This is a genomic window from Streptomyces sp. NPDC051320 (assembly GCF_040682175.1).
In the GTDB taxonomy this organism is placed as follows: Bacteria; Actinomycetota; Actinomycetes; order Streptomycetales; family Streptomycetaceae; genus Streptomyces.
Window position 1 is genome coordinate 286,745 of sequence record NZ_JBFBAL010000009.1, and the last position, 56,570, is coordinate 343,314.

A 56,570-nucleotide genomic window follows, 5' to 3' on the forward strand; every position below is an offset into this window, starting at 1 on the left:
GCCTCCGCCACCACCCGCGTGCTCGGCGAGGCCCCTGCCCGGGACACCGCCGTGATCGCGTCCGGCTTCTGCGCAGGTCTGCTGTCCGGGATGCACCCGGGAGACCTGATTGTCGCCGAGGAGACCAGGGGCGGCGGTGGCACCACCGCCTGCGTGGGGATCGAGGTGCTTGCCAAGGCCCTCGCTGCCGCCCTGCCCGGACGCACCGTGCACACCGGTCCACTGACCGGTTCGGACCATGTGGTACGCGGTCATGAGCAGGCCGAACTGCGTGACACAGGGGCGATCGCCGTGGACATGGAATCCGCGGCGACGCTCTGGAGCGCCGTACGGACCGGGTCCCGCCCGGTTGCGGCCGTACGAGTGGTCGTGGACGCTCCAGAACATGAACTCGTTTCCATCGGGACGGTTCGCGGAGGAATATCGGCCTTCCGTGTTCTTCGTGCCGTCCTTCCAGCTTTCTATGAATGGCACCGTTCTTTGCTGCTCCCCAGGAGGTGAGCTAGATGGCCATGCCGCTTCGCCAGACCATCAGGGTCGGGACGTATCTCTTCGAACAGAAGCTCCGCAGGCGTGAGAAATTCCCGCTGATCGTCGAACTGGAACCGCTCTACGCGTGCAACCTCGCCTGTGAGGGCTGTGGGAAGATCCAGCACCCGGCGGGCGTCCTCAAGCAGCGTATGCCGGTGGCACAGGCTGTCGGGGCGGTCCTCGAGTCCGGCGCCCCGATGGTCTCCATCGCGGGTGGCGAACCGCTGATGCACCCGCAGATCGACGAGATCGTCCGGCAGCTGGTGGCGAAGAAGAAGTACGTCTTCCTCTGCACCAACGCGATGCTGCTGCGCAAGAAGATCGAGAAGTTCACGCCCTCCCCTTATTTCGCGTTCACCGTGCACATCGACGGACTGCGCGAGCGGCACGACGAATCAGTAGCGAAAGAGGGGGTGTTCGACGAGGCCGTTGAGGCCATCAAGGAGGCGAAGAGGCGCGGCTTCCGGGTCACGACCAACTCCACGTTCTTCAACACCGACACCCCGCAGAACATCATCGAGGTGCTCAACTTCCTCAACGACGACCTCGATGTGGACGAGATGATGCTCTCGCCCGCCTACGCCTACGAGAAGGCGCCCGACCAGGAGCACTTCCTGGGTGTCGAGCAGACCAGGGAGCTGTTCAAGAAGTCGTTCGCGGGCGGTAACAGGCGCCGTTGGCGTCTCAACCACTCCCCGCTCTTCCTGGACTTCCTCGAAGGCAAGGTGGACTTCCCGTGCACCGCATGGGCGATTCCCAACTACTCGCTCTTCGGCTGGCAGCGCCCCTGCTACCTGATGAGCGACGGGTACGTGACCACCTACAAGAAGCTCGTCGAGGAAACCGACTGGGACAAGTACGGCCGCGGCAAGGACGACCGCTGCGCCAACTGCATGGCGCACTGCGGTTACGAACCGACCGCCGTACTCGCCACCATGGGCTCGCTCAAGGAAACCATCAGGGCTGCCCGCGAGACCGTCTCGGGAAACCGCGGGTGACGTGATGACCACCGCTGGAGAGCCTGTGACACCGGGGCTCCCCGAACCGCCGGCCCGACCCTCGCGCGACGCCGCCCCTCGCGGCGCAGCCGGGTCGGGCCGGCGGTGGCGACGTCAGGGTGAGCTGAAAAGAATCCGAGAGGGGGCCCGAGCGTGTCGATCTTGGAGCATATCCGGGGGCCGCGTGACCTGAAGGCGCTGCCGGCAGCCGAGCTGGGTCGACTGGCCGAGGAGATCAGGGAGTTCCTGGTTCAGGCGGTAGCCAGGACAGGCGGTCATCTGGGACCGAACCTGGGGGTGGTCGAACTCGCTATCGCGCTGCACCGGGTCTTCGACTCACCCGCCGACCGCATCCTGTGGGACACCGGCCACCAGAGCTACGTACACAAACTGCTCACCGGTCGGCAGGACTTCTCGAAACTCCGCTGCAAGGGCGGACTCTCCGGCTACCCCTCGCGTGAGGAGTCCGAGCACGACGTCATCGAGAACTCGCACGCCTCCACCGTCCTGGGCTGGGCCGACGGACTCGCCAAGGCCAACGAGGTGCTCGGCAGGACCGACCATGTCGTCGCCGTGATCGGCGACGGGGCGCTCACCGGCGGGATGGCCTGGGAGGCGCTCAACAACATCGCGGCCGCCGACGACCGACCCCTGATCATCGTCGTCAACGACAACGGGCGTTCCTACGGCCCGACGATCGGCGGATTGGCCAACCACTTCGCCACGCTCCGCACCACCGACGGCTACGAACGCTTCCTGGGCTGGGGGAAGGACGTGCTTCAGAGCACCCCCGTCGTGGGGCGGCCGCTGTACGAATCGCTGCACGGCGCGAAGAAGGGCTTCAAGGACGCCTTCGCACCGCAGGGCATGTTCGAGGATCTGGGGCTGAAATACCTCGGTCCGGTCGACGGGCACGACATCGAAGCCGTCCAGTCGGCGCTGGCCCGCGCGAAACGCTTCCACGGGCCGGTGCTCGTGCACTGCCTGACCGAGAAGGGCCGTGGCTATCCGCCGGCCCTGGAGGACGACGCGGACCACTTCCACACCGTGGGCGTCATGGATCCGCTGACCTGTGAGCCGCTCGCCCCGCCCAAGGGGCCTTCCTGGACCTCGGTGTTCGGGGACGAGATCGCCGCGATCGGGGCGGAACGCCCGGATGTGGTGGCCATCACCGCGGCCATGCTCCAGCCCGTCGGGCTGGCGAAGTTCGCCGAGCGCTTTCCCGGCCGGGTCTGGGACGTGGGCATCGCGGAACAGCATGCGACGGTCTCCGCCGCCGGACTGGCCACCGGTGGCCTGCATCCGGTGGTCGCGGTGTACGCGACGTTCCTGAACCGGGCCTTCGACCAGCTGCTGATGGACGTCGCCCTGCACCGATGCGGGGTGACGTTCGTACTCGACCGGGCCGGCGTGACCGGTGTCGACGGGCCCTCGCACAACGGCATGTGGGACATGTCCTTCCTGCAGGTCGTGCCCGGGCTGCGGATCGCCGCCCCGCGTGACGCGGACCAGCTCCGGGCGCAGCTCCGGGAAGCCGTCGACGTGCACGACGCGCCCACGGTGCTCCGCTTCCCCAAGGAGTCGGTGGGAGAGCCCGTTCCCGCCGTCGACCGGGTGGGCGGAATCGATGTGCTGCACCGCGCCGAGCGCCCCGATGTGCTGCTGGTCGCCGTGGGCGTGCTCGCGCCGGTCTGCCTGCAGGCCGCCGAGCTCCTGGCGGGCCGGGGCATCGGCTGCACGGTCGTCGACCCCCGCTGGGTCAAGCCGGTGGACGAGCAGCTCCCGCCGCTGGCCGCCGGACACCGTATGGTCGCTGTCGTCGAGGACAACAGCCGCAGCGGCGGCGTGGGTTCGGCGGTCGGGCAGGCGCTGCGCGACGGCGGCGTCGACGTGCCGCTGCGCACGTTCGGCATCCCGGAACAGTTCCTCGCACACGCCAAGCGCGCCGAGGTACTGGCCGACATCGGGCTCACGCCCGTCGAGATCGCGGGACGGATCAGCGCCGCCCTGACAGCCAAGGAGACGACGGAATGACGGATGGCGCGCCCAAGGGCTTCGACCTGGCCACCCTGCTGGCCGAGCGGGGCGCCGAGCGCTACGAACTGCACACCAGGTATCTGAACCACCAGCTCCCGCGCATGCTGCACACCATCGGCTTCGACAACGTCTACGAGCGGGCCGAGGGAGCGTACTTCTGGGACGCCGAGGGCAACGACTACCTCGACATGCTCGCGGGCTTCGGCGTGATGGGGCTCGGCCGGCATCACCCGGTGGTCCGCAAGGCGCTGCATGACGTCCTGGATGCCTCGCTCGCGGATCTCACCCGGTTCGACTGTCAGCCGCTGCCCGGGCTGCTGGCCGAGAAGCTGCTGGCGCACTCACCGCACCTGGACCGGGTGTTCTTCGGCAACAGCGGTACCGAGGCGGTGGAGACCGCGCTCAAGTTCGCCCGGTACGCGACCGGCAGGCCCAGGATCCTGTACTGCTCGCATGCCTTCCACGGTCTCACCACCGGCTCGCTCTCGGTGAACGGGGAGACGGGATTCCGGGACGGCTTCGCACCGCTGCTGCCGGACACCGCCATCGAGATGGGTGATCTGGACGCACTGGAGCGGGAGCTGCGGCGCGGCGACGTGGCCGGCTTCGTCATCGAGCCGATCCAGGGCAAGGGGGTACTGGCCTCGCCGCCCGGGTTCCTGCGGGCGGCCCAGGAACTGCTGCACCGGTACAAGGCGCTGCTGATCGCCGACGAGGTGCAGACCGGCCTCGGCAGGACCGGGGATTTCTACGCCTACCAGCACGAGGCGGGCGTCGAGCCGGATCTGGTCTGCGTGGCCAAGGCGCTCTCCGGCGGTTACGTACCGGTCGGCGCGACCCTCGGCAAGGACTGGATCTTCAAGAAGGTCTACTCGTCGATGGACCGGGTGCTGGTGCACTCGGCCAGCTTCGGCTCCAACGCCCAGGCGATGGCCGCCGGGCTCGCGGTGCTCTCGGTGATGGAGGACGAGGAAGTCGTCGCCAACGCGCGGACCACCGGCGCACTGCTGAAGAGCCGGCTGGCCGCACTCGTTCCGAAGTACGAACTGCTGCACGACGTGCGCGGGCGCGGGCTGATGATCGGCATCGAGTTCGGCCGTCCCGCGTCACTGAAGCTCCGCAGCCGGTGGACCATGCTCCAGGCCGCCCGCAAGGGTCTCTTCGCACAGATGGTCGTGGTACCCCTGCTGCAGCGGCACCGCATCCTCACTCAGGTCTCCGGTGACCACCTGGAAGTGATCAAGCTGATTCCGCCGCTGACCATCGGCGAACAGGAAGTGGACCGCTTCGTGGAGGCGTTCACGGCCGTCATGGACGATGCGCACGGGGGCGGCGGCCTCATGTGGGACTTCGGCAAAACGCTGGTGAAGCAGGCCGTCGCCAACCGGTGAGGCTGCCGTCGCCGGCGGCGGTTCCGGCGACGCCCGGCAGAATTTGCCTCAGAGGCAAAAAAATTGCCTCTGAGGCATTTTGCTGTCCCAATGGGGTGCATGAGCAAGCCCGAGAGCTCTCCTGCCGATCAGCTCCCCGATGTCGCACCGCGGCTGCGTGAACTGCGCCGCCGCGCGCGGCTCACCCTGGAGGCCGCCGCCCGTCGGGCCGGTCTCTCCCCGGCGCATCTGTCCCGACTGGAAACGGCGGCCCGGCAGCCTTCGCTGCCGATGCTGCTCTCCCTCGCCCGGATCTACGGTACGACGGTCTCCGAACTGCTCGGTGAGACACCGCCCGAGCGGGACCCGATCATCCGTGGCGGTTTCCGCGAGGCGGTGGAGGCGGACGGCTGGGCGTACCACACCGCGGGCGGCTCGGGACGTGCGATGCAGGCCCTGCGGATTCGGGTGCCGTACGGGGCGCAGCGCGACCTGGTGCGGGTCCATCCCGGCGAGGAGTGGCTCCACGTGCTGGCCGGGACGCTGCGGCTGACCCTCGGGGAGGCCGTCCACGAGCTCGCGCCCGGGGACAGCGCGCACTTCGACTCACTGACCCCGCACCGCATCGCCGCAGCCACCCGCGAGGGAACCGAGCTGCTCTTTGTGCACACGCTGCTGCAGAGCCCGGATCTGCACTACTGAACGAGGGAGACCTGTCATGTCCGTCAAGCACGAGGAGAAGAAGTTCCCCAGGGGCCTCGTCATCCGGCTTTTCGCCTACCTGGTGGCGGGGCACCTGTTCGCCGGATTCCTCTATCTGCTGTTCACGGTGGGTGGTCAGCAGTAGACGCGGGCAGCAGGGGAAGCCGTCAGCAGCGCAGCGGTCAGGACGGGTCGTCCAGCAGCCTGACGCGCAGCTTCTCCCGCGTCTCGGGGGTGACCCCCAGCCCCTCGGCAAGGTAGCGGTCGGTGGTGCCCCAGACCTCTTCCACGGTGGCGAAAGCCGCCGCCAGATACTCCCCGCGGGCCTCGAAGAGCGGGCTGAGCAGCTCCATGACCTCCGGTGACTTCGCGGCTGACGACGCGTCGCCGCGCTTCACCCGGTAACGCCGGTGCAGGTCGTTCGACTTCAGGTAGTCGGCCTCGATGGCGTCGCGTTCGACACCCACGGCCAGTAGCGAGATCGCTATCGAGACGCCTGCCCGGTCCTTGCCCGCCGCGCAGTGCATCAACGCCGGGACACTGTCCTCGGCGAGAGCGTGCAGCACCCGGCTGTGCTCGCCGGTGCGGGTCGTGATGATCGACCGGTAGGAGGCGGTCATCCGGTCCGCCGCCCTGCCGTTCCCGAGCACCTTGCGCAGGTCGTCGAGATGGCCGTCACGAACCATCTTCCAGAACTCCGAGCCGTCGGCCGGGTCGGTCAGCGGAATGTTCACATTGCGCACGCCGGGCAGCTCCACGTCCGGTCCGTCCAGGGCCTGATCGGCGGCATTGCGGAAGTCGAAGACCGTATGCAGTCCCAGGGTGGAGAGAAACGCGGCGTCGGCGGCGGTCGCGTGCGCGAGGTGACCGCTGCGGAACAGCCGGCCCTGCCGCACCCGCCGGCCGTCCACGGTCGGCAGGCCACCCACGTCGCGGAAATTGCGCACCCCGGTGAGCTCGGGCTCTGTCGACGGGACCTGCGGCAGTTGCTGCGTCACGGGAAGCTCCTCCGGGCGGATGCGATCGGGCCTGCGGCTTTGACGATACGACATCGCTTCCTGCCGGGGTCCGTGTGGTTCTCGCCGTGACCGCGGAGCCCCGGCTTCGCTTATTCCGGCAGTACGCAAACGGGCCGGGTGGCCTTTCTCACGGCCCGTCACCCCACCAATTCGGTCGCGCAGGTCATGTCGGGAGGTGCAGGATGAGCCTTTGTGGCAGACGATTCGGCAATCAAAAACAGGGACGTCATCGGGTCGTACGCGGCGATCGGCGACAGCTTCACCGAGGGAGTCGGTGACCCGGGACCCAACGGGACCTTCGTCGGCTGGGCCGACCGGCTCGCGGTACTTCTCGACGACCGCGTCCCCGAGCACACCTTCCGTTACGCGAACCTCGCCGTCCGCGGGCGCCTGCTGGACCAGATAGTCGACGAGCAGGTGCCGCGGGCCAAGGAACTGGCACCGGATCTGGTGAGTTTCTCCGCAGGCGGCAACGACATCATCCGGCCGGGCTCGGACCCGGACGACGCGGCGGAGCGATTCGAGCGTGCGCTGGCCGACCTGAGCGGCTCGGTCGGCACCGTGATGGTGACCACCGGCTTCGACACCCGCGGGGTCCCGGTCCTGCGCCATCTGCGCGGCAAGATCGCCACGTACAACGAACATGTCCGGGTGATCGCCGCCCGCCACGGCTGCCCGGTACTCGACCTCTGGTCGCTCAAGACCATCCAGGACAGGCGCGCCTGGGACGCCGACCGGCTGCACCTCTCGCCGGAAGGGCATACCAGGGTCGCGCTGCGCGCCGCCCAGGTGCTCGGTCTCGACGTGCCCGCGGACCCGGACCAGCCCTGGCCGCCGGAGCGGCCGCGCGGCTCGGCCGAGGTACGCCGCGACAACATCCACTGGGCCCGTGACCACCTGGTGCCGTGGATCGGGCGACGGCTGCGCGGCGAGTCGTCCGGCGATCATGTCGCGGCGAAACGTCCGGATCTGCTGCCGCTCTGAAGTCCCGGGACGAGCACCGTTCACTGCGCATTCGCCCCTCTGTCGTACCGGCCGCACATAATGGAGCGACAACGAACATCTGGAGGTCCCCGTGCCCGACTCCCGTTCTCTGCGTGCCCGGCTCCGCGCGATGCGGCCGGAAGGCTTCGGTGCGGACCCGGCCGGGGAGCGGATGGAGCGCATCCGACGCTCGCCGAACTTCGCCGACGGGACATTCCAGAATCCGGAGGGCAGCAGAACCGGCCAGTCCGGATCGATGCTGGAGTTCGCGAAGGTCTATTTCCGCAAGGACGAGCGGGTCCTGAGGGCCCCTGAGGGAAACGTTCCCGTCCATGCGACCACCATCGCCGATCTGGCCCAACCACCGGCCTCAGGTCTGCGGCTCACCTGGATGGGCCATTCCAGCGTCCTCGCGGAGATCGACGGGCGCCGGGTGCTGTTCGACCCGGTATGGGGTGAACGCTGCTCACCGTTCTCCTTCGCGGGGCCCAAGCGACTGCACCCCGTTCCGGTGCCGCTCGCCTCGCTCGGTGCCGTCGACGTCGTGGTGATCTCGCACGATCACTACGACCACCTCGACCTCCCCACCATCCGGGCGCTTGCGGGCACGGACACGGTCTTCGCTGTGCCGCTCGGAGTCGGCGCCCATCTGGAGCGCTGGGGGGTGGCGCCGGACCGGCTGCGCGAGCTGGACTGGAACGAGACCACCCAGGTGGCCGGGATCGCCCTCACCGCCACCCCGGCCCGGCACTTCTGTGGTCGCGGACTGCGCAACCAGCAGCACACGCTCTGGGCGTCCTGGGCTGTCCGAGGCCCCGAGCACCGGATCTACCACAGCGGTGACACCGGCTATTTCCCCGGTTTCAAGGACATCGGCGCTGTGCACGGACCCTTCGATGCCACCATGATCCAGATCGGTGCGTACAGCGAGTACCGGCCCAACAACGACCCGGACTCCCCGCCGCACCCCGGACCCTGGCCCGACATTCACATGACCCCCGATGAGGGGGTCACGGCCCAGCTCGACCTGCAACAGGGCCGGCCGTACGGCGTGCTGCTGCCGATCCACTGGGGGACGTTCAACCTGGCGCTCCACCCGTGGGCCGAGCCGGCCGAACGCACGCTGCACGCCGCACACAGGGTCGGCCAGGCCGTAGCGACTCCGGTCCCCGGCGAGCCGTTCGAGCCGGCCGCACTGCCACCGGCAACCCCCTGGTGGCGGGATGTCGCCGTTGCCGCGGCGGTGGGCTGGGCTCCTTGGCCGGCGATCGCCGAGGCGACGGTCAAAGACTCGGACCTGGTGGGCGAGGCATGAGCGGCGGGCGCAGGGGCATCCGGATTAAGGGCTACTAGGCCTCTTTTAAGCCTATGCTTGCCGCATGGCAGGCACCGAAGCACCAGCGCAGCGGCTCACCGCGAAGGGACTCGCCACCCGGGAGCGCATCGTTGAGGCGGCAGCGACGCTCATTTACCAGCACGGTGTGCAGAACACCAACAACGAAGCCATTCGCCGGGCCACCGGGGTGAGCGGGTCGCAGCTGAGCCGCCACTTCCCCACCAAGGAGAGCCTGGTCCGCGCGGTGATCGCCTGGCGGGCCGACTCGGTGATTCGCGCGCACCGGATCGCGCTCGGCAACCTCGACAGCTTCGCCGCGCTGCGGCTGTGGGCCGACTCCTGCATCGAGCGGGAGGACCTGTGTCGCGGCGGGTGTTCGTTCGGTTCACTCGCCAGTGAGGTGCTCAAGACAGGGCCGGAGGTCCGGGACGACCTCGCGGACGGCTTCGACCGCTGGGAGGACCTGTTCCGCGCCGGGCTGCGGGCGATGCGGGACGGCGGTGAGCTCAGTGCGGCGGCGGATCCCGAACAGCTCACGCATGTGCTGATGGCCGCGTTCCAGGGCGGAATGCTCCTCGGTCAGGCGGCAGCGAGCGTGGAGCCGCTGCGGGCGGCGTTGAACGGCGCGATCGCGTACATCGAAACGTTCGCAACCGGCCGGCCGGGCCTCACATTCCGAGTCTCCGGAGCGTCTTCTTCATGACAGCTGCTCCATGACGACGCAGGATTCCGCGGGGATCCACCGCACCGGGAGGACCGGGACGTGTACACGCGCCATGCGATCCGCGCTCGGCGAAGCGACCCTGGTCGCTTCGGACGGTGCCCTCACCGGTCTGTATTTTCCGCACCACTGGTACATGCCGTCCGAAGCGCAAGCGCATGCTCCTCGAACTGGAGGAGCCGGCGGCGGAGAAGTCGGCCAGGCTCTTCCGAGTGAGGGAAAATGAAGCAGCCCTTTGAACGGGTGGTCACCGAACACGCCGACACGGTGCTACGGGTGTGCCGGGCGGTCGCCGGCGTGCAGGACGCCGACGACGCCTGGTCGGAGACCTTTCTGGCCGCGATGCGCGCCTATCCGGACCTTCCGAACGACGCCCATGTCGAGGCGTGGCTGGTCACCATCGCTCATCGCAAGGCCGTCGACATCACCCGCAGCCGCCGACGGCAGGCCACTCCGGTGGGAGATCCGCCGGAACGGCCTTCGGCGACCGGTCTGCCGGACGCCGTCGACCCGGACCTCTGGAACGCCGTCGGGGCACTTCCCGAGAAGCAGCGCCAATGCGTCGCCTATCACCACTTCGCCGGTCTGCCGTACCGGGATGTCGCGGAGATCGTCGGCGGCACCGCGGACGCGGCGCGCAGAGCGGCTTCCGACGGCGTCAAGGCGCTGCGGACCGCCCTCGCGGGCACACACACGACCGCCCGGTCGGACCCGGCGTATGCGAAAGGGGTTTCCGCATGAAGGACAGCACCGATGAGACCGCCGCGGCCCTCGCGGCCCGGGCGTCGGCCGGTCCCGAGACGCTCGCCCGGCTGCACCATCGGCTGGAGGCGGCGGCCCGGCACGAGGGGCTCCTGGACGTGGCCTACACCACCATCGACACCCCGGTCGGCCCCCTGCTGCTCGCCTCCACCGCCAAGGGCCTGGTCCGTGTCGCCTACGCCGGCGAGGATCACGAGAAGGTGCTGGACGCCCTGGCGGACCGGCTGAGCCCCCGGGTGCTGCGGGCTCCGGGGCGACTGGACGACGCGGCGCGCGAGATCGACCAGTACTTCGCCGGGGAGCGCAAAACCTTCGAACTGGCCCTGGACCTGACCCTCTCGAGCGGATTCCGCCGACTGGTGCAGAGCCACCTGCCGGAGATCGCTTACGGACACACGCTGAGCTACGCGCAGGTCGCCCAACTCGTCGGCAGTCCCAAGGCGGTGCGCGCGGTCGGTACGGCCTGCGCGACCAATCCGCTTCCCGTCGTGCTGCCCTGCCACCGCGTGGTGCGCAGCGACGGTACGCAGGGAGGCTACGTGGGAGGCCCGGCCGCCAAGACCACGCTGCTGAACCTGGAGACCTGATATTATGGGCTGTCAAGCCCATTTTGGCTGAAATCTCGTGCTCGGAGGCTGGAGACATCATGACGACCACATCGACCGAGCGTGCGGTTCTCGCCGGTGGCTGCTTCTGGGGTATGCAGGACCTGATCCGCCGCTATCCGGGCGTGATCTCCACCCGCGTCGGCTACACGGGCGGTGACGTTCCCCATGCCACGTACCGCCACCACGGTACCCACGCCGAGGCGATCGAGATCCTCTTCGATCCACAGCGGACGACCTTCCGTACGCTGCTCGAGTTCTTCTTCCAGGTCCACGATCCGACCACACTGAACCGGCAGGGCGGGGACGTCGGCGCCAGCTACCGGTCGGCCATCTTCTGGACGAACGACGAGCAGAAGCGCGTGGCCCACGACACCATCGCCGATGTCGAGGCATCGGGGCTGTGGCCCGGCCGCGTGGTGACCGAAGTGGCGCCCGCCGGACCCTTCTGGGAAGCGGAACCCGAGCACCAGGACTACCTGGAGCGCTACCCGCAGGGGTACACCTGCCATTTCGTGCGCCCCGACTGGAAGCTTCCCCGCCGGGACGACGCCGCCGCGCAGTGAGGTCGGCGGCGGCGCGCTCCGCAGCGCAAACCGCGACATGACAGCAGCATAATTTTCGGGCGTGCGTGCGAACCCTCATACCAGAGCGGGACGCTGGGCGCGCAAGTTCGGCAACTGCACATCGAGCGTGACGGCGTGGCGACTACTGTGAGTGGCTGCTGATCAACAGGAAGACGCAACGCACGAGTTGGGTCCCTGTCGGTGAGCCCTGGTATCCCACGTACCGAGGACGCTGATGTCTCATCTTCGCGCACCCGCTGCGCGGACGGACCGCCCAGAAGGCGGACGGCACGGACGGACGGGCAACCGTTCCGTTCCGCCGGGCCCCCGCCCGGTCCCGTCCGCTCCCCGCCGACCCCGTTCCGTACCGCCGCCGCCCGAGGCACGTATACGGCCTCAGTTGCTGCGTGCCGCCGTGCTGCCGACCGTCGTCGCCGCGCTCAGCGGGACCGCCGCCGTCGTCTTCACCATCCACTCGGCCGGAGTCCACCCCTCGCCCGCCCTGCGCGGCGTCCTCGCCGCCTGCGCGGCGCTCGCGGCGGCCGCGATGGCCGCAGCCGCGCTCGGCGCCGACCGGGTGGCCCGCACGGTGCTCGACCGCTGCAACGCGCTGCGCCGCTCCATCGCGCTCGGCCAGGTGGACCTGCGGTCGGTGGTCGACCGGCTCAGGCGCGGAGAGGGGCCGCCCGCCGGACGTACGTCGCCGGTCGCCCCGGCGGGTGATGCCTTCGATCTGCTCGCCCGGGAAGTCGTCCGGGCCCAGGAGATCGCGGTGGCCTCCGTGGTACAGGCCTCCCAACTCTCCAGCAGCGCGGGCGACGAACAGAAGGTCGAGGTCTTCGTCAACCTCGCACGCCGGCTGCAGTCCCTGGTGCACCGGGAGATCCAGCTGCTCGACGAGTTGGAGAACCAGGTCGAGGACCCGGAGCTGCTCAAGGGTCTCTTCCACGTCGACCATCTCGCCACCCGGATCCGCCGGCATGCGGAGAATCTCGCCGTCCTCGGAGGTGCGATCTCCCGGCGCCAGTGGTCCAACCCGGTCACACTGACCGAGGTGCTGCGCTCCGCCATCGCCGAGGTCGAGCAGTACCCGCGGGTCAAACTCGTGCCGCCGATCGACGGCACGCTGCGCGGCCATGCCGTCGCCGATGTGATTCACCTGCTGGCCGAACTCGTCGAGAACGCCACGGTGTTCTCGGCCCCGCAGAGCCAGGTGCTGCTGCGCGCGCAGTACGTCACATCCGGGCTCGCCGTCGAGGTCGAGGACCGCGGTCTGGGCATGTCGGTCACCGAGGCGGGCAAGATGAACGCCCTGCTCGCCGACCCCGACCAGGTCAACGTCGGACGCCTCCTCCAGGACGGGCGGATCGGCCTCTACGTGGTCTCGGCCCTGGCTCGCCGGCACGGGATCTCGGTCAGACTGCAGACCAACATCTACGGCGGTGTGCAGGCCGTGCTCGTACTGCCCGCCGGACTGCTCGGCACCGACCAGAACGGGCTCCAGCCGGCAGCCGTCGGCACTCCGCAGCCGGCCGCCCAGTCGGAGACTCAGCCGTATCCACCGCAGCAGACCGTGCCGCAGCCGCGGCCCCCCGAGCCGTTGGACGAGCTGTCCGCGCCGCTCGCGGCTCCCCCTGCGCCCCTGCCGGTACGGGAGGCCCAGGGCGAGCGGCCCAATCCGGCCGCCGCCCTCCCGGGCGCCCAGTACGGCCCCCCGCAGGACACCGAGCCACCCTCTCCGGCGACGCGCTCCCTGCCACTCCGTCCCGAGCTGCCCAGACGTCACAGCCAGCAGCACCTGGTTCCCCAGCTGCGGGACGCGCCCGCCGCGCGCTCCGCGGACGAGCACCCCGCCGTCCACGACCCCGGGCTGGTGGCTGCGTTCCAGCGCGGCATCAGCCTCGCCGAGGCGCAGCCGGAGCGGGAGCCCGACGACGGGCGGATCGACGGCCCGCAGCCTGACGACGACACCTTCAAGGAGTAGATGCCCCATGGTGAGCGATGTGCCGACCGGACATGCGTCCGACCTCGACTGGCTGCTGAGCGGGCTGGTCCAGCGTGTCCCCTTCACCCGCAACGCCGTCCTGCTCTCCGCCGACGGGCTGGTGAAATCCGTGCACGGGCTCGATGCCGACAGCGCCGACCACATGGCGGCGCTCGCCTCCGGCCTGTACTCCCTCGGCCGCAGTGCGGGCGCACGGTTCGGCGACAACGGCGAGGTCCGCCAAGTGGTGGTCGAACTCGACTCGACCCTGCTGTTCGTCTCGACCGCGGGCTCGGGTACCTGCCTCGCCGTGCTGGCCGGCCGTGAGACGGACGCGGCGGTACTCGGCTACGAAATGGCGATGCTGGTCAAGAGCGTCCGGCCGTACCTGGTGACGCCGGCCCGCCTGCGGGCCGGCGCATCGAGTGCCACGGGGCGCTGAGCGTGCCATTTCCGCAGGACAGCCCCTGGCTGGACGAGGCGGCCGGCCGGCTGATCCGCCCGTACGCCGTGAGCAACGGCCGCACCCGCCCGACAGCCGAACTCGACCTGCTCTCCCAGGTGATGGCGACCGGATCGGTGTTGCCCGGACACCTCGGACCTGAACACACCCAGGCGCGGGGGCTGTGCGAACGGCCCACCTCGGTGGCGGAGATCGCAGCCCATCTGCGGCTGCCCGTCGTCGTCACGAAAGTGCTGCTGTCCGACCTGATGGACTGCGGGGCGGTCACCACGCGTGCGCCCCGCTCGGACGAAGAAACCACCGACCTTTCCTTGCTGGAGGCAGTGCTCGATGGCCTACGACGACGGCTCTGATCTCTTTCCCACCGCATTGAAGATCCTCGTCGCGGGCGGTTTCGGGGTCGGTAAGACGACCTTCGTGGGCGCGGTCAGCGAGATCTCACCGCTGAGCACCGAGGAGATGCTCACCCAGGCGGGGGAACAGACGGACAGTCTGGAGGGGGTCGAGTCCAAGGCCACGACCACCGTCGCCATGGACTTCGGGCGGATCACCCTCGACGCGCACCACGTGCTCTACCTCTTCGGGACACCGGGGCAGGAGCGCTTCTGGTTCCTGTGGGACGAGCTGTCCGCGGGCGCGCTCGGTGCTGTGGTGCTGGCCGACACCCGCCGCCTGGTGGAGTGCTTCGGAGCCATCGACTTCTTCGAGCAGCGCGGCATCGGCTTCGTGGTCGCCGTCAACGAGTTCGACGGCGCGTTCCGCTACGGACCGGAGGAGGTCCGATCCGCCCTGGACCTCAAGCCCGACATTCCGGTGGTGCTCTGTGATGCCCGCATCGCCAGTTCGGGGATCCGCACGCTCGTCACGCTCGTGGGGCATCTGCTCGACACCACACCGGCCACCAACGAGGGAGCCCACCCATGACCTATGACCCGACGTGCCGACTGCTGCTGACCCCGGTGGACCAGGAAGCGCCCGCCAGGGCAAGGAGGTTACGCAGGCTGGGCCTCGGAGAGCGAAGGGACGAGGCATTCGACGCGTTCGCGCAACGGCTGGCCGAGGCGACCCGGGCGCCTTACTCGATGGTCAACTTCATCGATGAGAACCGGCAGTTCTTCGCGGGCCTGCACACCCCCACCGGTACCTACACCGGCAGCGACCTGAGTGCGGTGGCCGCGGCGGGCGGGATCCACCGCATCATGGCCCGGGACCACGGCTACTGCCCACACGTGGTGGCCCGCCGGAAGGCGCTGGTCCTGGAGGACGTGTGCGACTACCCGCGCTTCGCCGGGAACCCGGTGGTCGACGAGATCGGCATCCGCTCCTACCTGGGGGCCCCGCTGATCGACCGGACCGGCATCGCGCTGGGCGCGGTCTGCGTGGTCGACACCGTGCCGAGGCAGTGGGGACTCGCCGGACTCGAGACCATCAAGGCCGCGGCGGCGGAACTGGTCGCGCAGATCCACCGCCGCGAGGGCGGTGGTATCTGAACACAGGTCAGCAGGCCGCCCGCAGGAATTCCGTGATGCGCCGCCGCAGCGATTCCGCGTCGAGGCCGTGAGCTGCGGCGTGCTCATCGATCCCCCCGTAGCGCCGCAGCTCACGCCGGCCGACCCCGAGCCCCAGCACCCGGTGCGGAAGGCCGGCCAGCGCGTCGTTGGCGGCGGCCGTCGACGTACCCGCAAGGTACGGCTCGACGAGCACCACATCGGCCCGGTCGGGGGCAGCCGCGGCCCACCGCAGCGCCGCCCGGTCGAAGGGCCGCACCGTCGCGGCGTACAGCACGGTGACATCCAGCCCCTCGGTCGCCCCGAGTACGGCGTCCAGCATCGGGCCGACGGCGATCACCACCCCTCCGTGTCCCTCCCGCAGGGTGAGGAATCCGCTGCCGGCGACCGGGCGCGACTGCCGATTGGCCTGCACCGACAGTCGTACGTACGCCCGGTCGTCCCCGGCCACAGCATGCCGCAGCAGCGTCTCGGCCTCGTCGGGGTGGCCCGGGACATGTACGGTCCAGCCGTCCAGGGTGTCCAGCAGCGTCACATCGCCGGGGGACATGTGGGTGAAGCCGCCCGCGGGCCAGTCGTACGAGGCGCCGGCGCTCACCAGCACCCCGCCCACTCCCTGATGCCCGAGGTCCAGTTTCACCTGCTCGAAGGGGCGCTCGACAAGAAAGCTCGCGAAGGTGTGCATGATCGGGCGCATACCGGTCAGCGCCATCCCGGCGCCCGCACCGATCAGCAGCTGCTCCCGGATCCCCACATTGACCACCCGGTCGGGGTGCTTCTCGGCCGCTCCGAGGAATGCGTCACCGGTGATCTCGGCCAGCACCAGGGCGACCCGTGGGTCCTCGTCCAGCAGCCGGGACGTGGTGGATACGAAGCGTTCACGCATGGTGTTCATGACAGGTTCTCCCTCTCTCTAGCGGGCGTTCTGGGGTGTGACGGCGTTCTTCGGCTCGACTCGGGCGATCACGGCGTGCGGCCTGCCCGGATGCGGTGCGGTGAAGGCCGCGTACAGCTCCGCGTGGTCCCTCCCGTTCGCGGACCGGGTGGACCAGCCCGCCGCGGCGAACCGGTCGGCGATGCCGCCCGGCCTGCCGTATCGCGCGGAGGCGTTGTCGATCACCACCGCGTGCAACTGTTCGAGTCCGGCGGGGCCGGCGTAGGCAACGGCCTCGTGCACGGATCCTTCGTCGAGCTCCGCGTCGCCGATCAGCACCCAGACCCGGGACCCGGTCAGTCCCTGCGCCCGCAAGCCCAGGGCGGTGCCCACGCCGAGTGGCAGGCCGTGCCCGAGGGATCCGCTGCCGATCTCCGCGCCGGGTACGAGCAGCCGGTCCGGATGGTGTCCGAGGGGGGAGTCGTACGAGCCGAAGCCGGCCAGCAGGTCCTCGGCAAGGAAACCCTTCGCGGCGAGGACGGCGTAGAACGCCATCGGGCCGTGCCCCTTCGACAGCAGGAAGCGGTCCCGGTCGGGCGCGTCGACGGTCTCCGGGGTCACCCGGAGCACCCGGTCGTAGAGCACCCAGAGCGCGTCCAGGGTGGACGTCGCCGCGGGACCGTGTTTTTCGTCGCCCGTCATCAGGGCCATCAGTCGGTTCAGGTCCTTGGTCATGCGGCCGACGATCCAACATCAAGCGCGGTTGAGGTCAAGCGGTCTCGGTCGGCGCCGGAGCGGGATGACGTTCGTGATCACCCGCCCGAGTGCGGTATTGTTTCGGTGCGCGTTCGGCCGGGGGCTTCCCTGGTCGCGCGGGTATCGGGACGTGGCGCAGCTTGGTAGCGCACTTGACTGGGGGTCAAGGGGTCGCAGGTTCAAATCCTGTCGTCCCGACTCGTGAGAGTCGCAGGTCAGGGCCGGCTTCGGAGGTATTCGAGGTCGGCCCTTGATCATTTTGGGCACACCAGGTGGGGACCGGCGTCCGTGGCCGGCGTCCGTGGGTGACGACGATCGGGCTCGGCGGAGAGTACGGGGCGCGCGGCACGCTGAGGGGCGCCGTGAGCTCTGTGCCGGTGATGGGCAGCGGGGTGTCGGTGATGGGCGGCGGGCCGGCCTCGGCAGCCGGACAGTAACCGACCGTGCGACCGGTCAGCGACACGTACGGCAGGTCGGCATGATCGCCACCCGGGCGCACTCACGGTCGGCCACGAGCAGCGCGGGCAGTTGCTGCCCGGCATCAGCCGGGCGGCGGCCAGGGCGTTGCTGACCGCCGGCCGATGACAGGACCGGCCGCACCCCGTCCGGAAGAGGTGGACTTCGGCGCCGGGTGGCGGCCGCCCTTGGCGAAGGTGGAAGCCGCCGCGACCCCGAGCAGCAGCCCCAGCTGTCGGCCAGGGCCGGTGTGCGCCCACGCGAGGGAGGTGCTGCGGAGACGCGCAGGCGGAGCCCCCGCGCTGCAGCGACCGGCTTCCGGGTGCCCGGCGGGGCCACATGGAGTACCCGCAAGGACGTGCTGTATGCCCTTCCCTCTCTTGTCCCGCGCCACCGATGTCACCTAGACAGGGACCTCTATGCGAAGCGAAGTGCCGAAGGAGTGGGTGCGTGCAGAAGCGGAAGCAGGATGTGAGCGTTGCGCAGCGGCAGGGAAGTGAGCTGCGCGGGCCCGCCGCTCTGCCGCGCCCCCGGGACTCCAGGGAAGCGGCCGCTTTCGCTGCCCGGCTACCGGGCGGGCAGTCGCCGGCGGCCGTCATGGCGCTGCAGCGTTCCGTGGGCAACGCCGCGGTAGCCCGCATGCTGGAGGTGCAGCGGCATGTTCACGGGGCATCCTGCGGTCATCGCGAGGCCCCGCCGGAGGAGGCTCCGGTGCAGCGCCGGATGGCCGTGCACGACGTACTGAACCTGCCAGGCCGGCCCCTGCCCGGGCCACAGCAGCACGACATGGAGGCGCGGTTCGGCGGCGTCGACTTCAGCGACGTACGGATTCATGACAACACGGCCGCGAAGAAGTCGGCGCAGGAGATCGGGGCCCGCGCCTATACCTCCGGCAGCCACATCGTCCTCGGTGAGGGCGGCAGCGACCGTCATACGCTCGCCCACGAACTCACGCATGTGGTCCAGCAGCGGCAGGGTCCCGTCTCGGGTACGGACAACGGCAACGGGTTGAAGGTCTCCGATCCGTCCGACCGGTACGAGGTCGCCGCGGAGGAAAACGCCCGGCGCGTCATGTCCGGGGGCGCCCCGGCCACCGGGCACGCGTTCCAGCGGGCGATGGCCGGCGACACGGGGCCCGCGCCCACGGTGCAACGCCGCAAACCCTCGGCCGGCGCCCCCACGGAGCACTACGCGGCCAAGGCCCAGGAACACCCCGAATGGCGCGTGTTCCAGAGGCTGATGCAGCAGGGCGGATTCCCGGCGGACGTGATCGAGAGCGCCTGGCAGCTTCTGCTGGGTGGGGTCCTCGAACAGGATGAGCTGAACCGGCAGTCCGCGGACGAATCAATCGACCCCGCGGAGCGCCGGAAGCTCCGGGCCTCGAACACCTGGTACCGGGAACTCGTGAATCTGGTGGGTGACCATCTGAAGATCACCACCCCTACCCTGGCCCTCTGGTCGGGCGGCTTCGACGTGAGTGTCTACGCACACGGGAAGGGACACACCTCGTTGGAGTTCACCCGACTCGGGAAGGTCGTGGACCAGTTGGAGCTGCACGCCAACTGGAAGCTCCAGGCGCCGCTGTGGAACGTCCTCTCCACCGCATTCGTCGAGCGCGCGACAGGCCCGGTGCACGTGTTCCTGCGGGCCTACAACCCCGACAGCGTCCTGATCGCGCAGGAGATCCCCCAACTACGCAAGCTCCAGCGGCTCAATCCCGCCGTCACCCTCATGTGGCATCCGCTCTACACCACGCCTGACGGAAAGATCAAGGAAATCTCCGAGGGTTTGCAGCTCACCGATAACGCGGAATACCGCAGCCGCGACAAGTGCGTGAGCGTGATGTACCACTACCTGATGCGTTTTCACGACGAGAGCAACGGTAAGGCGTCGATGGCGTACGGCGAGATGAACGAACTCCTCGCGAAGAACGTCAATCCGAAGGCGGACGCGGTCTAGGAACGCGGTAACGGTCGGATCCGCGCAACGTTTCGAGCGACTGCGAGGGTCCGATCGCTGACCTCATCCGTCGCGTCCCCGGAAGCCAGCCCCGGCACCGCATGCCGATGATCGCCCGGAGCGTCGTTCCGCACGCCGGCCCGCTCAGCGGTGAGCAGTCGTCTGCCGGCGTACAGCGATCACTGCGCGGCACTTGACGTATACCTGTGCGGTGAGGTGAGAATCTGTGCGCTGACGGTGAGTTGTGTTGACTCCTGGGGCGGGATGGCCCGTCAGTTCGTACCCCCTGCGCCACAGGTGTAGCCGAACAGACACTCGCCGACAGAAGGAGGATCGCCATGGCGGTCACTCGCAGGTCGTTGCTCATCGCAGGAACCGCCGTACCGATGGTCGGAGCACTGGCCTCGGCCGTCGATGCACAGGCGGTCCCGCGCCCCCGCGCCTCCGGCGGACGGACCGTCGAGCTCCGGGACGGCTGGCGGTTCGCGCTGGTCAACCCGGGTGGGATCACCGACCCCACTGGCGACTACGCCCGAGCGGCCGACCCCGATTACGACGACTCCAGCTGGCGGAGAGTCGCCGTGCCCCATGACTGGAGCATCGAGCTCAGCCCGACCACCGAGCACGGCACCACCAGCGGCACCGGCTTCTTCCCCGGCGGCCTCGGCTGGTATCGCACGACGTTCCGGCTGCCGGCCGGGCTCGCCGGCCGCCGGATATCGGTGGAGTTCGACGGCGTCTACATGGACTCGAACGTGTACTGCAACGGCCACCTCGTCGGCAACCACCCCTATGGGTACACCGGTTTCGCCTACGACCTCACCGATCTGCTGCACACCGACGGCACCACCGACAACGTGATCGCCGTGCAGGTCCGCAACCAACTGCCCAGCAGCCGCTGGTACTCGGGCAGCGGCATCTACCGGAACGCCCGGCTGGTGATCACCGATCCGGTGCACGTCAAACGCTGGGGCACCTATGTGACCACGCCGGATCTCGCCGCGACGCTCCGCTCCGGACACGCCGTGGTCCGTGCACAGATCGACATCGTCAACGAGTCGGGCACGGCCAGGACCGTCACCGTCCGGTCCACCGTCCTGGACCCGCGGGGCCGCACCGTGGCCCGCGCCCGCTCCGCACTCGAGGTCGGAGCGCAACCGGGCACAGCCACCCACGAGATGAGAGTCGACCGGCCGCAGCTGTGGTCCTTCGATGCCCCGCATCTCTATACGCTCCGGACCGGCATAGAGGTCGACGGGGCCGAGGTGGACAGCTACCGCACCGACTTCGGCATCCGGTACGCCACCCTCGACCCGGACAACGGGCTCTCGCTGAACGGCAGCTATGCCAAGATCCAGGGCGTGGACCTGCACCACGACCTGGGCGCCCTGGGCTCCGCCGTCAACGTGGACGCGATGGAGCGGCAGATGACGCTGATGAAGAGCATGGGCGTCAACGCCTTCCGGACCTCGCACAATCCGCCCCCGCCGGAGATGATCTCCATCTGCGAGCGGCTCGGCATCATCATGATGGTGGAGGCGTTCGACTGCTGGCAGCGGGGCAAGAACCGCTACGACTACGGGCGATTCTTCGACGCCAACAGTGACGCGGACATCGCCGAGATGGTCGGTGCTGCCCGCAACTCCCCGGCCGTGCTGATGTGGTCCATCGGCAACGAGATACCGGATTCCACCTCCACCGCGGGACTGGCCATGGCTGAGCGGCTGATCGACGGCATCCGCGCGCTCGACACCACCCGGCCGGTCGTGATCGGTTCCGACAAGTACCGCTCGCTGCCCGCGGTCGGGTCGGCAGCGGACCTGATGCTGGCCAAGCTCGACGGGCTCGGCCTCAACTACAACACCGCCGCATCGGTCGACGCCCTGCACGCCCGCTACCCGCACCTCTTCCTCTTCGAGTCCGAGTCCTCGTCCGAGACCTCGACACGGGGGGCCTACCAGGAGCCGGAGCACCTCAACACCGGCGAGAACTACACCCCTGGCAGGCGCGAGACGTCCTCGTACGACAACAACCTCGCGTCCTGGACGATCAGCGGTGAGTACGGGCTGAAGAAGGACCGCGACCGGAAGTTCTTCGCCGGACAGTTCCTCTGGTCGGGCATCGACTACATCGGCGAGCCGACGCCGTACGACGTGTTCCCGGTGAAGGCGTCGTTCTTCGGAGCGGTGGACACGGCGGGATTCCCCAAGGACATGTACTACCTGTTCCGCAGCCAGTGGAGCAGCGAACCCATGGTGCACCTGCTGCCCATGGACTGGACCGGTCATCAGCGCGGTGACGACGTCGAGGTCTGGGCCTACTCCAACGCCGAGACGGTGGAGCTGTTCCTCAACGGCAGGTCGCTGGGGGTGCGGAAGTTCGACCGCAAGAAGACGAAGGACGGGCGCGGCTACCTGGAGACGACCGAGCCGACCGGGGACGACAAGACGGTCACCTCGGGTCCGTACCCGGGGAGTTACACCAGCCCCAACGGCAGTGCCGGAAAGCTGCATCTGTCCTGGACGGTGCCCTTCGCTCCGGGCGAACTCAAGGCAGTGGCCCGGCTCGGCGGCCGGACGGTGGCCACCGACGTGCTGCGTACGGCCGGCGCGCCGCACGCCCTGCGCCTCACGACGGACCGCAAGAGCCTGCCGGCGGACGGCCGTTCGCTGTGTTTCGTCACAGCGGAGGTGGTCGACTCGCACGGTGTCGTCCTGCCTGATGCCGACGACGTGATCGCCTTCGATGTCGCCGGCGGCTCCCTGGCGGGCGTGGACAGCGGCCGTCAGGAGAGCGCCGAGCGCTACCAGGCGAGCACCCGGGCCGCCTTCCACGGGAAGGCGCTCGCCATCGTCAGGTCCGGCACCCGAGCCGGGAGCGTCACGGTCACGGCTCGTGCGGCGGGACTGCGGACGGCCACCGTCTCGGTCCGTGCCACCGGTCCGGGAGCACGACCGGTGACTCCTGCCGGGCGTTTCGAGCCCGACCCGGGGCCGGGTGCCCCCGCCTATCCCGTGGCGGATGCCGGCTATTCGGGCGCACCCACCACGCTCCCCGCGGCGATGCTGGACGACGATCCGGCCACCGGCTGGTCCAACGCCTTCCACAAGTCCGCCACCGCCCTGCTGCCGGCTTTCGCGGGCGCCCGCCCCGCCGACTGGGTCTCGGTCGACTGGGGCGAGGAGCGTACGGTCCGGCAGGTCGACGTCTCGTTCACCATCGACGCGACGCACACACTGCCCGCGTCGGTACAGGTCTCGGTCTGGGACGGACACGGCTACGCACCCGTCGACGGCGCGACCACCACCTGGGCCACCGGGTCGGACCGGCCGACGACCATCACCTTCGAGCCGGTGCGCAGTTCACGGCTGCGGCTGGACCTGACCAGCGCCCGTCCGGGCGCCCTGGACGGCGCCCAGCGGATCAGCAGGCTCGACGTACCGGGCGGATCGGACGGGGCGCGGGCCTGACGGCCCCGGAAGACCCACGGCCGGGGAGTCACTCCTCGAAGTACGCGTCAAGGACCTCATCGAGCTGTGTGGTCCACTCCGCGAGGAGGTCCTTGCTGCGCGCGGTGATGTCGGTCTCGTACCGGTGCCGGTTGAGCAGGTGGACGATGACGCTGAGCCGGCGTCCGTACTTGGAGGTGTCGAACTCGACGGCGCCGATCTCGTCCCAGCCGAACTCGGCTTCCTGGTCGTCCAGCCGGAACACCAGACCGGCGCGGTTCGCGACGATCGCGCCGCGACGGTCGGCGGCCTCGAACTCGGGGCCGGCCTCGCTCTCGCCGGCTCCGTCGTCCGACAACGACGGGGCCGGCTCCGCATCCGTGGCGTCCGGCGTGGTGACCTGCGGTGCGTCGGCCTCCGGTTCCGGGGCCGGCGCGGCGGGGACCTGGTCCGTCACCTCCTCGGCGGCCTTGTCGTCCACCGGGCTCGGCGCCTCGTCCACAGCTGCTGCGGGACGGGCGGGCATGAGGCCGGGAACGAACGCCGGATCGGTCGCGGCGCCGTGTACGGGCGGGCTCTTCGGGCCTATCTGCTGTTCCACGGTGCGCAGTATGGACGATGTACCTGTGCGACATCCAGTTCCGCGGGATCCCGGTCCATCCCGACCGGCTTGCCGAGGGGCGGCCGGCCGCTGCCCGGCTACTCCGTCATCGCAGTCGACCCGGGCCTACACCTCTGAATGGGACGCCCAGCACTGGCAGTGAGCCCTCCCCCCGGCAACAACCAGGACGCGCCCCACACGGAGGGGCGATGTGCGCGTGGTTACCTCTCAGCGCAACGAGGGAGGCGATACATCGGATCTATAACGCTCAATTCGTGCCGCATGGCGGTCTTTTCGGCCCAGAACGTTGACGTGGCACCGCAGAGCTCGTACGTTTCCGACGCCCGCCGCACTCCTGCGGCACTCACGTCGAAGGGACCGGAAGATGACGAGCCCCGCCGAGCAGTCCTCGACCTCGCGCCGCACCGTGCTCCGAGCTGCGGGAGGGGCCCTCGGAGCGGGGCTCGCTTTCGGTGCCGGGATGCGGCCCTTCACGGCGGCCGCCGCCGTCCGGCGTCCGGAGGCCGCCCGGGCGCACCGGGTGCCCGAGGCACGCGCCGTGACGCTGCGCTATCCCGCACCCGCCGAGGAAGCAAAACTCATCGAGCAGGGGCTGCCGATCGGCAACGGCCGTATCGGAGCCCTCTCGACCGGGGGCCCCGCGAACGACGTCCTCTACCTCACCGACGCCACCCTGTGGACCGGCGGACTGAACGACGCACTGCAGGGCGACGGTCAATTTCCGTACGACACCACGCACTTCGGCTCCTTCACCCTCTTGGCGAAGGCCACCATCGACCTCCCCGGCCACACACCCGCGGCCGTCACCGGCTACTCCCGCCGTCTCGACCTGAGCAACGGCCTCAGCACGGTCACCTACGACAGCGAAGGCGTCGCCTACCGTCGCGAGACCTATGCCAGTCACCCCGACGAGGTCGTCGTCGTCCGCCTCACCCAGAGCGGCGGCGGCCGGTACACCGGATCCCTCACGCTCGCCGGATGGCACGGCGAGACGGCCACGGCCGACGCCACCACGGTGTCGCTCGCCGCGACGCTCCCCAACCAGTTGAAGTACGCGGCCGCCGCCACCGCCACCAGCACCACCGGAACTGTCACGGCGGTCGGTAACAAGGTCACCTTCACCGACTGTGCGGACGTACTCCTCGTCCTCACCGGCGGCACCAACTACACCCCTGACGACGCCACCGCCTTCAAGGACCCGGCCGTCGACCCGCGCACGGTCGCCGCCGGCCGGATCCGGGCCGCTGCCGCAGCGGGACCGGCGGAGCTGCTGCGTACCCACCTGGCCGACTACCAGGCGCTCTTCGACCGGATGACGGTCGACCTCGGGCGCTCCAGCGATGCCCAGCGTTCCCTCGACACCGCCGCGCGCCTCACCGCGCTCGGAGCGGCGGACGCCCCGGCCGATCCGGAACTCGAAGCCGCCTACCTTCAGTTCGGCCGCTATCTGATGATCAGCGCCTCCCGTGACAGTGTGCCGATGAACCTCCAGGGCCTGTGGATCGACCGCACCGACCCCGACTGGATGGGCGACTACCACACGGACATCAATGTCCAGATGAACTACTGGCTCGCCGAGCGCGCCGGCCTGCCCGACTGCTTCGACGCCTTTCTCGACTACTGCTCCGCCCAGATCCCCTCGTGGACCCGCACGACACAGAAGCTCTTCAACGACCCCCGCAACGGCTTCCGCAACTCCAGTGGGAGAGTGGCCGGCTGGACGACGGCGATCTCCACCAACATCTACGGCGGCATGGGGTGGTGGTGGCACCCGGCCGGAAACGCCTGGCTCTGCAACTCGCTCTGGCAGCACTACGAGTTCACCCAGGACCGAGCCGTCCTCAAGAAGATCTATCCACTGCTCAAGGGCGCCTGTGAGTTCTGGGAGGCGCGGCTGATCACCACCACCGTCACCGACCCGGCCACCGGGGGGACCCGCGAAGTCCTCATCGACGACAGCGACTGGTCGCCCGAGCAGGGACCCACCAACGCCAAGGGCATCACCTACGCCCAGGAGCTGGTCCGCGATCTCTTCGTCAGCTATCGCGCCGCCGCGGCCCTGCTCTCCCGCGACGCCGGCTACGCGAAGACGATCGCCGGCCTCCAGTCGCGTCTCTACCTCCCGCAGGTCAGCCCCAAGACCGGCTGGCTGGAGGAGTGGATGACCCCCGACAACCTGGGCGATACCACCCACCGGCACCTCTCGCCGCTCATCGGACTCTTCCCCGGCGACCGGATCACCCCCGCGGACAGTCCCGCCGAACTGGTCACCGGTGTGCGGAACCTGCTCACCGCCCGCGGTATGACGAGCTACGGCTGGGCCTGCGCCTGGCGGGCGGCCTGCTGGGCGAGGCTCAAGGACGCCGAGAACGCGTACCAGCTGATCCGCACCAACCTGAGGCCATCGGTCGACACCAGCAACGGCACCTCGCCCAACCTCTTCGACATGTACGACCTCGGCTCCCGGGTCACCCTGCAGATCGACGCCAACTTCGGCACCCCGACCGCGATGCTCGAGATGCTTCTCTACTCCCGCCCGGGCGTCGTCGAACTGCTCCCCGCGCTGCCCGCGGCCTGGGCCGAGTCGGGACGCGTCACCGGCATCGGCGCCCGCGGCGGCATCACCGTCGACCTCGCCTGGCGTGACGGGAAGGTCACCGAGGCGAGGCTGCACAGCACCGGTGGTGCCACCACCGAAGTACAGGCGGGTGCATGGCGGCGCACGGTGCGCCTGAAGCCGGGCAGGACGGTGACCCTGCGGCCCTGAGCGGAAGACCCGGATGGCACCACTGCTACTCCTGAACGCCGTCCGTCGGCGGACGCATGAGGCCCTCCCGCGCCATGGCGCGGGAGGGCCTCATACAGGGCCGGTGCGGAGCAGCAGACGTCAGCCGACCGGCGTCACGGGTAGGAGACGACGTTGGACGGGACGGTGGAACTGCCCGATGTGGGCGCCCCGGTGTTGTTGATGACGTGGTTGTACTGGCCCTTGCCGCCGAGCGAGACGACGAGGACGTCGTGGAACTTCACGCCGGGCTTGTCGGGCACCAGGAAGCCCCGGTCCTGGTGGATGGTGTCGTCGGCGGTGAAGTTGCAGTAGCTGCCGAGCCCCCAGGCCTCGTGGTGGGTGACGGAATCGGCGACCTTGTAGGCGGCGTAGCCCTTGTTCGGGCCGTCCTGAACGGCTGCCTGGCTCGGAGCGTCGTAGGCCTTCTCGTTCTGGAAGAAGATGGTTCTGCCGTTGTCGCCGTTCCACTGGACGTCGTATTTATTGAAGTGTTCAACGAACAAGCCGGTGGCCAGGACGTTGTTGCCGTTGACGGTGAGCCCGTAGTCGGCGCGGTTGGTTTCCCAGCCGACGCCGGTGCCGTGGTCGGCTCGCCACAGCCAGGTGTGGTCGATGATGGTGTTGTTGCTGTTGATCTCCATGCTGGTGGTCGCCTTGCCCGCACCGGCTCCGCCGATGCGCACGAACACGTCCTGCACGGTCGTCGGGTCGGCCGAGTGGTCGGCGCCCGAGCCGGCCGGACCGACCTGGAGCAGCACCTGCGAGTTGACCGGACCGGCGTCGATGAGGAAACCGGCCAGCTTGACGCCGTCCACGTCGGCGACCTTCATCGCCGTGACGCCGTTGTCCGGGACGATCGTGGCGAGGCCGAGACCCAGCACGACCGTGTCGGCGCGGTTGACGTTGATCGACTGGTCCAGGTGGTAGACGCCCGGGGTGAACAGCAGGTTGAGACCCTGGGCCAGTGCCTGGTTGATGGTCTCAGCGGTCGCTCCGGCCTTGACCACGTAGAACTGGCTCAGCGGGATGGAACTGCCCTGCGGGGCGCCGTGGTCCCAGGTGACGCCGCGGGCATTGGTGCGCTTCGCGGGCACGAACACCTTGTAGGCGTTGCCGTCCAGATACAGGAACGGCTTCTCGCGGGAGACCGGGGTGGTGTCCAGGGTCGTGTAGGGGGGATTCGGGAAACTCTGCGCGGGCGCCCGCTGGACACCGGAGAAGGTCATGTTCCAGACGCCGTTGGTCCAGCCACCGACCGAGCTGTCCCGGGTGTACCACTGCTGCTGGGAGTACGGGCCCACGGTGCCGTCGATCTTGCTGTCGGCGATGTAGCCACCACTGGCCCAGCCGTAGCCGTTGGGCGCCAGGTTGAGTCCGCCCTTGACGTGCATCCGCCGGAACGGCGCGGCCTGGGCGACGGCCCAGCGGTCCGTACCGCTCACCGGGTTGAGGGCGAGGTTCTCGGCGGATCGCCAGAAGTTCTGGGTGGCGTTGCCGTTGAACCAGCCGGCGTCGACGGTCACATCACCGTTGAAGGTCGTGTCGTCGGGGTTGAGGCCGAGACCGGCGATCGAGGTGTAGAAGCCGAGCTGGGCGTTGATGTTGTTGTACGTACCCGGCTTGAACAGCAGCGCCTTGCGGCCGTCGCCGAACTGGGCCGACTCCTGCTGGTGGAAGACATCGTCCACCTTGGCCTGTATGTCGGGCGTGGACGGGTCGAAGACCATGACGTTGGGGCCGAGGTCGCCGCCGCCGGGGATGGTCCCGCCACTTGTGCCGTCGGAGGTGCCGTACACCTGGAACTCCCACAGGGAGTAGCCGTAACCGGTGGCTCTGGCGGTGCCGTTCATCCGGACGTACCGGGCGGTGCCGGCGACGGTGAGCGTCTCGGTGCCGCCGGGTCCCGCGGTGGTGGAGTAGGCGTCGGTCCAGTTGGTGCCGTCGGCGGAGAGCTGGATCCGGTACGCCTTGGCGTACGCGGCCTCCCACTTGAGCACGACCTTGCTGAGCGTCGCCGTCGAACCCAGGTCGACCTGGATCCACTGCGGGTCCGAGAAGGCGCTCGACCAGCGAGTGCCGTCGTTGCCGTCCACGGCATTGGCTGCCCCGGTGCCGCCGTTCTCCTCGCTGGAGGCGGTGACGGTCTTGCCCTGGGAGAGCAGCGTGGGGTCGGCGTGGGCCTGCGTCGGCGTGAGGGCGAGAAGCAGCGCGGCCAGCAGCGCGGTCACTACCAGGGCGGCTGTGCCGCGCCGTTGCGGTAGCGCGGATCGCTGTACAACCGGCAAGCCGGTGGGGGGTGCGGACATGAGCAACTCTCCTGAGTCGGCAGGGACGAGCAGAAATGGAGAGCGCTCTCCTGGGCAGTGATGCTCCGCCGTTGGCCTGGTCACGTCAAGAGTTGTGTCCATGACGATTAAACGATCTTGGTTGTGAACAACAAATGACGACATGCTTGCGCCGCCTCTCGGGCGAGAGGAGGGTGCGGTCTTGAATGCCGTGGCATACCTGCGATGATGTTCACACTTTGTGCGCAGATGACCCGGGGGGGCCATGGGAACCGTAGGCACCGCACTGCTCGAACTGAGAACGGCGCAGAAGTCGGCCAAGGGCGTGTCGCTCTACTCCCGTTTCGTGAACCGGCCGGTGGGGCGCTACCTGGCGGCGGGAGCGCACGGGCTGGGGCTCGCGCCGAACCAGGTGACGTTGATCAGCGCGGCATTCAGCTTCGCCGCCGTAGCCGCTGTCGCGGTGGGGGAACCGTCCTGGGGGACCGGGCTCGCCGTGGGGATCGGCCTTGCCGTGGGCTTCGCCTTCGATTCCGCGGACGGGCAACTGGCCCGGCTGCGCGGCAGTGGCAGCGCGGCGGGGGAGTGGCTGGACCATGTGGTGGACTGCGCGAAGATCACGGCGCTGCATGCCGCCGTGCTCATCTCGTTCTACCGGCACCCCGGTCATTTCGGCGTCCGGGACGTCGCGTGGCTGCTGGTGCCGATCGGCTTCCAGTTCGTCGCGGTGGTGACCTTCTTCGGTGGCCTGCTGACCGACAAGCTCAAGCCGCGCCCGGCGCCCGGCAGCCCCGCCGCGGCGCCGTCCACGCTGCGGGCGGTGGTCCTGCTCCCCGTCGACCACGGGATCTTCTGCCTGGTGTTCCTGCTGCTGGGGGCGGGGAGTGGATTCCGCTGGGCCTATACGGCGCTGGGCGCGGCCGGCGCACTGTTCCTGGTCGCCTTCCTCACGAAGTGGTTCCGGGAATTGAGCGCAGTCCGGCGTTGAACTGTTGCTCGGGGCCGAAAGCGGCCTGGCTGAAGGAAGCCTCGGGCTCGGCCAGTACGTCCAGGGCGCGGCGCAGTTGGGTGCTCGAGGTGTGCACCGTGTACGGGAAGTAGACGATCTCGACGCCGACCACGGCGAAGTCCTGCTCCAGCTTCTCGCCCTTGGAAGTACCCCGCCAGTCGTCGCCCTTGAACAGGACGTCGAAGCGGACCTGCTTCCAGGTTTCGACCTTGTCGGGAACGGTTTCGACGAAGGCCGCATCCACGTACTTGACGCTACGGACGATTTCCAGTCGTTCGACCAGCGGGATCATCGGGCGCCGGCCCTTGGCCCGCTCGGCCATCTCGTCGGAGACGACCCCGGCGACCAGATAGTCGCACTGGCTCCGTGCATGACGAAGGATGTTCAGGTGTCCGATGTGGAAGAGATCGTAGGCGCCGGGCGCGTATCCGACCCGGTGCCGCCTGCTCGTTGTCATGAATGCCCCCCCTGCGCACCACACCCCCCGGCGTGGCTGGAGGTACTGACGATAGCGTGCACGTTCCGTTCCGGTTGAGTGAACGATTAGGGTGACAACGGGCTCACCTCTGGGGGAAGGGATCGCCGCGTGGTAGAGACGCGACGCATCGGTACATCGGCTGGGCGCAAGCGCCGTCTGCTGCTGGTGTCCACGAACTATGCGCCGGAACACGCCGGAATCGGGCCGTATGCGACACAGATTGCCGAGCACTGGGCGGCCCTCGGTCATGAGACGCACGCGCTGACCGGTATGCCGCACTACCCGTCCTGGTCGACGGACCCGGCCTACGCGGGAGTCTGGCGGCGCACCGAGGAGCGCGCCGGTGTCCGGGTGCACCGCAGGCGCCACAGCGTGCCGCCCCGGCAGACCGCCGTGCGGCGCGCCCTGTTCGAGGGCACGATCCTGCTGCACGGTCTGGCCGCTCCGCCCAGGATCGAGCGGCCCGACGCGGTGCTCGCCCAACTGCCCAGCCTGGCCGGCGGGGTGCTCGGGGCTTGGCTGGCGGCCCGCTGGAAGGTGCCCTATGTCCCCGTCGTGCAGGACCTGATGGGCGCCGCGGCCGCGCAGAGCGGGATCCGCGGGGGCGACCGTGCCGCCGCGCTGGCCGAGCGCGCCGAGCGGTACGCGCTGCGGCGCGCGACCCTGGTGGGCGTCATCCACGAGACGTTCATCGACAAGGTCGGTGCGATGGGCGTCGACCCCGCCCGCATACGGCTGGTGCCCAACTGGAACCACATACCGGGCCCTTCACGCCCGCGCGCGGAGAGCCGCGCCCGGCTCGGCTGGCGGCAGGACGACATCGTCGTCCTGCACTCCGGGAACATGGGCCTCAAGCAGGGCCTCGAGGTGCTGGTCGACGCCGCCAGGCGCGATCCGTCGCTGCGGGTGGTGCTGATGGGAGACGGCAACCAGCGCGAGACACTGGGCCGACTGGCGGCGGACGTCCCCAACCTGGTCTTTCTGCCGCCCGCCGAGGACAGTGAGTTCCCGGACATTCTCGCGGCGGCCGACGTACTCGCCGTCACCCAGCGCGCCTCGGTGCTCGACATGAGCGTCCCCTCCAAACTGACCTCGTACTTCGCGTCCGGCAGGCCCGTCGTGGCGTCCGTCGCCGCGCAAGGCGGCACCGCACAGGAGGTGTTGCGTTCGGGGGCCGGGGTGCTGGTTTCGCCGGAGGATCCGGACGCACTCCTGGCCGCGGTGCGTAGACTCGCCGGAGATCCGGTGACGGCCGATGCTCTGGGGGCGCAGGGGCCGCGCCATGTGGCGTCCTACTTGTCGAGGGACGCCGGCCTGGCGCGGATCGACGCACTGATCGATGAGGCCTTGGGGGGTCCAAGCACGTGACGGACATGCACGCTTCCGCGGCGAGGGACGACGAACCGGATCTGCTGAGAGACCAGTTCCGGCAACTGCTGCGCTACCGCAGACTCATCGGTGCGGGCATCGGTATCGGACTGCTCGGCGGAGCGTGGCTGGGAGTGACATCGGCGGACAGCTACACGGCCACCAGTGACATCCGCCTGCGCGCCCCCACCAATGACCCGTTCAATCCGGTCGTGTCCCCGGACAAGACCGTCAACATAGGCACCGAGCGGCAGACCGCGCTCAGCAACAGCGTGGCCGAAGTGGCCGCCGAGGCGCTGGGGCTGCCCAGCAGTCGGCTCGGCTCGCTCCAGAAGGGGCTGCAGGTCACCAATCCGCCGCAGACCATGGTGCTGCGCTTCACTTACGCGGCCACCACGCCGGAGGAAGCGGCCCGCCGGGCGAACGCACTGGTGAAGGCCTATCTCGATCTGCGGGAGAAGCAGTGGAGCGACCTGCGGGACAGCATGGTCAAGAAGACCCGGGACCAGCTGAATCCGATCGCCCGGCAACAGCACGACCTGGCCAAGCAACTGGCGAGCGAGGGCAGTTCGGCCTCGGATGCGGCGAACGCCCGCTATGACGACCTGACCGGCAAGATGAACACGCTGAACGGACAGATCGCCAGCCTCAACGCGCTCGACATGACCGCGGGCACCGTCAGCGGCAAGGCGGTGCCGCCTGCTGCGTCCGACGGGCTCGGGCTGCCGGTGTCGCTGGGTCTCGGCGGCGCGGTCGGGGTGGCACTGGGACTGCTCGGGGCCTGGGTCAGGCTGGTCTTCGACCCGTCGCCGCGCTCACCCGCCGACGTCGCGCGCGCGGTGCGCGCCCCCGTGCTCGGCACGCTGCCCCGTGGCGCATCGGGCGGGACGCTGCTCGTCGGCGGTCAGGATTCCCGGCTGGCCGAGGAGTACCGTTCGGTCGCTTTCCGGCTCGCCTACGACGAACGCTTCTCGGGCCGCCGACGGCTGCTCGTGGTGGCCCCCCGGGGCGGCAACGCTGACGCGGCGGCCGGGGTCGCCGCCAACCTGGCGGCGTCCTTCGCCGAGACCGGCAAGGACGTACTGCTGATCGAGGCCGATCTGCGCACACCGAGCCTGGCGGGGCGGCTGCGGGCCGGTGACACGGGCCGCCCCGCCTGGAGCCGGCAGCCGGACTCCGATGAGCCGGGCTGGCCCGGACCGCGCCGGCTGCAGGTGGACGCGGGGGAGTCGGGGTCCTTCGACCTGGTTCCCGGCGAGCGGGTGCGCAATGTGGCCCGCGCCCTGACCTCCGCCCGGGTGACCCGTCTGATCGAGGAGGCCGACTCCCCGAACGCGACGGTCGTCGTCCTGGCCCCGCCGGTCCTCGCCTATGCCGACGCGCTGGCACTCGTCGACCGGGTGGACGGGGTGCTGATCGTCTGTCACCCGAGGTCCGTGCACCGCGCCGACCTGGTCAGGATCAGGGAGCTGATCACCGGCGCCGGTGGCACCGTGCTCGGCGCCGTCACCCACCCGGTGCCCCGCCAGCCGGGACGGCGGGCGGAGAAGTCCGGGCATCGCGGCAGCGGCAGGGGCGCGAACCGGTCGGCGCAGCAGGAAGACACCGGCGAAGCGGCCGAGCAGCGGCCCGCCGCGGGCCGGCCGTCCCCGCCGCAGCAGGGACTCAGCGGGGACGGGAGCGACACCGTGGCGCTGCGCAGTGTCCGCGCGGGAGACCGGTGAGACGCTCGGCTGTCGTCGCCGCGTCGGTGCTGGACCAGGCGGCGTCCAGCCTGACGAACATCCTGGTGCTGGTGATGGCGGCCCGGGTCTCCAGCACGGGCGGGTTCGCCGCCTTCTCGATGGTCTACCTGACCTTCACCGTGCTGCTCGGCCTGAACATGTCGTATGTGGGGCAGGCCGTCGTACTGGAACGCGGCGACACCCGCGCACTGGCCTCGGCGTGCCGCTCGGCCGCGGTCTTCACCGGCTGCGCGGCGCTGGTCGCCGGCGTGCTGCTGGTCGTGGGCGGGGCGGTGGCCGGTGGACGGCTCGGCGGGGCGTTCCTGGCGCTCGGACTCGTGCTGCCCGTGGTCCTCCTGCAGGACGGGCTGCGCTACTCCTTCTCCGCGCTGCAGCAACCCCACCGGGCGCTCGCCGCCGACGGACTGCGCCTGGTCTGCGTGGTGCCCGCGCTGCTGGTGCAGCCCCACCAGGCGGGTCCGGCCAGGCTCGTTGCCGTGTGGGGCATCTCCGCACTGCCCGCGCTGCTGCTCGGCCTGTTGCTGCTGCGCCCGTTCGTGACGGGAGCCGCGACCCAGCTCCGCCGCTACCTGCGACGTGGCCACCTCGGTATGCGGTTCGTCATCGAGTTCACCGTCGGGAACGCGTCGAGCCAGCTCGCCGTGCTCGGCCTCGGGCTCTTCGCCAGCCCGCTGGCCGTCGGCGCGCTCCGCGGTGCCACCACTCTCTTCGGCCCGCTCAACGTGCTGTTCAACTCGGTGAACGCCTTCGGTCCGCCCGTGCTCGGCAGGCTCGGCGGACGCCGCGCCATCACCCGGGCGGCCGCGCTGCTCGCCGCCGTGCTGGCGGCCGTGGGTCTCGGCTGGGCGGCTGTCCTGTACGCCCTGCCCGACCGGATGGGACACCAGCTTCTCGGTGCCACCTGGCAGTCCGCGGCAGCGCTGCTCCCGGCCACCGGCAGCCAGTACGCGGTGATGGCCCTGGGGACCTGCGCCCTGGTCACCCTGCGGGTGATCAGCCCGCGCGCCACTCTGTCGTTGCAGGTGGTGTTCTCGCTGCTCTCGGTGGTGCTGATGCTCGGCGGCTACGGTCTGGGCGGCGCCATCGGCGCGGCCTGGGGGCTCGCGGCCGGCTCCGCGCTCAAGGCGACGGCCGCCTGGATACGGGTCACCGGTCTCGGCCGGACCGCCGAGCCCTCGGCCGCGGGTCAGCGCAGCACGGCGCCCCTGTCCTGACGGTGCGTCATGATCAGCGCGATGCAGATGATCGCGATGGCCACCCGCCCGGAGGCCTGCAGCAGCGGCCCGCGCAACAGAATGAACGAATAGCCCGCTACCAGCGGCACCACCAGCGAGATCAGACTCCCGGGCGGTGCGCGGCGGGTGGCCCTCCGGGCATACCTCCGGTCCACCCGGGCCGCGGCGTAGCCCATGCCGAGCAGGCCGAGGCTCATGCCCACCGGACCGAAGTCGATCCAGAGCTCCGCCCACACCGGGGAGGAGAGGTTGGTGTTGACCGTGCCCATCCACTCGCCGACCATCACCCCGGTGTCGTGCGGTTTGCCGGGCCATATTGCGCGCGGTACGGCGAACAGGACCGAGCCCGCCAGCTGGCGCCCGTAGAGGTGCCCGCCGCCGGAATGCTCGAACGTGATGGTGTTCGCGAACATGCCGATCTGGTCGTAGTCCTTGAGCGCCAGCGGCTCCAGCACCGAGGTGGTCTCGACCGGGTGGTAGTTCTTGTCGTCGTAACGGAAGCGGTCGGCGAACGGGAAGACCACCAGCGCCACCACCACCCCCAGGCTCAGTGCGGAGCGGTACATCGCCGCGCTGACCGGGAAGACGGTGAACAGCAGGGCGAGCAGCACCGTCAGGAACCAGTAACGCGGATTGGAGATCGGGTTGTTGACCACCGCGTTCAGCGCGGCCAGCGCGCACCACACGGCGATCACCGTCGGTGACTTGCGAGCCCGCCGGGAGGTGACCAGCCAACGGGTGTACGCCAGCAGGGCGATCAGCGCCGGTACGGTGCCGAAACCACGCAGCAGGGCCTGACCGGCCTGCGAGTCGGCCTGCGAGATGCCCGCCTCCGCGATGCCGGCGATGATCTCCTGCCGGCTGCTGAAGAACACGGCCGGCCCGCCCAGCTTCAGGACGAACACCGCGCTGCACGCGAAGGCCACCACCACCAGCAGATAGAGCCTTCGCCGGTGCACCAGCGCGGGCCGTGTCTCCCCTCGGCCCTTGCCGCCGGGCCGGTGCCTGGCCAGCAGAGCTCCCACGTCGAAGGCCACACACCCGATAAGAACGAGCGCGATGGCCTCGGTGACGTCAGAACGCGGACCCACCACGGGTGTCGGCACCTTGCCCAGTACGGCCTGGGCGAGCGGGGCCACCCCCATCGCCATATAGACGAAGAGCCAGAAGGACCCCTGCAACAGCTTGCGGCGGCCGGTGAGGATCATCCCGGACAGTCGGGCGCCGGCGTACATCGTCAGGATCAACTGCACCCAGTACGCGCTGTCGTGGACCCCGTTGCCCGGCTGGACGGCGACCACCGCCGGCATGGCCACGGTGAGCCCGATGGCCAGCGGTACCGACAGGGCTCGGGACAGCAGGGTCCGCGGGGAAACCGCCGGTGCGAAACGCAGGGCCGAAGCGGGCAGCGGCGCCGGGCCACGGACCGGCGCCGCCTGTCCGGTGCCCTCGTCCGTCTCCGTCGTCATGCGGCCCCCGCCCCTGAGCGGATCCCCCCTGAGAAGATCCAGCGGCCAGTCTACCGACGTGCGGAGCTGCCACTCGGCGTCAGCCACTAGGCTGAGCAGCCAGGCGTCTGGGGAGACGCCGGTGGGGGTGAATTGATGCGGAATCTCCCGGCTTTCACATTGGCCGGATACGAAAAGGGCCGCGGCAAGCTGGTGCAGGCCCTCTGGTTCGCCGTGCTGAACACCGTCTTCATGGCGTGGTTCTGTCCGGCGCGGCTCCGGGTCGCACTGCTGCGGGCCTTCGGCGCGACCATCGGCGAGGGCGTCCTCATCCGGCACCGGGTGCGGGTCCTGTGGCCCTGGAAGCTGACGGTCGGCGACCACAGCTGGATCGGCGAGGGCGCCTGGCTGCTCAATCTGGAGCCGATCACCATCGGTGCGCATGTCTGTGTCTCGCAGGAGGCGCTGCTGTGCACCGGAAGTCATGATCACCGCGCCGCCGACTTCCGTTACCGCAATGCGCCGGTCGTGGTGAAGGACGGCGCCTGGGTCGCCACCCGTGCCACCGTCCTGGCCGGCGTCACCATCGGCGCGCACGCCGTCGCCGGCGCGGGAACCGTCGTGCACCGGGACCTCCCGGACCTCACCCTGCAGACGGCCGACGGCAGACGGCCGGTGGAGGAACCCGCATGAGTCCGCTGAGAGTCCTGCACGTCGTCACCCTGCACAGCCCGAGCCACGCCTTCGGCGGCCCGGTCCGGGTGGCACTCAATCTCTCCCGGGGGCTCCGGGAGCGCGGCCACGACGCGCGGCTGCTCGCGCTCGGCGACGGGTTCGAAGGACCGCTGCCCACCGAGGTCGAGGGCGTGCCCGCCCGGCTCTTCCAGGCCCGCAGGCTGCTGCCGCTGGGTTTCAGCGGCATCACGTCGCCCGCCCTGCTCGCGACCGCCGGCCGCTCGGTCCGGCAGGCCGACGTCGTCCATGTCCACCTCGCCCGCGACCTGGTGACCCTGCCGGTCGCTCTTGCCGCGCTGCGCGCCGGTAAGCCGCTGGTGCTCCAGACTCACGGCATGGTCGACCCCAGTGACCGGCTGCTGGCCAAGGTGCTGGACGCGCTCGCCGTGCGCAGGCTGCTCCGCCGGGCGTCGGCGGTGCTGTATCTGACCGGGCACGAGCGCAAGGGCCTCGAAGCCGTTGCCGGACCGTCCACGCCGGTCAACACGACGCGGCTGGTCAACGGGGTGCCGGCGCAGGAACCGCGCCCGGCCCCGTCGAGCGCGCCGCGTCTTCTCTACGCGGCCCGGCTGCAAGCCCGCAAGCGGCCGCAGGACTTCGTGGCCGCGGTCCCGGAGATCCTGCGCCACCATCCGGACGCCCGGTTCGTGGTGGCAGGACCCGACGAGGGCGAACTCGCCTCCGTACAGGCGCTGGTCGGGGAACTCGGAGTGGCGGAGCGGGTGAGCTGTCCCGGGCCTCTGTCCGGCACCGAGATGCTCAGCGAACTGCGGGCGGCGCACGTCTATGTGCTGCCGTCGGTCGACGAGCCCTTCCCGATGTCGGTTCTGGAGGCGCTGTCGGTCGGCACACCCGTCGTCGTCACCCGCTCCAACGGGCTGGCGCACGACATCGAGGAGGCGGGCGCGGGCCGGGTGGTCGCCGACGCGTCCGGGATCGCTCCGGCCGTGCGCGAACTGCTGGATCCCGTCGTGAACGAAAGAGCCTCCGTGGCGGCCCGCAAGCTGGCCACGGAGGCGTTCTCGATGGACGCCGTGCTCGACACACTGCTCGCCGTGTACGACAGGTGTTACGCGGGCACCCAGGCGTAACACCCGGACGAGGTGAACTCCCGGGTTCCGGCCGGGACCTTCGCCCTGACCGGCCCCTTCGCTCCGTTCGAGGGCCCCGAGGCGAGGATCTTGCCCCCGCTGCCGGTGGCCCGCCAGGTGCAGTCGGAGCTGGTGGTCAGCGCCCGGTAGCTCCCGGCGGCGGGCTTCTTGCGGGTGCCGTCGGGGAAGCCGGCGTCGGCCGCATCGAGCACCGGCTTCTGGTCCGGGCAGAGATGAGTGATGGCGGCCTTCGCGTCGGGAATGTCGCCCGCGATCACCGCACCCACTGCGGCGTCCCGGTCGTGCTTGGCGGTCCGGGCCACCCGCTGGCATGTTTCCTGGCCGGTCTGCAGCACGGCCGCCGGGTCCATGTTCTTCGGCACCCGGCCGCTCAGGTAAGCCTTGTCCTTCTTGCTGAACGAGCCGGTGGCCGGGGTGATCTCGGCGTCCGGCAGGACCGGGCCCAGGGAAGGTGAAGGGTCCGGGCTCGGGCTCGTTTCGGTCTCCGGGTCCGGGATACTCCGGGTCGGAGCGGGACTGCTCGTGGCACCGGCCGCCGCGTCGCTGTCGTGGTGCGAGGACCCGGAGGAACTGCAGGCGGATACGGCGATGAGGGCGGCCAGCACGGCCGCGGCGGCCGCCGGGCGCCGGCGAAGTGGACGCATGGTGTGGCTCCTGTGGTACGGGGTGGTGCGGGCCGGGCGAAAGGGGAATCGGCGGTGCGGGGTCCGGCGGACCGGACCCCGCACGCTGTCATTGCGTTGCCGTCACCGGCGCGACTACGGCGCGCCGAAGGTCAGCACGAGCTGCGGGGTGCCGTCGTTGGCGGTGGCCTCGCTGGACCACAGCCACAGCGAATCCGTGCCCGTACTCGTCAGCGCCAGGCTGTATGAACTGCCCAGCGAGGAGGAGAGCGCGGCCGTGTCGAGCGACGCCGAGTAGACGGTCGAGCCGTCCGTGGCGCCGCTCAGCGTGCCCAGGGTGCCGGAGCCCAGTGCGGGCCGGTTGTTGTACGTCAGTGCCGTCTCCGTCCACGCCCCGGAGACCGGTACGACGGACTGGCTGTCCGCCGATCCGCCGCCGGACTGGGTCGAGGTCTTCACCGAGAGCCTGGCGCTCTTCAGCACCGTGCCGGCCGGGGCCGACGGCAGGGTGAAGTGGAAGTAGGACGCGTACGCCGAAGTACCGCGCACGGCGAGCGAGCTCGACGTGCCGTAGTTGGTGTTCGGGGCGCCCGCGTTGGCGTAGGTGTCGTCGGTTGCCGGGACCGTGCTGACGGTGTCGGCGGGGGCGCTCGCCAGCTGGTAGTGGTGCGTCACCTGCTGGGCGGAGAGCGCCGACGGGTAGATCGCCGTGTCGTCGATCTGTCCGGCGAAGAAGTTGCTGGTCGGCTGCTGCGGCCAGCCGTTCAACTGGTCACCGCCGACCCGCCAGTAGCCGGTGTAGGCCTGGTTGCCGGTCACGTTGCCGGAGTCCTTGAGCGCACCGTCGACGTAGAGCTTCATGCCGGACGAGTCCTGCGTGGCGACCACGTGGTGCCAGTCGCCGTCGTTGTACGAACCTGACGTGGAAATGGTCCGCGTCCCGCCCGTGTACACGCCGAAGACCAGGTTTCCGGCGTTCGTCATGTAGATGTGTTTGTCGTAGTTGCCGCTGGTCTTGGTGGTGTTGTTACCGAAGCCGACGAGTTTGCCGCCCCGGTCGGTGGTCGTCCTGAACCAGGTCTCGACGGAGTAGGCGCCGGGCACGGTGGACGGCCGGTCGCTGTACACCGCCTGGTCGGTGCCGTCGAACCCGATCGCCGTACTCGGGCCGTTGACGGCGGCCGGCGTCTGCCGCAATGAGGGTCCGTTCAGCTGGATGCCACTGTTGTCCGATGACGACGAGTCCCCGATGAAGGGGCTGATCGACTCGTCGTAGCGCCAGTACTGCGTGGCGCCGTCGTCGATCACGGCGCTGGGATAGGCCTCCGCGGAGGCGGGCACGGTCACCGTTACCGTGGGCGAGAGCCCGCTGGCGTTGCCTGCCGCGTCCGTGGCCGTCACCCGGTAGCTGTACGTCTGCCCCGCCGTGACGTCGGTGTCCGTGAAGGACATCTGCGGCCGGGACCACCACAGCGAGTCGCCGTCCGCGGTGTGGATCGGAGTCGACGAGCCGTTGCGGTAGACCTTGTACGTCAGCTTGCTGTCGTCCAGGTCGGTGCTGGAGCGCCAGCGCACCTGAACGGTGCCGGGCTTGATGCTTGCGGCGCTGACCTGCGGCACGCCGGGGACACCGGTGTCGGGACTCGAGGCGAAGCGGGTCAGACCCTGGGCGGGAGCGGCGTTGACCGTGGTGAACTCACCACCCACCCACAGGTACTTGGTGGATCCGCTGTCCGAGACGGCCAGGGCGCGCGGGCCGATGCTCTCACCCAGACCGTCGTTGGTGTTGGGGAACCAGCCGAGCTTCCCCACGCTCGTGGTGGGCTGCGCCAGCAGATGATTGCGCTTGCCGTCGGGGAACTCACCCACGCTGGAGCAGTCGTGGGCGTGTGAGGCGCTGTAGAGGACGCTCTCGTACGACAGCACCGCCTGCGTCGCGCCCAGGCAGGTGTCGCGCCAGCGCTGGTCGAGGTCACTGAGGTTCAGTGCGATGCGCCCGTCGAAGACCCCGCCGCCCGTCCCCTCGTTGCCGGTGTAGAACCCGGTGGCGTCGGTGCCGATGGTCTTGACGACCGAGTTCGTCTCGATGAAGTTCGGGTACGTCTTGACGTTGTCACCGGTGGTGGCGTCCACGACGGCGAGAGCGTGCGAGTCCGAGCCGTTGACCGTGAAGAAGTCACCGCCCAGCACCACGTCCTTCCCGTCGGGCGTGACCGCGACGGCCCGTCCCGGCAGGTCCACATTGGCCGTGAACGGCCGAAGCGCCCCGGTGCCGCTGTCCACCGCGGCGTACCGCTGCCGGGTCTCCCCCTGAACGGTTCCGAAGTCACCGCCCGCGTACACCGTGTCGTCGGTGACGGCGAGGGCGCGAACGGTCGCGCTGAAGCTCGGGTGGAAGTCCGCCTTGGGCGTGCAGGTGGCGATGTCGATGGCCGCCAGGCTGCTCACCTCTACACCGTTGACCGCGCTGAAGTAACCGCCCGCGTAGAGCGTCTTCTTGTCCGGCGAGACGACCAGCGAGCGGACCGTTGCCGAACCGCTGCCGATCGTGAACGAGAGATGGCAGGGCGTGGGCGCGCCGGTCGCGGCGTTCATCGCCACGAAGTTGACCGCGTCCTGCGCCGTGCCGCTGCCCCCCTCCGGCGGCCTGACCTGCGAGAAGGTGCCTCCGACGAAGACAGTCCCCTGCGCCTCCGCCAGTGCCCAGACGATGCCGTTGGTCTGCCAGGTCGGCAGATCGTCGGCGGTGAACGCCACCGGAGGTGTCACCGCCGCAGCCGGCGGCGCGACGGTCACCCCCAAGCCGGCGATGACGCTCAGGATGAGGGCAGCCGAAAGCCCCCGGGATCTACCCATGTACTTACCCCCCAGGCGTGAAAGCCCAGATATATGGCCTGATGTGGCCCAACTGACATGTATATTGGCGCACCTTGCGGCGGAAGGACACGTGATCCGCCACACTTGACCAATCCGGTACCGATTGGGGTCCGCGCGTCGCAAGCGGATCAGCGGTCGATACGCACCGTGGCGCCGGCCAACTGGTCCTCGACCTGACGCAGATCGGCGTCCACCATGATCCCGGCCAGCTCCGCCACCAGTACCGACGGCTTCCAGCCGAGCAGTTGACGCGCCTTGCCCGGATCGCCGATGAGCGCGTCGACCTCGCTGGGACGCTCGTACTTCGGGTCGTACCTGACGTACTCGTTCCAGTCCAGGCCCACATGGGAGAAGGCCGTCTCGACGAACTCCCGCACGGTGGCGGCGACTCCGGTCGCCACCACGTAGTCGGTGGGCTCGTCGTGCTGGAGCATCCGCCACATCGCGTCGACGTACTCGGGGGCGTAACCCCAGTCGCGTACCGCGTCCAGATTGCCCATGTACAGGCGGTCCTGGAGGCCCGCCTTGATCCGGGCCACCGCCCGGGTCACCTTGCGCGTCACGAAGGTTTCGCCACGGCGCGGTGACTCGTGGTTGAAGAGGATCCCGTTGACGGCGAACATGTCGTATGCCTCGCGGTAGTTGACGGTGGTCCAGTAGCCGAAGACCTTCGCCGCACCGTACGGGCTGCGGGGGTGGAAGGGGGTCTGCTCGTTCTGCGGCGGCGGGGTGGAGCCGAACATCTCGGAGGACGAGGCCTGGTAGTAGCGGGTCTCGACACCGCTGGCCCGGATGGCCTCGAGCAGCCGCAGCGCGCCGAGCCCGGTGACGTCACCGGTGTACAGCGGCGCGTCGAAGGAGACCCGGACATGGGACTGGGCGCCCAGGTTGTACACCTCGTCGGGTCTGATGTCCCGCATCAGGTTCACCAGGGCGACACCGTCGGACAGGTCCGCGTGGTGCAGTACGAAGGACCGGTTGGCCTGCTGCGGGTCCTGGTAGATGTGGTCGATCCGCTCGGTGTTGAAGCTGGACGACCGGCGGACCAGTCCATGGACGGTGTACCCCTTGGAGAGCAGCAGCTCCGCCAGATAGGAACCGTCCTGCCCGGTGACTCCGGTGATCAGTGCGGACTTGCTCATACGAAACGTCCCTCCCTTGCAGACCGGCGCACGGCCGGCCCGTCCCCCATGGTTATGTTGTGATTTGAGAAAGAAGTCAGGATCTTGTGCACACTGAGGGTCTTCGCCCTGGCATGATCCGACCCATGACTGAATCGCTGCTTCTGCCAGAGGGCGCCCGCATATTCGTCGCCGGTCACCGTGGTCTGGTCGGGTCCGCCGTGGCGCGCCGGCTCACCGCCGATGGCTACCGGGTACTCACCCGGGACCGCACCGAGCTGGATCTGCGCGACGCCGCGCGGACCGCGGACCACCTGAAGGACATGCGACCCGACGCGGTGGTGCTGGCCGCTGCCAAGGTCGGCGGCATCATGGCGAACAGCACCTACCCCGTCCAGTTCATCGAGGAGAACCTGCAGATCCAGCTGAGCGTGATCGCCGGAGCGCACCGGGCCGGCGTCGGCAGGCTCCTCTTCCTCGGCTCGTCCTGCATCTACCCGAAGCTCGCCCCGCAGCCGATCAGCGAGGACGCCCTGCTGACCGGCCCCCTGGAGCCCACCAACCAGGCGTACGCCCTCGCGAAGATCGCCGGGATCGTGCAGATCCAGTCCTACCGTCAGCAGTACGGCGCCTCGTACATCTCCGCCATGCCGACCAACCTCTACGGGCCCGGCGACAACTTCGACCTGGAGACCTCGCACGTGCTGCCCGCGCTGATCCGCCGCTTCCACGAGGCGCGCGAGGAGGGCAGGGATGCGGTGACCCTCTGGGGATCCGGTTCGCCGCGCCGGGAGTTCCTCCATGTCGACGACCTCGCCGCCGCCTGCACACTGCTGTTGCGTGCCTACGACGGCGACGAACCGGTGAACGTGGGCTGTGGGACGGACCTCACCATCCGCGAACTCGCCGAGACCGTCGCCGATGTGACCGGGTTCGCCGGGCGCATCGACTGGGACACCGCCAAGCCCGACGGAACCCCCCGCAAACTGCTGGACGTCACGCGACTGAGCTCCCTCGGCTGGAAGCCGGGCGTCCCGCTGCGCGACGGCATCGCCGCGACCTACGCCTCGTGGCAGCGCGGCTGAGCGGCAGCGCCGGAGCGCGGCCCGCCCCGGGTTCGGTGTCATCGGCTCGGCTCTCTCAGTACGCCCCGCGACCGTCGACGACGGCGCGGAGCGTACGGGCCATGACGTCGACGTCGCTGGTGAACGACCAGTTGTCGACGTACTGAAGGTCCAGCTGGATCGTTTCGTCCCAGGAGAGGTCGGAGCGCCCGCTGATCTGCCACAGTCCGGTCATGCCGGGCCGGACCGCGAGCCGTCGTGCCTCCACCTCGTTGTAGAGGGCGACCTCCTCGGGCAACGGCGGACGCGGACCCACCAGCGACATGTCGCCGCGCACCACATTGACCAGCTGCGGGAACTCATCGAGGGAAGCCCGGCGCAGCAGGCGCCCGACGCCGGTCACCCGCGGGTCGCGCCGCATCTTGAACATCGGCCCTTCGACCTCGTTCACGGCGGCCAGTTCGGCCTTGCGGGAGTCCGCGTCCCGGTGCATGGTGCGGAACTTCCACATCACGAAGGGAGTGCCGGCCTGGCCGATCCGTTCCTGCCGGTAGAACACCGGGCCCGCCGAGTTCAGCCTGACCGCCAGGGCGATCAGCAGGAACAGGGGCGAGAGGAAGACGAGGCCCAGTGCGGCACCGGCCCGGTCCATCACGGACTTGAGCACCGGCTGCACACCGCGGCGCACCGGCGGCACGATCCGCAGCAGGGCCATTCCCGCCGCCGATGTCGTCTGCAGACGTTTGACGGATATCTCCACCAGGCCGGGAGCCAGCGCGAGTTCCATGCCCGCGTCGTGCAGGGCCCAGGACAGCCGCCGGAGCCGCTCGCCCGACATGCTGGCTCCCGGCGCGACCATCACGACGTCGGCCTGCAACTCCTGAGCGGTGGCGAGCAGTGGCCGGGTGTCCTCGCTGGTGGCGACGGGGCTGCCGAAGGTCATCCGACCGGCCAGCCTGGTCCCGCTGGTGATCTCGCCCGCGCCGAGCGCCACGATGCCGACCACGATGTACGGGTGGTCCGTACGGCCCGCCAGGTGATCGGCCACGTCGTCGGCCGCCGAGGGCTCGCCTATCACCAGGACACGGGTCACCACCTGCGCCTTGCGGCGCGCCGAGGCGAGGTGGCGGTAGGTCAGTTTGCGGCACACCAGGGTGAGCAGCAGCGACGGCAGAAGCGCGGCCAGGCAGAGCAGCGGCCCGTGGCGCAGGTCCGCGGCGGCGCGGCAGACGGCGAGCACGCCCAGCAGGATCAGCCAGTCGTGCAGCACGGGCAGCGCGCCCCGGGACTCACCCATGGGTCGCTCGGCGTACCGGTGCCGGAACGTATGGATGCTCAGCCAGGCGAGCGCGGCGACCGCGGCCGACCGCAGGGCGTACGGCTGGCTTTCGGCGCGGAAGAGCAGCGCCACCGGCAGCGCCGTGCCGGTGACGTCGGTGAACAGTGCGATCGGCAGATACCACCGCGATTTGAGGCGCATCCCATGCTGGACCGCACCCGATGTGGTGCGGACCCCGGACGCACCTGTTTCAGGCGTGCTGACATGCCACATGTACCCCCCCGGCACGTGTTGACTGGCTTCGTCCCGTTCGTCGATTCCCCGATCGACGAACAGGCGTCGCAACAGGGAACAGTACGACAAACTTGAGATCGCACAATGCCGTTTACGTAAACCTTGTGACCGATTGACCCCCGGTTTCTCTGAAGGCGGGGTGTCAAGGACGTGTTGATCCCGTGTAAATCGGTCCTATGATCGCCCATGCACCCGTATGCGTGCATGCGCTGTGGGAGGGGCCGTGGGGGCGGCAGAGATGCCAGGGGGAAACCGATGACGAAAGAAACCGAGGACGGCGCAGCAGCACCGGCTCCTGTGCCGGTACGCCGCCGCTCCCGGAAGCGGAAGGTGCTCCTGGGGGTCGCTGCGCTGCTCGCCGTGGGGGTCATCGCGGCCGGTGGCGTCGGATGGTGGGCCGTCGACCACTACACCGACCGGGTCGAGCGCATCCCGAACGCGTTCCCGACCCACCTGCCCGCTGCCGCGCAGCCGTCGGCGAGTGCCGGCGGAGAGACCTTTCTGCTCGTCGGCGTCGACAGCAGGTCCGACCTGCCCACCACAGGCAAGAACGCCAAGGCCCCGGAGTGGACCTACGGGGCGCAGCGCAGCGACACCATGATGCTGGTCCACCTGCCGAAGGACCACTCGAGCGCCTACGTGGTGTCCCTGCCCCGGGACTCCTGGGTGGACATCCCGGGGCACGGCACGGCCAAGCTCAACGCCGCCTTCTCCTGGGGCGGACCTCCGCTGCTCATCGACACGGTCCAGCGGCTGACGGATGTGAAGGTCGATCACCTCGCGGTCATCGACTGGGACGGTTTCAAGCGGCTCACGGACGCGGTGGGCGGAGTCGACCTCACCGTCGACGGAACCCGGCGTCATATGAACGGCACTCAGGCGCTGGTGTACGTCCGCGAGCGGCACAGCCTGCCCCGTGGTGACCTCGACCGCACCCACCGACAGCAGTACTTCCTGCGCGCGGTGCTCAGCAAGGTGATGGACCCCGGCACGCTGAGCAATCCGCTGAAAGCCGGCCAGGTACTGAGCAGGCTGACCGAGAGCGTCAGCGTGGACGACCGTCTCGGCAATGGCGACCTGCGCGATCTGCTGTGGAGCTCACGGGGCATCAGGCCGGCCGGCATGGTGTTCATGAATGCTCCGGTGACCGGCACCGGCATGATCAAGGGACAGTCGGTCGTCCTGCTGGACCGGACCAAGGACCGTATTTTGTGGGACGCGATGCGGAAGGACAGCCTCAAGGCCTACGTCGCTGGTCACCGCACGGACCGCCTCGGCGCCAGCACACCGTGATGGCGCTGTGCGGCCCCGGCCCGACGGCGGAGGCTGTTGTACTGGGGGCGTGATTCGGCTCTACTACTGCCCAACCCCCGCAACGCGGACGGGGTCCCGGAAGGAACGATGATGGCGGATGCGCCGCTACGATCCTTGACGCACCGACGCCCCCGGGCCGGCCGGCGGCGTCTGCTGCCGGGCCTCGCGCTGGGGCTGCTGCTCATCGGCCTGCTGGCCGGAAGCGGCATGGCCTGGTCCCCGATGGGCGGTGACGGCAAGAAGACTCCGGCGGCCGCACCCGGAAGCGTACCGGGGGCCGCGGGGCCACGCGGCCACGCGCTGCCCTTCGATCTGCCCTCGCCGGCCGTGCTGCACGGCAGTAAGCACCTGGTGTTCGCGCACTACTTCACGCCGTATCCACTGTCACTGGACAATCAGCCGGCCGACCGGGACTACTACAGCCGCAACTACCTGACGGCGCAGGGCGAGAACGGCAAGCACGAGGAGTACGGGGGCCTGCTGCGGGACCGGCCGCTGCCCGTGCCGCAGCAGAGCGGCGACTGGCAGCTGGCCAACCTGCAGCAGGAGGTCCGGACGGCCGCCGACGCCGGTATCGACGGATTCAGCGTCGACATCCTGTCCCTGTCCGGTCCGAACTGGGACCGGGTGACCCGGCTGATCGAGGCGGCGGCCTCGGTCGACCCCCATTTCCGGATCATGCTGATGCCGGACATGACCTCGCTGCGGACCGACCCCACGACCCTGGCGGATGCCCTGGCGGGCCTGGCTCAGTCACCGTCCGTGCACCGGCTCGGGGACGGCAGGCTGGTGGTCTCCCCGTTCAAGGCAGAGGCGCACTATCCCGGCTGGTGGTCGCAGATGACCGCACGGCTGGAGCAGCGGCACGGCATCAGGACGGCGCTGGTCCCGCTGTTCCTGAACTTCACGGCGAACGCCGAGCGGTTCGCGCCGATCAGTTACGGCTTCTCCGAGTGGGGCAGCCGCAGCTACCGGGGCCAGGCCGGCGCCACAGCGGACACCGCGCTGGCCCATCGCCTCGGCAAGGTCTGGATGCAACCGGTCTCGGTGCAGGACACCCGGCCCAACCAGGGCGTCTACGACGAGGCGGGCAACACGGCCACACTGCGCGCCACCTGGGGGCACGCGATCGGTGACGACGCGGACTGGGTCCAGCTCACCACCTGGAACGACTACTCCGAAGGCAGCCAGTTCGCACCCTCGTTGCACAACGGGTACGCCTATCTCGATCTCTCCTCGTACTACCTGACCCGTTTCAAGACCGGCGCCTGGCCGCGGATCGTCCGCGACACGGTGTATCTGACATCGCGTGTCCAGTTCGCTGCGGCGGTACCTCCGGCGGGCGCCGAGCAACTGCTGATGAGCCCACGGGGCGGGTCGGCGCCCCCACGGGACATGGTCGAGGCACTGACCTTCCTGACCGCGCCCGCGAGCGTGGACACCGTGGTCGGCGCCGACCACCAGAGCCAACCGGCTCCCGCCGGTGTCCACCCCACCCTGGTGCCGCTGCACCCGGGTTGGAGCTCCGCCGTCGTGCGCCGCGCCGGACACCAGGTGGCCAAGGTCGCCGCGCGCCACCCGGTGGCGGCCCAGGTGGATGTGCAGGACCTCCAGTACTACGCCGCCAGCAGCGGACGCCCCGGCACTCCTTGACGACAGCCGTGATGGCGGCCTGACACCGGTCCCGGAATGGACTGCGGCCCGAGCTGCTCACTGCGACGGAGATGTCGCCGGCCAGAAGCCGTCAGGCTTCCAGCGCGGGAGAGGTCTCGAGGTAGCCGTCGCGCGATGGCAGCTCCTCAGCGCCGTCTGCGACACCCCCCTGACGGTGGCCCGGGCAGCACGCCGTCTGGGGGTGGCCCGCCAAGGCGTGCAGCGCATCGCCAGCGACCTCGTCCGCGAGGAACTCGCCACCTTTCGGGCCAATCCCGATCACCGGAGTTCACCGCTGCTGGAACTCACGCCCGCCGGCAGCCACGTACTCGACGCCATCACGGTGCGCGCCGCTGAAGCCCACCGTGCGCTGGCCGCCGACATTCCGGTCGGCGAGATCGCCGCCGCCCGCAGCCTGCTGCGGCGCATCGTCGAAGAAGTACGACGCCACCAGGCCGACGATCGGCACTGAGCCGGCTCACCCGGCCGGCATCGTCTCCGGCAGGCCGAGTGCGGCGGAGACATGGCGCCAGATGGAGGTGAGCGCCGTGTCCAGGGTGACGGTGGGATCACGCAGCATCAGGCGGATGCCGTAGCCGTCGCTGAGGGACAGGACGAGTGTGCTGAGGTCGTCCACGTCGGTCGGCGTGAACTCGCCCGCGGCGATGCCGCGCCGCACCGCGTCGGCCACCCATGCGTGCAGTTGCGCGTACAGGTCCACGGCGAAGACGCGGGTCGTCTCGTCGCGCAGCGCCCGGGCCCACAGTTCCTGCCACAGTCGCCAGTCCTGGTGCAGTTCCGGGTCGGTCGGCAGCAGGTTACGCAGGATCCGGGCCAGGATGACCGCCGCCGGCGCCGTCCCCGCGTCGCGTTCGACATCGACCGCGGTGTGCGCGAAGGAGTGGGTCATCGCCTCGGTGAACAGCTTCTCGCGCGTGTCGAAGTGGTAGTGCAACAGCGCGGTCGACACACGTGCCCGCTCGGCGACCATGCGCATCCGGATCTTCTCGAAGCCGGTCTCCGCAATGACCTCGCAGGCTGCGCTCAGGATGCGCTCGCGCGTGTCTGCCGTGCGCACCTTGGTCGACACCCGGCGGCCTCCCTCGTTCGATGGACGTACGACGTTCTCATCTTTCCTCACGGTCGCTCCGCCGTTACCGCCGCCTCTCGCTGCGGCTGTCCCGCGTACGTGTGGAAGCCGCGCCCCGGCTTCCTTCCCAGCAGGCCCGCATCCACCATGCGGGACAACAGGGTCGGGGGCGAGTGCAGCGGCTCACGGAACTCCGCGTACAGCGACCCGGCGATGTCGCGCGTGGTGTCCAGGCCGATCAGGTCCGTCAGGGCCGGCGGGCCGAGCGGGTGCGTGCAGCCCAGGGGCGAGTCTGCCGGTGACGAAGGACTCAGCCCGTGCCGTGGTCTCGGCGGAGGTGAGAAGTGACGGGGCGAGCTCGATCAGCCGCAGCACCGGGACGGGGTTGAAGGAGTGCTCCGCCATCCGTGCTCTCCTTGATCCCTATCGTGGCTGTGTCAGGCGGTGGGCAGGTCCAGGACCCCGGTGCCGCGCCTGACGAGTTCGTTGGCGATGATCAGCCGCTGGATCTCGGAGGTGCCCTCCCAGATGCGGTCGACGCGCAGCTCGCGGTAGAGCCGTTCCACGGCGTACGCGCGGTCGTAGCCGCGTCCACCGTGGATCTGCAGGCACCGGTCGATGACCCGGCCCGAGGCCTCGCTCGCCGCGAGTTTGGCGATGGCCGCCTTGGCGTGCAGCGTCTTGCGGTCCTCGGAGGACGCCAGGTCGGCCTCCCAGGCGACCTGGTGGGTGTAGGCGCGGTTGACGGCGATGTCGACGGCGCAGTCGGCGAGCATGCCCTGGATCAGCTGGTACGAGGCGATGGGCGCCCCGAACTGTTCGCGTTCCACGGCCCAGTCGCGGGACAGCTCCAGGGCACGCTCCGCCGCGCCGGTGGTGCGCGCCGCGATCATCAGGCGCTCCTCGGTGAACCAGGAGCGGGTGATGTCGTATCCCTCGCCGATGCCGCCGAGTACGGCGTCCTCCTCCACCTGGACGTCGGTGAAGGTGAACTCGGGGTGCTCGTAGACGAATGTGTGCATGAACCGAGGTACGCGCGTCATCTCGATGCCGGGGGTGTCCTTGTCGACGAGGAACAGTGTCGGGGCGCGCTCCGGTCCCGCCGCGGCGAGCACGATCATGAAGTCGGCGTGGTCGCCGACGGTCACGAACCACTTCTCGCCATTGAGGAACCAGCCCCGGTCGTTCTTGGTGGCGGTGGTGGCCAGGTTCTGCGGGTCCGAACCTGCGCCGGGCTCGGTGACGGCGTAGCAGTCGCGCCGCTCGCCCCTGATCACCGGTATCAGGAAGCGCTCGCGCTGCTCGGGGGTGCAGAACCTCAGCGCGTTGGCGGGCCGCCACACCATGTCCCAGAGAGCGCCGGTGAGGCGGCCAAACTCCTCCTGAACGGTGGCCTGTTCGGCGATGGTGAGTCCGGCGCCGCCCCATTCGGCCGGCATGTTGACGGCCTGGAGTCCCGCGTCGAGGACCGCGTCCCGGATCCGGGCGTGCGCGTCGGCGGGCAGGCCGTTGTCCTCCTCGCACTGCTGCTCGTAGGTGGCGATGAGGTCGGTGAGGGCGCGCGCGTCCGCCTTGAGTCGGGCTTGGCGGGGGGTGAGGCGGAAGTCCATGAAAGTCCTCGCTGTTCGGTGCGGGGTGCGAAAGGGCTCGGGGGTCAGTACGTGGGCAGGGCCAGGGCGCGCGTACCGCGTTTGATCAAATCGTTGGCGATGATCAGCCGCTGGATCTCGGAGGTGCCCTCCCAGATGCGGTCGACGCGCAGTTCGCGGTACATGCGTTCGACCGGGTAGTTCCGGTCGTACCCGCGTCCGCCGAAGATCTGCAGGCAGCGGTCGGCGACCCGGCCGGCCGCCTCGCTGGCGGCGAGTTTGGCGGTGGATGCCTTGGCGTGCAGCGTCTTGCGGTCGGTCTGCGGCTGGTCGGCCTCCCAGGCGACCTGGTGGGTGTAGGCGCGGTTGACGGCGATGTCGACGGCGCAGTCGGCGAGCATGCCCTGGATCAGCTGGTACGAGGCGATGGGCGCCCCGAACTGTTCGCGCTCCACGGCCCAGTCGCGGGCGAGCCGCAGCGCGCGCTCGGCGGCGCCCACGGTGCGCGCCGCGATCATCAGACGCTCGTCGGTGAACCACTCCTTGGTCAGTTCGTAGCCGTTGCCGACGCCTCCGAGCACGTCCTCGTCGGCGACGAAGACCCGGCTGAAGGTGAACTCGGGGTGCCCGTTGACCGCAGAGTGCATGAAGCGGGGCAGGCGGGTCATCTCGACTCCGGGTGCGGCCTTGTCCACGAAGAACAGGGTGGGCAGCCGATCGGGGCCCGCATCCGCCTGCACCAGCAGGAAGTCGGCGATGTCTCCGCAGGTGACGAACCACTTCTCGCCGTCGAGCAGCCAGCCGCCGTCGGTGCGGGTGGCAGTGGAGGTGCCGGAGGAGGGATCGGACCCCGCGCCCGGCTCGGTCACGGCGAACGCGTCGAACCTCTCGCCGCGGATGACCGGCAAAAGATACTTCTCACGTTGCCGCTCGTCACCGTGGGCCAATACGTTGGCGGGCCGCCAGGGGATGTCCCACAGGCAGTTGGTGACCTTGCCGAACTCCTCCTCCACGATGACCTGGTCGAGCAGACTCAGACCGGCACCGCCCCATTCGGCAGGCATGTTGATGGCGTAGACGCCGGCGTCCATGGCGGCTCGGGTCAGTTCGGTGACGAGCTGCTGCGGCAGGGGTCCGCCCGCCTGCTCGGACTGGTCCTCGTACCGCATCAGCAGCCGGGCGTAGTCGGCGGCGCGCCGCTTCAGGGCGGTCTGCTCGGGGGTGTAGCGCATGTCCATGGGGGCCCTTTCGGTGGGGTGACGGCGTGCGGGGGCGAACGAGTCGGGCGGGCCGCCCGACCGGGCGGGTCAGGCGAGTACGGCGCGGGAGTCCAGGGCGAGGACGCCGTGGGGGCGTACGAGAAGGGGGTTGACCTCGATCTCGGCGATTTCCGGGTGGGCGGCGGCGAACGCCGTGATCGTTTCCACGGCGGCCGCGGCCGCCGTGACGTCGACGGGAGGCCGGCCGCGTACACCGTCGAGCAGCGCGGCGGTGCGCAGTCCGCGCAGCAGGAGCGCGGCGCGGTCGGCGGACACGGGAGCCAGGGTGAAGGCGACGTCGTGCAGCGCCTCCGCCAGAACTCCGCCAAGACCGACCAGGGCGACGGGGCCGAACCGCGGATCGCGGTTGACGCCGACGATCAGCTCGATCCCGTCGGCCAGGTCAGCCATGGCCTCCACGGAGTACGAGGGAGCACCGAGCCGGGCATGCATCTCGCGGAAGGCGGCGAGCAGTTCGTCGGGGCCGGCCAGGCCCAGTGCCACGCCGCCCGCGTCGGATTTGTGCAGCAGGTGCAGCGCCTTGAGTGCGTACGGCCCGGTGAACCCGGTGGTAGCAGCGAGGAGTTCGCCCTCGCCGTGAAACTCCCGGGCCGGTGGGAAGGGGAGCCCGGCCGCTTCGAGTGCTCTGCGGGTCTGCAGGTAGCCGGTCTCGCGCAGTGGCGGGGCGGGCCGCGGGAGGGCCGTGACGCCGGTACCCGGCGTGCCGGGCGCCGTCGCGGCCAGGGCGCGAGCGGCGTCCTCGGTGGCCTCGAACACGGGAATGCCGGCTGCTGTGAGGGCGCGGCAGCTGGGGGAGTCGGGGTACATCGACTGCACCACCAGTGGTTTCGCGGTTTCGCGGTGGCGGGCGGCGATGAGGCGGGCGGCCGCCTGTTCCCCGTCCGCCAGCGCCCTGCCGCCTCCGCCCAGCCCGCCGTCGGCCGCCGCGTAGCCACCGAAGTAGCCGGTTATCACGACGGCGTCGATCTCCTCGGCCGCCAGCAGCGTGGTGACGGTCTCGGCGTAGGAGCCGGGGTCCTGCTCGCCCATGCCGGCCAGGTCCACCGGGTTCGCGACGGCCGACTGCTCCCACAGGGCCTCCCGCAGGCGCTGCCGCGTCGGAGGCCGCAACTCGGGGACGGTCAGCCCGGCCGCCTCCGCCGCGTCGGCCGCGACGACGCCGTGGCCACCGCCGTCCGTGAGCACGGCGACCCGGCGGCCGGCCGCTCGCCGTCCGCCGTCCAGCGCGGCCAGTACGACGGTGAGTTCGCGCGGGGTGGCGACCAGCTGCACGCCGGCGTCCCGGCAGGCTGCCGTCACCACATCGGCGGCAGTGGTCAGCGCCCCGGTGTGGGACTGGGCACTGCGTGCAGAGGCTTCTCCGCGTCCGGCGGTCAGCAGCACCACCGGCTTGCCCGCTTCGGCGGCTGCCTCGGCGAACGCGCGTCCGTCGGCGAAGTCCTCCGCGTAGACCGCGATGGCGCGAGTGCCCTCATGCCGGTCGCAGTCGGCGAGCAGGTCGACCAGAGTCACGTCGGCCTGGTTGCCCAGCGAGACGAAACGGGAGAAGCCGAGGCCGTGCGGGCGGAAGCGGAGCTGGATTTCGAGGGCGAGGTTGCCGCTCTGGCTGAGGAGGGCGACACCGCCGGGGGAGAAGGTGTCGGACGCGAGGAAGAGGTCGGTGGTGTTGTCGGTCAGGCCCAGGCAGTTGGGGCCGATCATGACGGCACCGGCGGCACGCACGCGTTCGGCGACGGTCTGCTGGCGTATCCGCCCGGCCTCGCCGGTCTCGGCGAAGCCCGCGGTGATCGCGACGATCGCCCGAGCTCCGCAGCCCAGGGCCTCGTCGACGGCCTCTTCGAAGCCGGCGGCGGGCACCGAGACCACGGCCAGATCTATGTCTTCGCCGATCGCGCTCAGGCTGGGGGCCGCGGTGCGGCCGAGTACGGTACCGCCGCGGCGGTTGACCAGGTGGACGGGACGGCGCCCGTTCCCGCGGATGGCCTGGGCGGCGATGGCATGGCCGTACTTGGCGGGGTCGTCACTGGCTCCTACGACGGCGACGGAGATCGGGTCGAAGAGGGCCGACAGGTCGCGTCCCATCTCACTTCACCAGCCGCAGGGCGGAGTTGGGGCAGGCGGCGACGGCTGCCGCCACGGCGTCCTCGCCGTCGGCCGGCACGGCGTCCTCACGCACCTGCGCGTAGCCCCACTCGTCGAGGTCGATCAGCTCGGGCGCGGGTTCGTGGCACAGGCCGTAGCCCTGGCAACGGGTGGAGTCCAGCAGGAGTTTCATGGTGCGGTCCTTTCGGCGCCCGGGTGGGCGGATGAGTCGGAGGAGTCCGGTCGGGGAACGGCCACCACGAACCGGCGTCCGTCGCTGGGTGCCGGGCCGGCGCATACGGGGCAGGCTGAGCCCCGGTGGTCGTCGACCCGGTCGGGGAAGTGCGAAAGCAGGCTGGCGACGATGCGTGCGGCGGCGTCGAGCAGCCCGCAGGCGCCGCGGCCGGGCAGTTGCCGGGACCAGCGCCGCAGCTTCTCGGTCGTGTCGTCGCAGGACCCGCCGTGTGCGAGTGACATGAGCGTTTCGGCCAGCGCCCCGGTCCCGGAGACGCACACCCCGCACTGCCGCGCGCTCTGTGCCGCGAGGTACGCGGTCGCCTCGGTGGCCACGGCGACCGGGCAGTCCTCGGGGTGCAGGAAGTGCAACGCCCCGCAGCCGAGCGCGCCGCCCGCCGTGGCCAGCCCGTCGTGATCGAGCGGGAGGCCCCGCCAGCCGGCGCCGTGCAGTCCGCCGAACAGGCCGCCCAGCAGGACCGCATCGGCTCTGCCGTGCCCGAGCAGGGCGGCGAGAGCCTTCAGGTGCGTGCCGGCAGGTGCCTCGATCAGCGCGGAAGCGCCGCCGGTCCCGGAAACGGTCACCAGATGAGAGCCGGCGACGGCGGCCGCGGTATCGGGTTGGGAGTGCAGCACCGCGATGCGGGCCAGCGTCTCCACGTTGGCGAGGAGGGTGGGGAGGCCGCCGACACCCCTTTCGAACGGGCGCGGGGGTTTGGCCGTGGGCAGGGCCGGGCCGCCGTCGATGCGTCGTACGACCGCGGTCTCCTCCCCGGCGACGTACGTGTGCCGGGTCCGTACGACGTCGATGCGCAGGTCGCCGGGCCGCTCCGTGAGGGCCCGGCGGACGGCCGTCTCGGCGAGGGCGTCGGAGAGGTAGACGCAGCCGCGTCCGGCACCGGTCATGGCGGCCGCCAGGCGGACGCCGTCCAGCACCAGGTGGGGGCGGTGACGCAGCAGCCAGCGGTCCTTGACGGAGCCCGGCTCACCCTCTTCGCCGTTGGCGACGACCACGGTCGGGCCGGGGGAGTGACGGACGGTGCGCAGCTTGACGGCCGCAGGGAAACCGGCACCACCGCGCCCGCGCAGACCCACGGCGGCGATCTGTTCGAGAAGCCGGTCCGGCCTGGGCACCGGTGCGTAGCCACCCACCGCCACGTACGGGGCGAGGTCTCCCGACGCCGGGTGCGTGAGCAGGCTGTTCCGCCCTTCCGGGAGCAGGGTGAAGACGCCGGTCATGCGGTGCTCCAATGCTCGGGGTGGCCGGAGGGAGTGGGGTCGAAGCGGGATCTCAGCCGTGCCAGTGCCGCTGCCAGGTCGCGCCGTTGTGCTGCGGTGTTCTCGTAGCCGGGGCCGGGCAGGCCGATCAGCATGCGGTGGTGATCGAGGACGACCTCACCGGCCACCAGTGCCGGGCAGGGGTCGGCGGTCGCGGATCCGTCCGCCGCCTCGACCACCAGGGCGGTGACTTCACCGAGGTAGCGCAGCCAGCCGTGCTGTGTGCCGCGCAGCACCAGCCGCTCGACGCGGCGTCGCTCGGCGGCGACGAGGGCCGGGGGAGGGCGGCCGACCGCGGGGGCCCGTAGGGCGGCCACTGCGGCGGGCAGTTCCTGTTCGGGCTCCGGGGTGAGACCGAGCCATACGAGACTTCGGCGAGCGCTCATGCGTGCCTCCGGGGTCGCCCTGTTCCCGCGGCCGGGAACGGGTGGCGCGGCGATGGCGGGTGAGGGTTTCCGCGTCGAAGAGAACGGCGGGAAACGGGGGCCGGGTACGCGGCGAACGCCGTGCACCACGAGGACGCGGGGTGTGCGGATGACGGCCCGCAAACCCCTGGGATGCGCCGGGAGCCGTCTGCTGGAGCCGGCGCATCTGCCTCTTCGAGATTAACTAACTAATTAGTCAGCCCACAAGTCTTGACTTGCGCCTCGGCCGGTTCCAGTCTGACTAACCAATCAGTCAGTCGGCCGCAAATGCCCCTGCGGAACCTGCCGACCGTCCGGACCACAGCCTCACCGCCCATCGCCGCCCCGCGGCGCGGAGGAGGACACATGCACCCCCCGACCACCCGGGCAACCACGCCACCCGCGGCTGCGCCGGAGCCGGCTCCCGAGCACCCCGGCGAAGCCCTGCCCGCCCGCTACTACACCGATCCGGCCATCGCCGCC

The 56,570-nt window shown here is 69.9% G+C and carries 49 protein-coding genes, 1 tRNA gene and 1 pseudogene (2 of these 51 running past the window's edge); 32 read left to right on the forward strand and 19 right to left on the reverse strand.

What is annotated here, in order from left to right; translation table 11 throughout:
• The 6 genes from AB0M87_RS21720 to AB0M87_RS21745 all read left to right on the forward strand — a co-directional run.
• Positions 1–501, forward strand: the 3' portion of a protein-coding gene (locus tag AB0M87_RS21720; protein ID WP_365855294.1) for a 1-hydroxy-2-methyl-2-butenyl 4-diphosphate reductase. Its footprint begins 138 nt before the window's first position; 501 of the gene's 639 nt are visible here — the last part of the coding sequence; its start codon lies beyond the left edge, outside the window; the stop codon is at positions 499–501.
• 5 nt (positions 502–506) lie between these two features.
• Positions 507–1,529, forward strand: coding sequence for an adenosyl-hopene transferase HpnH (gene hpnH, locus AB0M87_RS21725; RefSeq protein WP_365855296.1), 1,023 nt, complete (start codon positions 507–509; stop codon positions 1,527–1,529).
• Positions 1,530–1,682: 153 nt separating this feature from the next.
• Positions 1,683–3,563: a 1-deoxy-D-xylulose-5-phosphate synthase gene (dxs, locus tag AB0M87_RS21730; RefSeq protein WP_365855298.1), complete on the forward strand. Its 1,881-nt coding sequence runs from the start codon at positions 1,683–1,685 to the stop codon at positions 3,561–3,563.
• Positions 3,560–4,957, forward strand: a complete 1,398-nt coding sequence (locus tag AB0M87_RS21735) for an aspartate aminotransferase family protein (protein ID WP_365855300.1) — start codon at positions 3,560–3,562, stop codon at positions 4,955–4,957. Before dxs ends, AB0M87_RS21735 begins: the two co-directional genes overlap by 4 nt.
• 99 nt (positions 4,958–5,056) lie before the next feature.
• Positions 5,057–5,638, forward strand: coding sequence for an XRE family transcriptional regulator (locus tag AB0M87_RS21740; protein ID WP_365855302.1), 582 nt, complete (start codon positions 5,057–5,059; stop codon positions 5,636–5,638).
• A gap of 16 nt (positions 5,639–5,654) precedes the next feature.
• A complete protein-coding gene (locus AB0M87_RS21745; RefSeq protein ID WP_365855304.1) occupies positions 5,655–5,783 on the forward strand; it encodes a DUF6126 family protein in 129 nt (42 codons plus the stop codon).
• Between the two features lie 37 nt (positions 5,784–5,820).
• Here AB0M87_RS21745 and AB0M87_RS21750 read toward each other — a convergent pair whose 3' ends face one another.
• Positions 5,821–6,636, reverse strand: a complete 816-nt coding sequence (locus tag AB0M87_RS21750; protein WP_365855306.1) for a tyrosine-protein phosphatase — start codon at positions 6,634–6,636, stop codon at positions 5,821–5,823.
• Positions 6,637–6,849: 213 nt separating this feature from the next.
• Between AB0M87_RS21750 and AB0M87_RS21755 the strand changes: the two genes are divergently transcribed.
• The 11 genes from AB0M87_RS21755 to AB0M87_RS21805 all read left to right on the forward strand — a co-directional run bounded on the left by AB0M87_RS21755 (position 6,850) and on the right by AB0M87_RS21805 (position 15,568).
• Positions 6,850–7,641 carry an SGNH/GDSL hydrolase family protein gene (locus tag AB0M87_RS21755; protein WP_365855308.1) on the forward strand — a complete coding sequence of 264 codons (792 nt, stop codon included), beginning with the start codon at positions 6,850–6,852 and terminating at the stop codon, positions 7,639–7,641.
• A gap of 130 nt (positions 7,642–7,771) precedes the next feature.
• Entirely contained in the window at positions 7,772–8,956 is a 1,185-nt protein-coding gene (locus AB0M87_RS21760) for an MBL fold metallo-hydrolase (RefSeq protein ID WP_365855422.1), read from the forward strand.
• 64 nt (positions 8,957–9,020) lie between these two features.
• Positions 9,021–9,680 carry a TetR family transcriptional regulator C-terminal domain-containing protein gene (locus tag AB0M87_RS21765; RefSeq protein ID WP_365855310.1) on the forward strand — a complete coding sequence of 220 codons (660 nt, stop codon included), beginning with the start codon at positions 9,021–9,023 and terminating at the stop codon, positions 9,678–9,680.
• 240 nt (positions 9,681–9,920) lie between these two features.
• Positions 9,921–10,439, forward strand: coding sequence for an RNA polymerase sigma factor (locus AB0M87_RS21770; RefSeq protein ID WP_365855312.1), 519 nt, complete (start codon positions 9,921–9,923; stop codon positions 10,437–10,439).
• A complete protein-coding gene (locus AB0M87_RS21775) occupies positions 10,436–11,047 on the forward strand; it encodes a methylated-DNA--[protein]-cysteine S-methyltransferase (protein WP_365855314.1) in 612 nt (203 codons plus the stop codon). The genes AB0M87_RS21770 and AB0M87_RS21775 overlap by 4 nt, the downstream gene beginning before the upstream one ends.
• A gap of 59 nt (positions 11,048–11,106) precedes the next feature.
• On the forward strand, positions 11,107–11,631 hold the full coding sequence (msrA, locus tag AB0M87_RS21780) for a peptide-methionine (S)-S-oxide reductase MsrA (protein WP_365855316.1): 525 nt from the start codon (positions 11,107–11,109) through the stop codon (positions 11,629–11,631).
• Positions 11,632–11,866: 235 nt separating this feature from the next.
• Complete coding sequence (locus AB0M87_RS21785) at positions 11,867–13,615, forward strand: ATP-binding protein (RefSeq protein ID WP_365855318.1); 1,749 nt, start codon at positions 11,867–11,869, stop codon at positions 13,613–13,615.
• A 7-nt stretch (positions 13,616–13,622) separates the two neighbouring features.
• Positions 13,623–14,057: a roadblock/LC7 domain-containing protein gene (locus tag AB0M87_RS21790; protein ID WP_365855320.1), complete on the forward strand. Its 435-nt coding sequence runs from the start codon at positions 13,623–13,625 to the stop codon at positions 14,055–14,057.
• 2 nt (positions 14,058–14,059) lie between these two features.
• Positions 14,060–14,431: a DUF742 domain-containing protein gene (locus tag AB0M87_RS21795; protein WP_365855322.1), complete on the forward strand. Its 372-nt coding sequence runs from the start codon at positions 14,060–14,062 to the stop codon at positions 14,429–14,431.
• Positions 14,409–15,002: an ATP/GTP-binding protein gene (locus AB0M87_RS21800; protein ID WP_365855324.1), complete on the forward strand. Its 594-nt coding sequence runs from the start codon at positions 14,409–14,411 to the stop codon at positions 15,000–15,002. Before AB0M87_RS21795 ends, AB0M87_RS21800 begins: the two co-directional genes overlap by 23 nt.
• On the forward strand, positions 14,999–15,568 hold the full coding sequence (locus AB0M87_RS21805) for a GAF domain-containing protein (RefSeq protein WP_365855326.1): 570 nt from the start codon (positions 14,999–15,001) through the stop codon (positions 15,566–15,568). Before AB0M87_RS21800 ends, AB0M87_RS21805 begins: the two co-directional genes overlap by 4 nt.
• Positions 15,569–15,575: 7 nt before the next feature.
• Here the strand turns inward: AB0M87_RS21805 and AB0M87_RS21810 are convergent, their stop codons facing one another.
• Complete coding sequence (locus AB0M87_RS21810) at positions 15,576–16,481, reverse strand: transketolase (protein WP_365855328.1); 906 nt, start codon at positions 16,479–16,481, stop codon at positions 15,576–15,578.
• An 18-nt stretch (positions 16,482–16,499) separates the two neighbouring features.
• The gene (locus AB0M87_RS21815) at positions 16,500–17,195 is read right to left on the reverse strand and encodes a transketolase (protein WP_365855330.1); all 696 of its coding nucleotides are present in this window, start codon (positions 17,193–17,195) and stop codon (positions 16,500–16,502) included.
• A 145-nt stretch (positions 17,196–17,340) separates the two neighbouring features.
• Here AB0M87_RS21815 and AB0M87_RS21820 point away from each other — a divergent pair.
• The 3 genes from AB0M87_RS21820 to AB0M87_RS21830 all read left to right on the forward strand — a co-directional run bounded on the left by AB0M87_RS21820 (position 17,341) and on the right by AB0M87_RS21830 (position 23,101).
• A tRNA-Pro gene (locus AB0M87_RS21820) sits at positions 17,341–17,414 on the forward strand.
• Between the two features lie 855 nt (positions 17,415–18,269).
• A complete protein-coding gene (locus tag AB0M87_RS21825) occupies positions 18,270–19,631 on the forward strand; it encodes a DUF4157 domain-containing protein (protein WP_365855424.1) in 1,362 nt (453 codons plus the stop codon).
• A gap of 338 nt (positions 19,632–19,969) precedes the next feature.
• The gene (locus tag AB0M87_RS21830) at positions 19,970–23,101 is read left to right on the forward strand and encodes a glycoside hydrolase family 2 TIM barrel-domain containing protein (RefSeq protein ID WP_365855332.1); all 3,132 of its coding nucleotides are present in this window, start codon (positions 19,970–19,972) and stop codon (positions 23,099–23,101) included.
• A gap of 28 nt (positions 23,102–23,129) precedes the next feature.
• Here AB0M87_RS21830 and AB0M87_RS21835 read toward each other — a convergent pair whose 3' ends face one another.
• Complete coding sequence (locus AB0M87_RS21835; RefSeq protein ID WP_365855334.1) at positions 23,130–23,681, reverse strand: hypothetical protein; 552 nt, start codon at positions 23,679–23,681, stop codon at positions 23,130–23,132.
• Between the two features lie 385 nt (positions 23,682–24,066).
• On the opposite strand from AB0M87_RS21835, the gene AB0M87_RS21840 reads away from it, so the two are divergent.
• Positions 24,067–26,469, forward strand: a complete 2,403-nt coding sequence (locus AB0M87_RS21840) for a glycoside hydrolase N-terminal domain-containing protein (RefSeq protein WP_365855336.1) — start codon at positions 24,067–24,069, stop codon at positions 26,467–26,469.
• Between the two features lie 134 nt (positions 26,470–26,603).
• Here AB0M87_RS21840 and AB0M87_RS21845 read toward each other — a convergent pair whose 3' ends face one another.
• Positions 26,604–28,796: a discoidin domain-containing protein gene (locus tag AB0M87_RS21845; RefSeq protein WP_365855338.1), complete on the reverse strand. Its 2,193-nt coding sequence runs from the start codon at positions 28,794–28,796 to the stop codon at positions 26,604–26,606.
• Positions 28,797–29,040: 244 nt separating this feature from the next.
• On the opposite strand from AB0M87_RS21845, the gene AB0M87_RS21850 reads away from it, so the two are divergent.
• Positions 29,041–29,763, forward strand: coding sequence for a CDP-alcohol phosphatidyltransferase family protein (locus AB0M87_RS21850; RefSeq protein ID WP_365855340.1), 723 nt, complete (start codon positions 29,041–29,043; stop codon positions 29,761–29,763).
• Here AB0M87_RS21850 and AB0M87_RS21855 read toward each other — a convergent pair.
• Positions 29,723–30,241 carry an adenylyltransferase/cytidyltransferase family protein gene (locus AB0M87_RS21855; RefSeq protein ID WP_365855342.1) on the reverse strand — a complete coding sequence of 173 codons (519 nt, stop codon included), beginning with the start codon at positions 30,239–30,241 and terminating at the stop codon, positions 29,723–29,725. The genes AB0M87_RS21850 and AB0M87_RS21855 overlap by 41 nt on opposite strands.
• A gap of 183 nt (positions 30,242–30,424) precedes the next feature.
• On the opposite strand from AB0M87_RS21855, the gene AB0M87_RS21860 reads away from it, so the two are divergent.
• From AB0M87_RS21860 to AB0M87_RS21870, 3 genes are read left to right on the forward strand one after another with little or no spacing between them, the layout of a single operon-like run.
• Complete coding sequence (locus AB0M87_RS21860; protein ID WP_365855426.1) at positions 30,425–31,630, forward strand: glycosyltransferase family 4 protein; 1,206 nt, start codon at positions 30,425–30,427, stop codon at positions 31,628–31,630.
• Between the two features lie 5 nt (positions 31,631–31,635).
• Positions 31,636–33,354: a lipopolysaccharide biosynthesis protein gene (locus AB0M87_RS21865; RefSeq protein ID WP_365855428.1), complete on the forward strand. Its 1,719-nt coding sequence runs from the start codon at positions 31,636–31,638 to the stop codon at positions 33,352–33,354.
• A complete protein-coding gene (locus tag AB0M87_RS21870) occupies positions 33,351–34,589 on the forward strand; it encodes a hypothetical protein (protein ID WP_365855344.1) in 1,239 nt (412 codons plus the stop codon). Before AB0M87_RS21865 ends, AB0M87_RS21870 begins: the two co-directional genes overlap by 4 nt.
• Here the strand turns inward: AB0M87_RS21870 and AB0M87_RS21875 are convergent.
• Positions 34,562–36,079 (reverse strand): O-antigen polymerase, encoded by a 1,518-nt coding sequence (locus AB0M87_RS21875; protein WP_365855346.1) that lies wholly within the window; start codon positions 36,077–36,079, stop codon positions 34,562–34,564. The genes AB0M87_RS21870 and AB0M87_RS21875 overlap by 28 nt on opposite strands.
• 135 nt (positions 36,080–36,214) lie before the next feature.
• Here AB0M87_RS21875 and AB0M87_RS21880 point away from each other — a divergent pair, with 135 nt between their 5' ends.
• Together AB0M87_RS21880 and AB0M87_RS21885 are read left to right on the forward strand one after the other, a co-directional pair.
• Entirely contained in the window at positions 36,215–36,751 is a 537-nt protein-coding gene (locus AB0M87_RS21880) for a WcaF family extracellular polysaccharide biosynthesis acetyltransferase (RefSeq protein ID WP_365855350.1), read from the forward strand.
• Between the two features lie 5 nt (positions 36,752–36,756).
• Entirely contained in the window at positions 36,757–37,884 is a 1,128-nt protein-coding gene (locus tag AB0M87_RS21885; RefSeq protein ID WP_365855430.1) for a glycosyltransferase, read from the forward strand.
• Here AB0M87_RS21885 and AB0M87_RS21890 read toward each other — a convergent pair.
• The 3 genes from AB0M87_RS21890 to gmd form a co-directional block, all read right to left on the reverse strand.
• Complete coding sequence (locus AB0M87_RS21890; RefSeq protein WP_365855352.1) at positions 37,863–38,549, reverse strand: hypothetical protein; 687 nt, start codon at positions 38,547–38,549, stop codon at positions 37,863–37,865. The two genes, AB0M87_RS21885 and AB0M87_RS21890, sit on opposite strands and share 22 nt — an antisense overlap.
• A gap of 114 nt (positions 38,550–38,663) precedes the next feature.
• Positions 38,664–41,384 carry a LamG-like jellyroll fold domain-containing protein gene (locus AB0M87_RS21895; RefSeq protein ID WP_365855354.1) on the reverse strand — a complete coding sequence of 907 codons (2,721 nt, stop codon included), beginning with the start codon at positions 41,382–41,384 and terminating at the stop codon, positions 38,664–38,666.
• 149 nt (positions 41,385–41,533) lie between these two features.
• Positions 41,534–42,547, reverse strand: coding sequence for a GDP-mannose 4,6-dehydratase (gene gmd, locus AB0M87_RS21900; protein WP_365855356.1), 1,014 nt, complete (start codon positions 42,545–42,547; stop codon positions 41,534–41,536).
• A gap of 125 nt (positions 42,548–42,672) precedes the next feature.
• Here gmd and AB0M87_RS21905 point away from each other — a divergent pair, with 125 nt between their 5' ends.
• Complete coding sequence (locus AB0M87_RS21905) at positions 42,673–43,611, forward strand: GDP-L-fucose synthase (RefSeq protein WP_365855358.1); 939 nt, start codon at positions 42,673–42,675, stop codon at positions 43,609–43,611.
• Between the two features lie 55 nt (positions 43,612–43,666).
• On the opposite strand, the gene AB0M87_RS21910 is transcribed toward AB0M87_RS21905, so the two are convergent.
• A complete protein-coding gene (locus tag AB0M87_RS21910; RefSeq protein WP_365855360.1) occupies positions 43,667–45,070 on the reverse strand; it encodes a sugar transferase in 1,404 nt (467 codons plus the stop codon).
• A gap of 348 nt (positions 45,071–45,418) precedes the next feature.
• Between AB0M87_RS21910 and AB0M87_RS21915 the strand changes: the two genes are divergently transcribed.
• The 3 genes from AB0M87_RS21915 to AB0M87_RS21925 all read left to right on the forward strand — a co-directional run bounded on the left by AB0M87_RS21915 (position 45,419) and on the right by AB0M87_RS21925 (position 48,602).
• Positions 45,419–46,456: an LCP family protein gene (locus AB0M87_RS21915; protein ID WP_365855362.1), complete on the forward strand. Its 1,038-nt coding sequence runs from the start codon at positions 45,419–45,421 to the stop codon at positions 46,454–46,456.
• Positions 46,457–46,591: 135 nt separating this feature from the next.
• Positions 46,592–48,130: a glycoside hydrolase family 71 protein gene (locus AB0M87_RS21920; protein WP_365855364.1), complete on the forward strand. Its 1,539-nt coding sequence runs from the start codon at positions 46,592–46,594 to the stop codon at positions 48,128–48,130.
• Entirely contained in the window at positions 48,075–48,602 is a 528-nt protein-coding gene (locus tag AB0M87_RS21925) for a MarR family transcriptional regulator (RefSeq protein ID WP_365855366.1), read from the forward strand. Before AB0M87_RS21920 ends, AB0M87_RS21925 begins: the two co-directional genes overlap by 56 nt.
• A gap of 6 nt (positions 48,603–48,608) precedes the next feature.
• Here AB0M87_RS21925 and AB0M87_RS21930 read toward each other — a convergent pair whose 3' ends face one another.
• The 8 genes and pseudogenes from AB0M87_RS21930 to AB0M87_RS21965 form a co-directional block, all read right to left on the reverse strand.
• Positions 48,609–49,220 carry a TetR/AcrR family transcriptional regulator gene (locus AB0M87_RS21930; protein WP_365855368.1) on the reverse strand — a complete coding sequence of 204 codons (612 nt, stop codon included), beginning with the start codon at positions 49,218–49,220 and terminating at the stop codon, positions 48,609–48,611.
• A 47-nt stretch (positions 49,221–49,267) separates the two neighbouring features.
• Positions 49,268–49,616: pseudogene (locus AB0M87_RS21935) on the reverse strand (3-hydroxyacyl-CoA dehydrogenase family protein); the annotation flags it as partial.
• 41 nt (positions 49,617–49,657) lie between these two features.
• Positions 49,658–50,830, reverse strand: a complete 1,173-nt coding sequence (locus AB0M87_RS21940) for an acyl-CoA dehydrogenase family protein (RefSeq protein ID WP_365855370.1) — start codon at positions 50,828–50,830, stop codon at positions 49,658–49,660.
• A gap of 44 nt (positions 50,831–50,874) precedes the next feature.
• Entirely contained in the window at positions 50,875–52,041 is a 1,167-nt protein-coding gene (locus AB0M87_RS21945; RefSeq protein ID WP_365855372.1) for an acyl-CoA dehydrogenase family protein, read from the reverse strand.
• Positions 52,042–52,116: 75 nt separating this feature from the next.
• Positions 52,117–54,171 carry an acetate--CoA ligase family protein gene (locus AB0M87_RS21950; RefSeq protein WP_365855374.1) on the reverse strand — a complete coding sequence of 685 codons (2,055 nt, stop codon included), beginning with the start codon at positions 54,169–54,171 and terminating at the stop codon, positions 52,117–52,119.
• A 1-nt stretch (position 54,172) separates the two neighbouring features.
• Positions 54,173–54,364 (reverse strand): ferredoxin, encoded by a 192-nt coding sequence (locus tag AB0M87_RS21955; protein ID WP_365855376.1) that lies wholly within the window; start codon positions 54,362–54,364, stop codon positions 54,173–54,175.
• Positions 54,361–55,644 carry an NADH-ubiquinone oxidoreductase-F iron-sulfur binding region domain-containing protein gene (locus AB0M87_RS21960; RefSeq protein WP_365855378.1) on the reverse strand — a complete coding sequence of 428 codons (1,284 nt, stop codon included), beginning with the start codon at positions 55,642–55,644 and terminating at the stop codon, positions 54,361–54,363. Before AB0M87_RS21960 ends, AB0M87_RS21955 begins: the two co-directional genes overlap by 4 nt.
• Positions 55,641–56,069: a hypothetical protein gene (locus AB0M87_RS21965; RefSeq protein WP_365855380.1), complete on the reverse strand. Its 429-nt coding sequence runs from the start codon at positions 56,067–56,069 to the stop codon at positions 55,641–55,643. The genes AB0M87_RS21960 and AB0M87_RS21965 overlap by 4 nt, the downstream gene beginning before the upstream one ends.
• Positions 56,070–56,453: 384 nt before the next feature.
• Here AB0M87_RS21965 and AB0M87_RS21970 point away from each other — a divergent pair, with 384 nt between their 5' ends.
• Positions 56,454–56,570: the start of an aromatic ring-hydroxylating dioxygenase subunit alpha gene (locus AB0M87_RS21970; protein ID WP_365855382.1), read on the forward strand. It continues 1,062 nt past the right edge of the window; only the first 117 of its 1,179 coding nucleotides appear in the window; its start codon is at positions 56,454–56,456; its stop codon lies beyond the right edge, outside the window.

What these genes read in the sequence shown, in the direction of transcription:
- hpnH (WP_365855296.1), top strand. Translation starts at nt 507, where the DNA reads ATGGCCATGCCGCTTCGCCAGACCATCAGGGTCGGGACGTATCTCTTC.
- AB0M87_RS21735 (WP_365855300.1), top strand. Translation starts at nt 3,560, where the DNA reads ATGACGGATGGCGCGCCCAAGGGCTTCGACCTGGCCACCCTGCTGGCC.
- AB0M87_RS21740 (WP_365855302.1), top strand. Translation starts at nt 5,057, where the DNA reads ATGAGCAAGCCCGAGAGCTCTCCTGCCGATCAGCTCCCCGATGTCGCA.
- AB0M87_RS21745 (WP_365855304.1), top strand. Translation starts at nt 5,655, where the DNA reads ATGTCCGTCAAGCACGAGGAGAAGAAGTTCCCCAGGGGCCTCGTCATC.
- AB0M87_RS21760 (WP_365855422.1), top strand. Translation starts at nt 7,772, where the DNA reads ATGCGGCCGGAAGGCTTCGGTGCGGACCCGGCCGGGGAGCGGATGGAG.
- AB0M87_RS21765 (WP_365855310.1), top strand. Translation starts at nt 9,021, where the DNA reads ATGGCAGGCACCGAAGCACCAGCGCAGCGGCTCACCGCGAAGGGACTC.
- AB0M87_RS21770 (WP_365855312.1), top strand. Translation starts at nt 9,921, where the DNA reads ATGAAGCAGCCCTTTGAACGGGTGGTCACCGAACACGCCGACACGGTG.
- AB0M87_RS21775 (WP_365855314.1), top strand. Translation starts at nt 10,436, where the DNA reads ATGAAGGACAGCACCGATGAGACCGCCGCGGCCCTCGCGGCCCGGGCG.
- msrA (WP_365855316.1), top strand. Translation starts at nt 11,107, where the DNA reads ATGACGACCACATCGACCGAGCGTGCGGTTCTCGCCGGTGGCTGCTTC.
- AB0M87_RS21785 (WP_365855318.1), top strand. Translation starts at nt 11,867, where the DNA reads ATGTCTCATCTTCGCGCACCCGCTGCGCGGACGGACCGCCCAGAAGGC.
- AB0M87_RS21790 (WP_365855320.1), top strand. Translation starts at nt 13,623, where the DNA reads ATGGTGAGCGATGTGCCGACCGGACATGCGTCCGACCTCGACTGGCTG.
- AB0M87_RS21800 (WP_365855324.1), top strand. Translation starts at nt 14,409, where the DNA reads ATGGCCTACGACGACGGCTCTGATCTCTTTCCCACCGCATTGAAGATC.
- AB0M87_RS21805 (WP_365855326.1), top strand. Translation starts at nt 14,999, where the DNA reads ATGACCTATGACCCGACGTGCCGACTGCTGCTGACCCCGGTGGACCAG.
- AB0M87_RS21810 (WP_365855328.1), bottom strand. Translation starts at nt 16,481, where the DNA reads ATGAACACCATGCGTGAACGCTTCGTATCCACCACGTCCCGGCTGCTG.
- AB0M87_RS21815 (WP_365855330.1), bottom strand. Translation starts at nt 17,195, where the DNA reads ATGACCAAGGACCTGAACCGACTGATGGCCCTGATGACGGGCGACGAA.
- AB0M87_RS21825 (WP_365855424.1), top strand. Translation starts at nt 18,270, where the DNA reads ATGGCGCTGCAGCGTTCCGTGGGCAACGCCGCGGTAGCCCGCATGCTG.
- AB0M87_RS21830 (WP_365855332.1), top strand. Translation starts at nt 19,970, where the DNA reads ATGGCGGTCACTCGCAGGTCGTTGCTCATCGCAGGAACCGCCGTACCG.
- AB0M87_RS21840 (WP_365855336.1), top strand. Translation starts at nt 24,067, where the DNA reads ATGACGAGCCCCGCCGAGCAGTCCTCGACCTCGCGCCGCACCGTGCTC.
- AB0M87_RS21845 (WP_365855338.1), bottom strand. Translation starts at nt 28,796, where the DNA reads ATGTCCGCACCCCCCACCGGCTTGCCGGTTGTACAGCGATCCGCGCTA.
- AB0M87_RS21850 (WP_365855340.1), top strand. Translation starts at nt 29,041, where the DNA reads ATGGGAACCGTAGGCACCGCACTGCTCGAACTGAGAACGGCGCAGAAG.
- AB0M87_RS21855 (WP_365855342.1), bottom strand. Translation starts at nt 30,241, where the DNA reads ATGACAACGAGCAGGCGGCACCGGGTCGGATACGCGCCCGGCGCCTAC.
- AB0M87_RS21865 (WP_365855428.1), top strand. Translation starts at nt 31,636, where the DNA reads ATGCACGCTTCCGCGGCGAGGGACGACGAACCGGATCTGCTGAGAGAC.
- AB0M87_RS21875 (WP_365855346.1), bottom strand. Translation starts at nt 36,079, where the DNA reads ATGACGACGGAGACGGACGAGGGCACCGGACAGGCGGCGCCGGTCCGT.
- AB0M87_RS21880 (WP_365855350.1), top strand. Translation starts at nt 36,215, where the DNA reads ATGCGGAATCTCCCGGCTTTCACATTGGCCGGATACGAAAAGGGCCGC.
- AB0M87_RS21890 (WP_365855352.1), bottom strand. Translation starts at nt 38,549, where the DNA reads ATGCGTCCACTTCGCCGGCGCCCGGCGGCCGCCGCGGCCGTGCTGGCC.
- AB0M87_RS21895 (WP_365855354.1), bottom strand. Translation starts at nt 41,384, where the DNA reads ATGGGTAGATCCCGGGGGCTTTCGGCTGCCCTCATCCTGAGCGTCATC.
- gmd (WP_365855356.1), bottom strand. Translation starts at nt 42,547, where the DNA reads ATGAGCAAGTCCGCACTGATCACCGGAGTCACCGGGCAGGACGGTTCC.
- AB0M87_RS21905 (WP_365855358.1), top strand. Translation starts at nt 42,673, where the DNA reads ATGACTGAATCGCTGCTTCTGCCAGAGGGCGCCCGCATATTCGTCGCC.
- AB0M87_RS21910 (WP_365855360.1), bottom strand. Translation starts at nt 45,070, where the DNA reads ATGCGCCTCAAATCGCGGTGGTATCTGCCGATCGCACTGTTCACCGAC.
- AB0M87_RS21915 (WP_365855362.1), top strand. Translation starts at nt 45,419, where the DNA reads ATGACGAAAGAAACCGAGGACGGCGCAGCAGCACCGGCTCCTGTGCCG.
- AB0M87_RS21925 (WP_365855366.1), top strand. Translation starts at nt 48,075, where the DNA reads ATGTGCAGGACCTCCAGTACTACGCCGCCAGCAGCGGACGCCCCGGCA.
- AB0M87_RS21940 (WP_365855370.1), bottom strand. Translation starts at nt 50,830, where the DNA reads ATGGACTTCCGCCTCACCCCCCGCCAAGCCCGACTCAAGGCGGACGCG.
- AB0M87_RS21945 (WP_365855372.1), bottom strand. Translation starts at nt 52,041, where the DNA reads ATGCGCTACACCCCCGAGCAGACCGCCCTGAAGCGGCGCGCCGCCGAC.
- AB0M87_RS21950 (WP_365855374.1), bottom strand. Translation starts at nt 54,171, where the DNA reads ATGGGACGCGACCTGTCGGCCCTCTTCGACCCGATCTCCGTCGCCGTC.
- AB0M87_RS21955 (WP_365855376.1), bottom strand. Translation starts at nt 54,364, where the DNA reads ATGAAACTCCTGCTGGACTCCACCCGTTGCCAGGGCTACGGCCTGTGC.
- AB0M87_RS21960 (WP_365855378.1), bottom strand. Translation starts at nt 55,644, where the DNA reads ATGACCGGCGTCTTCACCCTGCTCCCGGAAGGGCGGAACAGCCTGCTC.
- AB0M87_RS21965 (WP_365855380.1), bottom strand. Translation starts at nt 56,069, where the DNA reads ATGAGCGCTCGCCGAAGTCTCGTATGGCTCGGTCTCACCCCGGAGCCC.